At 71.5% G+C, this 55,943-nt stretch carries 55 protein-coding genes and 1 pseudogene; 18 read left to right on the forward strand and 38 right to left on the reverse strand.

Annotated features, from left to right (window positions below):
• Window positions 1–124 precede the first annotated feature (124 nt).
• The 12 genes from ACX6XY_RS20785 to uvrA form a co-directional block, all read right to left on the reverse strand.
• A complete protein-coding gene (locus ACX6XY_RS20785; RefSeq protein ID WP_003957010.1) occupies window positions 125–460 on the reverse strand; it encodes an RNA polymerase-binding protein RbpA in 336 nt (111 codons plus the stop codon).
• 171 nt (window positions 461–631) lie between these two features.
• Window positions 632–862 (reverse strand): preprotein translocase subunit SecG, encoded by a 231-nt coding sequence (secG, locus tag ACX6XY_RS20790; RefSeq protein ID WP_411058797.1) that lies wholly within the window; start codon window positions 860–862, stop codon window positions 632–634.
• A 123-nt stretch (window positions 863–985) separates the two neighbouring features.
• On the reverse strand, window positions 986–1,762 hold the full coding sequence (gene tpiA, locus ACX6XY_RS20795) for a triose-phosphate isomerase (RefSeq protein ID WP_460332732.1): 777 nt from the start codon (window positions 1,760–1,762) through the stop codon (window positions 986–988).
• A gap of 7 nt (window positions 1,763–1,769) precedes the next feature.
• Complete coding sequence (locus ACX6XY_RS20800; protein ID WP_460332733.1) at window positions 1,770–2,981, reverse strand: phosphoglycerate kinase; 1,212 nt, start codon at window positions 2,979–2,981, stop codon at window positions 1,770–1,772.
• Window positions 2,982–3,088: 107 nt separating this feature from the next.
• On the reverse strand, window positions 3,089–4,093 hold the full coding sequence (gene gap, locus ACX6XY_RS20805; RefSeq protein WP_460332735.1) for a type I glyceraldehyde-3-phosphate dehydrogenase: 1,005 nt from the start codon (window positions 4,091–4,093) through the stop codon (window positions 3,089–3,091).
• A 152-nt stretch (window positions 4,094–4,245) separates the two neighbouring features.
• Window positions 4,246–7,224, reverse strand: a complete 2,979-nt coding sequence (locus ACX6XY_RS20810) for a M14 family metallopeptidase (protein ID WP_460332737.1) — start codon at window positions 7,222–7,224, stop codon at window positions 4,246–4,248.
• Window positions 7,225–7,424: 200 nt separating this feature from the next.
• A complete protein-coding gene (gene whiA / locus ACX6XY_RS20815; protein WP_460332739.1) occupies window positions 7,425–8,414 on the reverse strand; it encodes a DNA-binding protein WhiA in 990 nt (329 codons plus the stop codon).
• A complete protein-coding gene (locus ACX6XY_RS20820) occupies window positions 8,405–9,412 on the reverse strand; it encodes a gluconeogenesis factor YvcK family protein (RefSeq protein ID WP_460332741.1) in 1,008 nt (335 codons plus the stop codon). Before ACX6XY_RS20820 ends, whiA begins: the two co-directional genes overlap by 10 nt.
• Window positions 9,409–10,335, reverse strand: a complete 927-nt coding sequence (gene rapZ, locus ACX6XY_RS20825; RefSeq protein WP_460332743.1) for an RNase adapter RapZ — start codon at window positions 10,333–10,335, stop codon at window positions 9,409–9,411. Before rapZ ends, ACX6XY_RS20820 begins: the two co-directional genes overlap by 4 nt.
• Complete coding sequence (uvrC, locus tag ACX6XY_RS20830) at window positions 10,332–12,359, reverse strand: excinuclease ABC subunit UvrC (RefSeq protein WP_460332745.1); 2,028 nt, start codon at window positions 12,357–12,359, stop codon at window positions 10,332–10,334. The genes rapZ and uvrC overlap by 4 nt, the downstream gene beginning before the upstream one ends.
• Before the next feature lie 124 nt (window positions 12,360–12,483).
• Window positions 12,484–12,915, reverse strand: coding sequence for a Rieske (2Fe-2S) protein (locus ACX6XY_RS20835; protein ID WP_460332747.1), 432 nt, complete (start codon window positions 12,913–12,915; stop codon window positions 12,484–12,486).
• A gap of 195 nt (window positions 12,916–13,110) precedes the next feature.
• On the reverse strand, window positions 13,111–16,089 hold the full coding sequence (gene uvrA / locus ACX6XY_RS20840; RefSeq protein WP_460332749.1) for an excinuclease ABC subunit UvrA: 2,979 nt from the start codon (window positions 16,087–16,089) through the stop codon (window positions 13,111–13,113).
• 185 nt (window positions 16,090–16,274) lie between these two features.
• On the opposite strand from uvrA, the gene ACX6XY_RS20845 reads away from it, so the two are divergent.
• The 3 genes from ACX6XY_RS20845 to ACX6XY_RS20855 all read left to right on the forward strand — a co-directional run bounded on the left by ACX6XY_RS20845 (window position 16,275) and on the right by ACX6XY_RS20855 (window position 18,836).
• Window positions 16,275–16,961: a maleylpyruvate isomerase family mycothiol-dependent enzyme gene (locus ACX6XY_RS20845; protein WP_460332751.1), complete on the forward strand. Its 687-nt coding sequence runs from the start codon at window positions 16,275–16,277 to the stop codon at window positions 16,959–16,961.
• 10 nt (window positions 16,962–16,971) lie between these two features.
• A complete protein-coding gene (locus ACX6XY_RS20850; protein WP_460332753.1) occupies window positions 16,972–17,628 on the forward strand; it encodes an MBL fold metallo-hydrolase in 657 nt (218 codons plus the stop codon).
• 161 nt (window positions 17,629–17,789) lie between these two features.
• A complete protein-coding gene (locus ACX6XY_RS20855) occupies window positions 17,790–18,836 on the forward strand; it encodes a S66 family peptidase (protein ID WP_460332755.1) in 1,047 nt (348 codons plus the stop codon).
• Here the strand turns inward: ACX6XY_RS20855 and ACX6XY_RS20860 are convergent.
• From ACX6XY_RS20860 to ACX6XY_RS20880, 5 genes and pseudogenes are all read right to left on the reverse strand, one after another.
• The gene (locus ACX6XY_RS20860; RefSeq protein ID WP_460332757.1) at window positions 18,820–19,797 is read right to left on the reverse strand and encodes a TerC/Alx family metal homeostasis membrane protein; all 978 of its coding nucleotides are present in this window, start codon (window positions 19,795–19,797) and stop codon (window positions 18,820–18,822) included. The genes ACX6XY_RS20855 and ACX6XY_RS20860 overlap by 17 nt on opposite strands.
• 201 nt (window positions 19,798–19,998) lie before the next feature.
• The gene (locus ACX6XY_RS20865) at window positions 19,999–22,032 is read right to left on the reverse strand and encodes a TerD family protein (RefSeq protein ID WP_460332759.1); all 2,034 of its coding nucleotides are present in this window, start codon (window positions 22,030–22,032) and stop codon (window positions 19,999–20,001) included.
• A gap of 139 nt (window positions 22,033–22,171) precedes the next feature.
• Window positions 22,172–22,750, reverse strand: a pseudogene (locus ACX6XY_RS20870) (TerD family protein).
• 135 nt (window positions 22,751–22,885) lie between these two features.
• Window positions 22,886–25,024: an excinuclease ABC subunit UvrB gene (gene uvrB / locus ACX6XY_RS20875; protein WP_460332761.1), complete on the reverse strand. Its 2,139-nt coding sequence runs from the start codon at window positions 25,022–25,024 to the stop codon at window positions 22,886–22,888.
• A gap of 84 nt (window positions 25,025–25,108) precedes the next feature.
• Complete coding sequence (locus tag ACX6XY_RS20880; protein WP_460332763.1) at window positions 25,109–25,927, reverse strand: MHYT domain-containing protein; 819 nt, start codon at window positions 25,925–25,927, stop codon at window positions 25,109–25,111.
• A 225-nt stretch (window positions 25,928–26,152) separates the two neighbouring features.
• Here ACX6XY_RS20880 and ACX6XY_RS20885 point away from each other — a divergent pair, with 225 nt between their 5' ends.
• The gene (locus tag ACX6XY_RS20885) at window positions 26,153–27,028 is read left to right on the forward strand and encodes a glycerophosphodiester phosphodiesterase (protein ID WP_460332765.1); all 876 of its coding nucleotides are present in this window, start codon (window positions 26,153–26,155) and stop codon (window positions 27,026–27,028) included.
• A gap of 66 nt (window positions 27,029–27,094) precedes the next feature.
• A complete protein-coding gene (locus ACX6XY_RS20890; protein WP_460332767.1) occupies window positions 27,095–27,685 on the forward strand; it encodes a methylated-DNA--[protein]-cysteine S-methyltransferase in 591 nt (196 codons plus the stop codon).
• Between the two features lie 22 nt (window positions 27,686–27,707).
• Here ACX6XY_RS20890 and ACX6XY_RS20895 read toward each other — a convergent pair whose 3' ends face one another.
• Window positions 27,708–28,109: a cupin domain-containing protein gene (locus tag ACX6XY_RS20895; protein WP_460332769.1), complete on the reverse strand. Its 402-nt coding sequence runs from the start codon at window positions 28,107–28,109 to the stop codon at window positions 27,708–27,710.
• 133 nt (window positions 28,110–28,242) lie between these two features.
• On the opposite strand from ACX6XY_RS20895, the gene ACX6XY_RS20900 reads away from it, so the two are divergent.
• The gene (locus ACX6XY_RS20900) at window positions 28,243–29,163 is read left to right on the forward strand and encodes a pseudouridine-5'-phosphate glycosidase (RefSeq protein ID WP_460332836.1); all 921 of its coding nucleotides are present in this window, start codon (window positions 28,243–28,245) and stop codon (window positions 29,161–29,163) included.
• Complete coding sequence (locus ACX6XY_RS20905; protein ID WP_460332771.1) at window positions 29,160–30,116, forward strand: carbohydrate kinase family protein; 957 nt, start codon at window positions 29,160–29,162, stop codon at window positions 30,114–30,116. Before ACX6XY_RS20900 ends, ACX6XY_RS20905 begins: the two co-directional genes overlap by 4 nt.
• On the opposite strand, the gene ACX6XY_RS20910 is transcribed toward ACX6XY_RS20905, so the two are convergent.
• The 3 genes from ACX6XY_RS20910 to ACX6XY_RS20920 all read right to left on the reverse strand — a co-directional run bounded on the left by ACX6XY_RS20910 (window position 30,105) and on the right by ACX6XY_RS20920 (window position 32,296).
• On the reverse strand, window positions 30,105–31,052 hold the full coding sequence (locus tag ACX6XY_RS20910; RefSeq protein WP_460332773.1) for a methyltransferase domain-containing protein: 948 nt from the start codon (window positions 31,050–31,052) through the stop codon (window positions 30,105–30,107). The two genes, ACX6XY_RS20905 and ACX6XY_RS20910, sit on opposite strands and share 12 nt — an antisense overlap.
• Before the next feature lie 72 nt (window positions 31,053–31,124).
• Complete coding sequence (locus tag ACX6XY_RS20915; protein WP_460332775.1) at window positions 31,125–31,544, reverse strand: CBS domain-containing protein; 420 nt, start codon at window positions 31,542–31,544, stop codon at window positions 31,125–31,127.
• Between the two features lie 83 nt (window positions 31,545–31,627).
• Window positions 31,628–32,296, reverse strand: a complete 669-nt coding sequence (locus tag ACX6XY_RS20920; RefSeq protein WP_460332777.1) for a nucleoside/nucleotide kinase family protein — start codon at window positions 32,294–32,296, stop codon at window positions 31,628–31,630.
• Window positions 32,297–32,411: 115 nt separating this feature from the next.
• On the opposite strand from ACX6XY_RS20920, the gene ACX6XY_RS20925 reads away from it, so the two are divergent.
• Both ACX6XY_RS20925 and ACX6XY_RS20930 read left to right on the forward strand, forming a co-directional pair.
• Complete coding sequence (locus ACX6XY_RS20925) at window positions 32,412–32,894, forward strand: anthrone oxygenase family protein (protein ID WP_460332778.1); 483 nt, start codon at window positions 32,412–32,414, stop codon at window positions 32,892–32,894.
• A 178-nt stretch (window positions 32,895–33,072) separates the two neighbouring features.
• A complete protein-coding gene (locus tag ACX6XY_RS20930) occupies window positions 33,073–34,143 on the forward strand; it encodes an SGNH/GDSL hydrolase family protein (protein WP_460332780.1) in 1,071 nt (356 codons plus the stop codon).
• 10 nt (window positions 34,144–34,153) lie between these two features.
• On the opposite strand, the gene ACX6XY_RS20935 is transcribed toward ACX6XY_RS20930, so the two are convergent.
• Together ACX6XY_RS20935 and ACX6XY_RS20940 are read right to left on the reverse strand one after the other, a co-directional pair.
• Window positions 34,154–34,402, reverse strand: a complete 249-nt coding sequence (locus tag ACX6XY_RS20935) for a DUF397 domain-containing protein (protein WP_460332782.1) — start codon at window positions 34,400–34,402, stop codon at window positions 34,154–34,156.
• Window positions 34,403–35,263: a helix-turn-helix domain-containing protein gene (locus ACX6XY_RS20940; RefSeq protein ID WP_460332784.1), complete on the reverse strand. Its 861-nt coding sequence runs from the start codon at window positions 35,261–35,263 to the stop codon at window positions 34,403–34,405.
• Between the two features lie 218 nt (window positions 35,264–35,481).
• On the opposite strand from ACX6XY_RS20940, the gene ACX6XY_RS20945 reads away from it, so the two are divergent.
• A complete protein-coding gene (locus ACX6XY_RS20945; protein ID WP_460332786.1) occupies window positions 35,482–35,907 on the forward strand; it encodes an ATP-binding protein in 426 nt (141 codons plus the stop codon).
• Complete coding sequence (locus ACX6XY_RS20950; RefSeq protein WP_460332788.1) at window positions 35,901–36,320, forward strand: hypothetical protein; 420 nt, start codon at window positions 35,901–35,903, stop codon at window positions 36,318–36,320. Before ACX6XY_RS20945 ends, ACX6XY_RS20950 begins: the two co-directional genes overlap by 7 nt.
• On the opposite strand, the gene ACX6XY_RS20955 is transcribed toward ACX6XY_RS20950, so the two are convergent.
• Window positions 36,256–37,557 (reverse strand): methyltransferase, encoded by a 1,302-nt coding sequence (locus ACX6XY_RS20955; protein WP_460332790.1) that lies wholly within the window; start codon window positions 37,555–37,557, stop codon window positions 36,256–36,258. The two genes, ACX6XY_RS20950 and ACX6XY_RS20955, sit on opposite strands and share 65 nt — an antisense overlap.
• Before the next feature lie 148 nt (window positions 37,558–37,705).
• Here ACX6XY_RS20955 and ACX6XY_RS20960 point away from each other — a divergent pair, with 148 nt between their 5' ends.
• Window positions 37,706–39,145, forward strand: coding sequence for a WGR domain-containing protein (locus tag ACX6XY_RS20960; protein ID WP_460332792.1), 1,440 nt, complete (start codon window positions 37,706–37,708; stop codon window positions 39,143–39,145).
• Between the two features lie 8 nt (window positions 39,146–39,153).
• Here ACX6XY_RS20960 and ACX6XY_RS20965 read toward each other — a convergent pair whose 3' ends face one another.
• From ACX6XY_RS20965 to ACX6XY_RS20995, 7 genes are all read right to left on the reverse strand, one after another.
• A complete protein-coding gene (locus ACX6XY_RS20965; RefSeq protein ID WP_460332794.1) occupies window positions 39,154–40,038 on the reverse strand; it encodes a bile acid:sodium symporter family protein in 885 nt (294 codons plus the stop codon).
• Window positions 40,039–40,167: 129 nt separating this feature from the next.
• A complete protein-coding gene (locus ACX6XY_RS20970) occupies window positions 40,168–41,886 on the reverse strand; it encodes a BCCT family transporter (protein ID WP_460332796.1) in 1,719 nt (572 codons plus the stop codon).
• Window positions 41,887–42,022: 136 nt separating this feature from the next.
• On the reverse strand, window positions 42,023–42,811 hold the full coding sequence (locus ACX6XY_RS20975; RefSeq protein ID WP_460332798.1) for an SAM-dependent methyltransferase: 789 nt from the start codon (window positions 42,809–42,811) through the stop codon (window positions 42,023–42,025).
• Window positions 42,812–42,831: 20 nt separating this feature from the next.
• On the reverse strand, window positions 42,832–43,173 hold the full coding sequence (locus ACX6XY_RS20980; protein WP_460332799.1) for a YkvA family protein: 342 nt from the start codon (window positions 43,171–43,173) through the stop codon (window positions 42,832–42,834).
• A 113-nt stretch (window positions 43,174–43,286) separates the two neighbouring features.
• Window positions 43,287–44,510, reverse strand: coding sequence for an MAB_1171c family putative transporter (locus ACX6XY_RS20985; protein ID WP_460332801.1), 1,224 nt, complete (start codon window positions 44,508–44,510; stop codon window positions 43,287–43,289).
• A 3-nt stretch (window positions 44,511–44,513) separates the two neighbouring features.
• Window positions 44,514–45,047 (reverse strand): toxin-antitoxin system, toxin component, encoded by a 534-nt coding sequence (locus ACX6XY_RS20990; protein ID WP_460332803.1) that lies wholly within the window; start codon window positions 45,045–45,047, stop codon window positions 44,514–44,516.
• 130 nt (window positions 45,048–45,177) lie between these two features.
• The gene (locus tag ACX6XY_RS20995; protein ID WP_460332805.1) at window positions 45,178–45,882 is read right to left on the reverse strand and encodes a helix-turn-helix domain-containing protein; all 705 of its coding nucleotides are present in this window, start codon (window positions 45,880–45,882) and stop codon (window positions 45,178–45,180) included.
• Between the two features lie 209 nt (window positions 45,883–46,091).
• Here ACX6XY_RS20995 and ACX6XY_RS21000 point away from each other — a divergent pair, with 209 nt between their 5' ends.
• Window positions 46,092–46,739, forward strand: coding sequence for an MmyB family transcriptional regulator (locus tag ACX6XY_RS21000; RefSeq protein ID WP_460332807.1), 648 nt, complete (start codon window positions 46,092–46,094; stop codon window positions 46,737–46,739).
• Between the two features lie 26 nt (window positions 46,740–46,765).
• Here the strand turns inward: ACX6XY_RS21000 and ACX6XY_RS21005 are convergent, their stop codons facing one another.
• The 3 genes from ACX6XY_RS21005 to ACX6XY_RS21015 all read right to left on the reverse strand — a co-directional run bounded on the left by ACX6XY_RS21005 (window position 46,766) and on the right by ACX6XY_RS21015 (window position 48,586).
• Entirely contained in the window at window positions 46,766–47,305 is a 540-nt protein-coding gene (locus ACX6XY_RS21005; protein WP_460332808.1) for a GNAT family N-acetyltransferase, read from the reverse strand.
• A 92-nt stretch (window positions 47,306–47,397) separates the two neighbouring features.
• Window positions 47,398–47,841, reverse strand: a complete 444-nt coding sequence (locus ACX6XY_RS21010; RefSeq protein WP_460332809.1) for a hypothetical protein — start codon at window positions 47,839–47,841, stop codon at window positions 47,398–47,400.
• Between the two features lie 19 nt (window positions 47,842–47,860).
• A complete protein-coding gene (locus ACX6XY_RS21015; protein WP_460332811.1) occupies window positions 47,861–48,586 on the reverse strand; it encodes a flavin reductase family protein in 726 nt (241 codons plus the stop codon).
• Between the two features lie 65 nt (window positions 48,587–48,651).
• On the opposite strand from ACX6XY_RS21015, the gene ACX6XY_RS21020 reads away from it, so the two are divergent.
• The 4 genes from ACX6XY_RS21020 to ACX6XY_RS21035 all read left to right on the forward strand — a co-directional run bounded on the left by ACX6XY_RS21020 (window position 48,652) and on the right by ACX6XY_RS21035 (window position 52,060).
• Window positions 48,652–49,380 carry an ArsR/SmtB family transcription factor gene (locus tag ACX6XY_RS21020; protein WP_460332813.1) on the forward strand — a complete coding sequence of 243 codons (729 nt, stop codon included), beginning with the start codon at window positions 48,652–48,654 and terminating at the stop codon, window positions 49,378–49,380.
• Between the two features lie 292 nt (window positions 49,381–49,672).
• Window positions 49,673–50,503, forward strand: coding sequence for a Mut7-C RNAse domain-containing protein (locus ACX6XY_RS21025; protein WP_460332839.1), 831 nt, complete (start codon window positions 49,673–49,675; stop codon window positions 50,501–50,503).
• A gap of 195 nt (window positions 50,504–50,698) precedes the next feature.
• Window positions 50,699–51,583, forward strand: a complete 885-nt coding sequence (gene aac(3) / locus ACX6XY_RS21030) for an aminoglycoside 3-N-acetyltransferase (RefSeq protein ID WP_460332816.1) — start codon at window positions 50,699–50,701, stop codon at window positions 51,581–51,583.
• Window positions 51,584–51,646: 63 nt separating this feature from the next.
• Window positions 51,647–52,060, forward strand: coding sequence for an RNA-binding S4 domain-containing protein (locus ACX6XY_RS21035; protein WP_460332842.1), 414 nt, complete (start codon window positions 51,647–51,649; stop codon window positions 52,058–52,060).
• 132 nt (window positions 52,061–52,192) lie between these two features.
• Here ACX6XY_RS21035 and ACX6XY_RS21040 read toward each other — a convergent pair whose 3' ends face one another.
• Window positions 52,193–53,179 carry a trypsin-like serine peptidase gene (locus tag ACX6XY_RS21040; RefSeq protein WP_460332818.1) on the reverse strand — a complete coding sequence of 329 codons (987 nt, stop codon included), beginning with the start codon at window positions 53,177–53,179 and terminating at the stop codon, window positions 52,193–52,195.
• A gap of 254 nt (window positions 53,180–53,433) precedes the next feature.
• On the opposite strand from ACX6XY_RS21040, the gene ACX6XY_RS21045 reads away from it, so the two are divergent.
• On the forward strand, window positions 53,434–53,718 hold the full coding sequence (locus tag ACX6XY_RS21045; RefSeq protein WP_460332820.1) for a DUF6343 family protein: 285 nt from the start codon (window positions 53,434–53,436) through the stop codon (window positions 53,716–53,718).
• A 60-nt stretch (window positions 53,719–53,778) separates the two neighbouring features.
• On the opposite strand, the gene ACX6XY_RS21050 is transcribed toward ACX6XY_RS21045, so the two are convergent.
• From ACX6XY_RS21050 to ACX6XY_RS21060, 3 genes are all read right to left on the reverse strand, one after another.
• Window positions 53,779–54,153 (reverse strand): tetratricopeptide repeat protein, encoded by a 375-nt coding sequence (locus ACX6XY_RS21050; protein ID WP_460332822.1) that lies wholly within the window; start codon window positions 54,151–54,153, stop codon window positions 53,779–53,781.
• 119 nt (window positions 54,154–54,272) lie between these two features.
• On the reverse strand, window positions 54,273–54,887 hold the full coding sequence (coaE, locus tag ACX6XY_RS21055; RefSeq protein WP_460332824.1) for a dephospho-CoA kinase: 615 nt from the start codon (window positions 54,885–54,887) through the stop codon (window positions 54,273–54,275).
• A 92-nt stretch (window positions 54,888–54,979) separates the two neighbouring features.
• Entirely contained in the window at window positions 54,980–55,918 is a 939-nt protein-coding gene (locus tag ACX6XY_RS21060) for a PAC2 family protein (RefSeq protein ID WP_460332827.1), read from the reverse strand.
• Between the last annotated feature and the right edge of the window lie 25 nt (window positions 55,919–55,943).

Here is a 55,943-nt window from a genome sequence, read left to right on the forward strand (position 1 = left end):
CCTCCGGGGGGCCCCCGCCCCGTCGGGTGTGGGGGACCGCCCCCCCTCCGCCCGGCGGGCCGCCCGGGGGGGGGGGCCGGGCCGGACTAAGGGGGTCTCAGGAGGGCTAAGGCCTCAGTGGGGCCTAGATCTCGCCGCGCAGCTTGGCGAGGGCCTCGGCGAGGATGGCCTCGCCGTCCGCGTCGCTGCGCCGTTCGCGTACGTAGGCGAGGTGGGTCTTGTAGGGCTCGGTGCGCGGCGGGTCCGGTGGGTTGTCCCGGTCCTGGCCCGCCGGGAATCCGCAGCGGGGGCAGTCCCAGGTGTCGGGGACCTGCGCGTCGCTGGCGAAGCTCGGCTGTGTCTCATGCCCGTTCGAGCACCAGAAGGAGATGCGCAGGCGCGGCGCGGACTCGCCTCGCTCGGCCTCACCCATCGGCCCCGCTCCGACCCGGCTTCCACGGATCGCGTTGCCACTTGCCACGGTCGTAACTCCCTGCGTAACGGTGCTACACGGCGTCCAACGGCGGCTCGGCCGCGGCTGCCCGAAGTCTACGTAAGGCCCAACGCGCGTCCGGGGATCGGAGTTACACCCTCCGCCTCGGGGCGCACGCCCATGATAAGGCTGGGCGTGCGTCCCGTAGGGCAGGAAGCGTCAGCTGTCCAGCTTCATCAGCAGGCCGAGCACCACAATGCAGGCGAACCACACCAGACCGACCACGATCGTGATCCGGTCCAGGTTCCGCTCGGCGACCGACGAGCCGCCCACGGAGGACTGCATTCCGCCGCCGAACATGTCGGAGAGGCCGCCGCCCTTCCCCTTGTGCATCAGCACCAGCAGCATCAGCAGCAGGCTGAAGACGATCAGGGCGATCGAGAACCCCATAACCACGGCTGGACCAACTTCCTCGGAGCTATTCGGACTGAGTAGAGCGTAAACGCGGGGGCCGTGGCTCAGCAGAGAGCCCCGGCCCCCGCAAGGGTACGACGTATCGCCGCTACCGCATACTCACTGGTCGCGGAACCGAACGATCTTGACGAACTCGTCCGCGTCCAGGGCGGCGCCGCCGATCAGCGCGCCGTCCACGTCGGGCTGCGCCATGATCGCGGCGACGTTGCCGGACTTGACCGAACCGCCGTACTGGATGCGGACCTTGTCGGCGAGCTCCTGCGAGTACAGCTCGGCGAGGCGGCCGCGGATCGCGCCGCAGACCTCCTGGGCGTCCTCAGGGGTGGCGACCTCGCCGGTGCCGATGGCCCACACCGGCTCATAGGCGATCACGATGGTCTCGGCCTGCTCGGCCGGGACATCCCTGAGGGCGCCGTCGAGCTGGTTCAGCGTGTACTGGACCTGCTGGCCGGCCTTGCGGATGTCCAAGCCCTCGCCGACGCACAGGATGGGGGTCAGCCCGTGCTTGTAGGCGGCCTTGACCTTGGCGTTGCAGAGCTCGTCGTTCTCGCCGTGGTACTGACGGCGCTCCGAGTGGCCGATGGCCACATAGGTGCACTTCAGCTTGGACAGCATCGGGCCCGCGATCTCGCCGGTGTAGGCGCCGGAGTCGTGCGCCGAGATGTCCTGGGCGCCGTACTTGATCTTGAGCTTGTCGCCGTCCACCAGGGTCTGCACGGAGCGCAGGTCGGTGAAGGGCGGGAGTACGGCGACCTCGACGGCCTCGTAGTCCTTGTCGGCGAGCGCGAAGGCGAGCTTCTGGACGTGTGCGATGGCCTCGAGGTGGTTGAGGTTCATCTTCCAGTTGCCCGCCATGAGCGGGGTGCGGGTGGTCATGTGGTGCTCAGTCCTCCAGTGCGGCGAGGCCGGGGAGCGTCTTGCCCTCGAGGTATTCGAGGGAGGCGCCGCCACCGGTCGAAATGTGGCTGAAAGCGTTCTCGTCGAAGCCCAGCAGGCGCACGGCCGCGGCGGAGTCGCCGCCGCCGACGACCGTGAAGGCCGGGGAGTCAAGCAGGGCCTGGGCGACCGCCGTGGTGCCGCCGGCGTAGTCCGGGTGCTCGAAGACGCCCATCGGGCCGTTCCAGAAGACGGTCTCCGCGTCGGCGAGCTTGGCCGCGTACAGCTTGCGGGTCTCGGGGCCGATGTCCAGGCCCTCCTGGTCGGCGGGGATGGCGTCCGCGGCGACGGTGGTGGGGTGGGCGGGGGCCTTGGTCTTCAGGTCCGGGAACTCGGTGGAGACCAGCACGTCGACGGGCAGGACGAACTCCACGCCGCGCTCCTTGCCGCGCCGCAGGTACTCCTGTACCGCCGGGACCTGGTCTTCCTGGAGCAGCGAGATGCCGACCTCGTGGCCCTGGGCCTTGAGGAAGGTGTACGCCATGCCGCCGCCGATCAGGATGCGGTCGGCCCTCTCCAGGAGGTGGTCGATCACGCCGAGCTTGTCGGAGACCTTGGCGCCGCCGAGCACGACCGCGTACGGGCGCTTGACGTCCTCGGTGAGCTTCTTGAGCACGCCGACCTCGGTGGCGATCAGGAATCCGGCGGCGTGCGGGAGGCGCGCCGGGAGGTCGAACACCGAGGCGTGCTTGCGGTGTACGGCGCCGAAGCCGTCGCCCACGTAGACGTCGGCGAGTGCGGCGAGCCGGTCCGCGAAGGCGCCGCGCTCGGCGTCGTCCTTGGACGTCTCGCCGGGGTTGAAGCGCAGGTTCTCGATGACGGCGACCTGGCCGTCGGTGAGCGCGGCCACGGTGGCCTGGGCCGACTCGCCGACCGTGTCGGTCGCGAACGCCACGTCGGCGCCGAGCAGTTCACCGAGCCGCGCGGCCGCCGGGGCGAGCGAGAACGCCGGGTCCGGGGCGCCCTTGGGGCGGCCCAGGTGGGAGGCGACGATGACCCGCGCCCCCGCGTCGGCGAGCTTGGCCACCGTCGGCTGGACGGCGCGGATGCGGCCGTCGTCGGTGATGGCGGTGCCGTCCAGCGGCACGTTGAGGTCGGCGCGGACGAAGACCCGCTTGCCTGCGACCCCTTCGGCGAGAAGTTCGTCGATCGTCTTCATGGGTGTGGACTCCTTGGAAGCGTCAAGCACAAGCAACAGGGCTCGGTGTGCGCGGCGTTGCGCTGCCCGAGCCCTGTTGCTCACATCGAGGTGCCTGCCCTAGTGGGTCAGAGCTGGCCGCCGACGAAGGTGGTGAGGTCGACGAGCCGGTTGGAGTATCCCCACTCGTTGTCGTACCAGCCGACGACCTTGACGCTCTTGCCCTGGACCATGGTCAGGGCGGAGTCGAAGGTGCAGGAGGCCGGCCAGTTGACGATGTCCGACGACACGATCGGGTCCTCGGTGTACTCCAGGATGCCCTTGAGCTGTCCCTCGGAGGCCTTCTGGAACGCGGCGTTCACCTCGTCCTTGGTGACCTCCCGCTCCAGCTCGATGACCAGGTCGGTCACGGAGCCGGTCGGGACCGGAACGCGCATCGCGATGCCGTCGAGCTTGCCCGCCAGCTCCGGGATCACCAGGGCGGTGGCCTTGGCGGCACCGGTGGTGGTCGGGATGATGTTCTCCGCCGCGGCGCGGGCGCGACGCAGGTCGGAGTGCGGGAAGTCCAGGATGCGCTGGTCGTTGGTGTAGGCGTGGACCGTCGTCATCATGCCCTTGACGATGCCGAAGTTCTCCAGGAGAACCTTGGCCATCGGCGCCACGCAGTTGGTGGTGCAGGAGGCGTTGGAGATGACGTGGTGGCTGGCCGCGTCGTACTGGTCCTGGTTGACGCCCATCACGATCGTGATGTCCTCGTTCTTGGCCGGAGCCGAGATGAGGACCTTCTTCGCGCCGCCCGCGAGGTGCTTGGCGGCGTCCTCACGCTTGGTGAAGATGCCGGTCGACTCGACGACGACGTCGACGCCCAGCTCACCCCAGGGGATGTCGGCCGGGTTGCGCTCGGACAGCACCTTGATGGTGTGGCCGTCGACGGTGATGGTGTCTGCGGTGTGCGACACCTCGGCCTTGAGGCGGCCGAGGATGGTGTCGTACTTCAGAAGGTGAGCGGTGGTCGCGGTGTCGCCCAGGTCGTTGACGGCAACGACCTCGATGTCCGCACCCTGCTCCTTGAGCGCCCGGAAGTAGTTGCGGCCGATACGACCAAAACCATTGATGCCTACGCGGATCGTCACGAACCGATCTCCTCGTTGGTACGCCGGTCTGTCCGCCGGCGAGCTGTATGGGATGTCCCCGACCGACTCCGACCCTACCTCTCCCGGACCCCGTGAGTGACATCGAGCCGCACCGTATGCGCCGCCGGGACCGTGGTCCTGACTACGGAGAGTCAGAGGCGCAAAGACCTCAGCGCGTTACTGATCAGTACATTGCGCTGAGCGCCCTCGGTGACGTGCTCCAGGCCGAAACCGAGCAGCACGCTGTCACGCGTCGTGACCGCCGCGTGTGACTGGTGCAGCTCGCCGGTGCCGGCCCAGTCGCCGGCGGTCGCCGGGCTGCCGGGGGGCGCGTCCCCGACGGCCCAGGAGCCGAGCGACCCCTCGAAGCCCTCGGTCTCCCGCTCCTCACCGCCGATGACCAGCCGCGCGTCGTCGGCGAAGAGGCCGCGGCCGCCGAAGCCCGGATCGGTGATGTAGCTGAGGGCCAGCTCGACCTTCTCGCCCGCGTACCCGCTCAGATCGAAGGAGACCTGGTACCAGCCGTCGGACGAGCCGGTGAAGCTGTTCCACTCGCCGCTGGTGCCCGTGGCGGTGCACTCATCCGATGTCCGGGTGAGATAGCGGCCCAGGAAGGGGTGCCCGGTCATGAAGAACCCCGCCTCGCACTGGGTGGGCACCTCGGTCGAGGTCCTGCCGCCCTGGTCGGGCAGCGTGGTCCAGTCGTCGGCGCCCACGGTGCGCGCTTCGAGCACGCCGTGGTCGTAGCCGGGCTCGATGTTCCAGCTGAGCGCGAGCCGGAGCTCGGGGGCGTCGGCGGCGCTCACCCCGGTCAGGTCGACGGTACGGGTCAGCCGCTGCCAGTCGCGGTCCCGGTGGGTGGCCGACGCCATGCCCTCGCCCGTGTACGGCGCGTACGGGTTGGCGACGCCCGGATAGGAACCCGCGGCCGCGCTGGTGAACTGCGGGAAGTCCGACGGCGGCAGGCTGTCCGACGTCACCCGGTAGCGGCCCGCGCCGTCCAGCGGGTTGCCGGCGGCGTCCCCGAGGGGGGCGCGCACGCCGTCCAGGGCCCCGTCACCGGCGAAGCTGTCGGCGCCGCGCGCGGTGATCCGCTCGTACGCTCCCAGGTAGTACTGCGCGAAGTCGTCGGTGTTCGCGCGCCCGACGGTCACATTGCCCCCGGCCCGCTCACCGGCCTGGATCAGTTTGCCGCCCTCGTTGAGGTAGGCGCGCAGGGCCAGTGTGGCGCCGCCGCCGGGCGCCGCGTCGCCGGTGTAGTGCACGACGGCGGGGAAGTGGCTGAGCACGCCGAGCGGGTGCGGGGCGCCCTGGGTGGCGACGTCCCAGACGACCGCGCTGCGGCCGGCCGCCCGGAGCGCGTCGACGTACTTCTGCGCGTGCCGCGCCTTGGCGCCTTCCTCGGCGATGACCAGCGTGTTCGCCTTGGCGCGCTCGGCGACGGTGTAGGTGAAGCGCTCGCTGGACACCTTGCCCTTCTTCTTGGCGTTGCCGGTGAACCAGACCTCGACCTCGTCGCCCGGCCTGGCTCTCTTGACCTTGGCCCGGTACTGGTCGAAGTAGTGGTTGTCGTCGCCGCCGAAGGTCTCGCCGCCTCGCCAGGCCTTGAGCTTCACCCGGTGCGTGCGGCCGCCGTCGATCCGGTAGTTGAGCCGCTTGTTACGGACCGACTTGCGCGCGGTGACGGACACCTCCTGGTCGCCGCCCCGGCCGTACCAGCCGCCGCGGGCGTACGACGTGGCGAAGGCGTCGACCGTGAAGTCGGGGGCCTCGACGCCGGCCGGCGACGACGGCTGGTCGGGGTGCGCCGCGGTCTCGGCCACGGCGAGCGCGAACGGGATGTTCTTGGTGACCTCTTGCCGGATCAGCTTCTCGTCGTCCGGGAAGGTGAAGATGGAGGCGCAGTCCTGGGGCTCCCAGGCGTCGTCCGGGTCCACATTGGAGGCGGTCCGGCAGGTCGACATCTCCGGGGTGAACATCATGGTGCCGTTGACGTTGCTCGCGTGCCCGTCGGAGTCGCCGTTGGTGACGTAGAGCTCGGAGGACAGCTGCGGGCGGTAGCCGGGGACCGCGGGGTTCTCCGGGGTCCCGGCGAGCGCCCCGAGCAGGACGTCGTCGGGAGTCGGGGTCGCGACCTGCCAGCCGACCCCGTAGAGGATCAGTTCGGCGGCCGAGTGGTAGTTGATCGCGTACTCGAAGCCGATCCGCTTCTGGAAGCGGTCCATCGCCTTGGTCTCGGGCTCCGACATGGGCGCCGCGCCCCGGTAGGTCTCGGAGGCCGGGGCAGCGGACGAGCCCTCGTTGTCGTACCCCCACTTGTAGGCGAAGTTGCGGTTGAGGTCGACGCCGTCGCCGCTGGTGATCTTGCCGTCGCCGTTGATGTCGCGGAGGTTCTTGCGCCACTGACGGTCGCCGTCGGGCGCGTGGGTGAAGTCGTAGCCGTCGGGGTTGGCGCTCAGGACGAACCACAGTTCGGTGGAGTCGACGAGCCGAGTGATCCGCTGGTCCTTGCCGTAGCCGTCCAGGTAGTGGTGCATCAGGCGGCGGGTCATCTCGGGCGTGATCCACTCGCGCGCGTGCTGGCTGGAGAGATACAGCACCGAGGGCTTTGACCCGTCCCTGGTCTTCTTGGCCCTCTTGGAGACCTTGAGCGCCAGGATGTCCTGGCCCTGGACGCTCTTGCCGATCGAGACGACCTTGGTCAGGTCCGGGTGGGCCTGGCCGGTCTTGACGATCTCCTCCTTCAGACCGCCCTTACCGGAGTACGGACGGAAGACGCCGTCGCCCCGAGCCGCGAGTCTGCGCTCGGCCGCCGCGGACACCCGGCGTTCGGCGAGGTCGACGCCCTTGCTCCGGAGCCGGGCGGCCTGGGCGTCGGTGAGATAGAGCTCCACGCGCGCGGTGCCGCGTGCGGGTGGCTGTTCGGCGAGTTCGTGGATGTCCTGTCCGGCCGCGCTGAGCAGGGGAATCTGCTCTCTGGTGATGTCGGCCTCAAAGACCTTGATCGCGTCGGCGGCGTCCGCGGCCTTGTCGGCGGGCGCCTGCCGGGCCTCGGCCATCGGTGCGGTGACCAGTCCCGCGAGCAGTAAGGCGCTGGTGGCGAGGATCGCTCTAGCTCGGTGTCGTCTCATGAGCCCCCCTTGCAGTTGTCCGGCACTGTTGTGCACAGACGCCAGGCTCATGACACTCCATGATCATGTCAATATGGCCGACCGGGACAGAACCTCTCGGGGCGTCCGCGGGCGCCCGGACGGTTCCGGGCGCCTCACGTCAGGGACTACGGGTGGGATGCGCAGGACGGGAGGACGGGAGGACGGGAGCCGCGGGGTGCTCAGCCGACCATGTTGTCGGCCATCTCATCGGAGAGGTTGGACTCCGTGCCCGGAATCCCGAGGTCCTGAGCCCGCTTGTCGGCCATGGCCAGCAGCCGCCTGATCCGCCCGGCGACCGCGTCCTTGGTCAGCGGCGGGTCGGCGAGCGCGCCCAGCTCCTCAAGCGAGGCCTGCTTGTGCTCCATACGCAGCCGGCCGGCCGCGGCCAGGTGCTCGGGCACCTCGTCGCCGAGGATCTCCAGGGCGCGCTGCACGCGGGCCCCGGCGGCGACCGCGGCCCGCGCCGAGCGGCGCAGGTTGGCGTCGTCGAAGTTGGCCAGGCGGTTGGCGGTGGCCCGCACCTCGCGGCGCATCCGCCGCTCCTCCCAGGCCAGTACGGACTCGTGGGCGCCGAGCCGGGTCAGCAGCGCGCCGATCGCGTCGCCGTCCCGTACGACCACGCGGTCCACGCCGCGTACCTCGCGGGCCTTGGCCGCGATGGAGAGCCGACGTGCGGCGCCGACCAGCGCGAGGGCGGCCTCCGGGCCCGGACAGGTCACCTCCAGTGAGGACGAGCGGCCCGGCTCGGTGAGCGAGCCGTGGGCCAGGAACGCGCCGCGCCAGGCAGCCTCGGCGTCACAGGTGGCGCCCGAGACGACCTGCGGCGGCAGGCCCCTGATCGGGCGTCCCCGGCCGTCGACCAGACCCGTCTGGCGCGCCAGCTGGTCACCGCCCGCCACTACGCGTACGACGTACCGGGAGCCGCGCCGCAGCCCGCCCGCGGCCATCACCATGAGCTCGGAGCTGTGCCCGAAGATCTCCAGGATGTCCTTCTTGAGCCGCCGTGCCGCCATCGCGGTGTCCAGCTCCGCCTCGATCACGATGCGGCCGCTGACCAGGTGCAGCCCGCCCGCGAACCGGAGAATCGCCGAGACCTCTGCCTTTCTGCAGCAGGTCCGGGTGACGGGGAGCCGGGAGACTTCGTCCTTCACCGCTGCCGTCATCGCCATGGGCCGATCCTTCCATGCATCCGGAAAATACGGTCGTACGCGGCTGCCAACAGCTCCGGGTCGTGCCTGGGGGAACCGTCGGGCGCGGCGACCGGAGCCAGCTGGACCGTGGCCCCGAACCCCTTGGCGGCATCGCTGAGGGACTCCGGGTCACGCACGGCTGCCTGATCGGCCAGCACCACGTCCAGGGCGAGTTTAGGGGCGTGTCGGGCCAAAACCTCCAAATGACGCTGCGGGGAGAAGCCTTCTGTTTCGCCGGGTTGCGGCGCGAGGTTGAGCGAGAGGACCCGGCGGGCCTTGGTCTCCAGCAGCGCGTCGAGCAGTTCCGGCACCAGCAGATGCGGGATCACCGAGGAGAACCAGGAGCCGGGGCCGAGCACCACCCAGTCGGCGTCGAGCACCGCCGCGACGGCCTCGGGCACCGCGGGCGGGTCGGCCGGGACCAGGTGCACGGACTGCACCTCGCCCGGAGTGAGCGCCACCGTGGCCTGGCCGCGCACGGTGTCGACGTCCGACGGCCGCCCCGGATCGTGCCCCCGGACCAGTGCCTGCAGCTCCAGCGGCACGGCCGACATGGGCAGCACCCGGCCCTGTGCGCCGAGCAGCTTGCCGACCAGGTCGAGCGCCTGGACGTGGTCGCCCAGCTGTTCCCACAGGGCGACGATCAGCAGATTGCCGACCGCGTGCTCGTGCAGTTCGCCCTGGGACTGGAAGCGGTGCTGGATCACCCGAGCCCAGGTCTGACCCCAGTCGTCGTCGCCGCACAGCGCGGCCAGCGCCTTGCGCAGGTCACCGGGCGGGAGCACGCCGAGCTCGTCGCGGAGCCGGCCGCTGGAGCCGCCGTCGTCGGCGACGGTGACCACGGCCGTGAGGTCGCCGGTGATACGGCGCAGCGCGGCCAGCGAGGCGGACAGGCCCATGCCGCCGCCGAGTGCCACCACCTTGGGCTGCGCGCTCCTCTTGCGGCGCAGACGGTTCAGCCGCGAGGAGGGTTTCACTCGCGCCCCAGGTCCCGGTGGACGACGACGGTCTCCACGCCCTCGCTGGCGAGGCGGGCGGCGAGCTTCTCCGACATGGCGACCGAGCGGTGCTTGCCGCCGGTGCAGCCGACGGCGATGGTCACATAGCGCTTGCCCTCGCGGCGGTAGCCGGTGGCGACGAGCTGGAGCAGTTCGGAGTACTGGTTGAGGAACTCCTTGGCGCCCGGCTGGTCGAAGACATAGCCGGAGACCTCTTCGTTCAGGCCGGTGAAGGGGCGCAGCTCGGGGACCCAGTGCGGGTTGGGCAGGAAGCGGCAGTCGACGACCAGGTCGGCGTCGACCGGCAGGCCGTACTTGTAACCGAAGGACATCACCGTGGCCCGCAGCTCGGGCTCCTCCTCGCCCGCGAACTGGGCGTCGAGCTTGGCGCGCAGCTCGTGGACGTTGAGGCCGGAGGTGTCGATCACCAGGTCGGCGTCGCCGCGCAGCTCGCGCAGCAGCTCACGCTCGGCGGCGATGCCGTCGGTGATCCGGCCGTCGCCCTGGAGGGGGTGCGGGCGGCGCACCGACTCGAAGCGCTGCACCAGGGCGTTGTCGGACGACTCCAGGAACACGATCCGCCGGGTGACGTCCTTGGACTGCAGGTCGGCCAGCGACTCACGCAGGTTGTCGAAGAAGCGGCGGCCGCGTACGTCGACGACGACGGCGATCCGCGCCACATTGCCCTGCGAGCGGGCGCCGAGCTCCACCATGGTGGGGATCAGCGCGGGCGGCAGGTTGTCGACGACGAACCAGCCGAGGTCCTCCAGGCACTTGGCGGCGGTGGACCGCCCGGCCCCGGACATCCCGGAGATGATCACCAGCTCGGGGATGGCCGTGTCCGCTGGCTCGCTGGTCATGCCCGTACTCACCTGTGTTCCGCCTTCGTCGTGCTTGGTCATGGCTGCTGCCCCCGTCCGTCCGAGTGCGCCCCGGCCCCGTCGGCCGCGGTCGCCTCGTCCTCGTACTCTTCAATGATCTCTCCGGTCGCGGTGTTCACCGCGGGAGCGGCGGGCGCCGCCTGCGCCAGGGCCACGGCAATGGTCTCAGCCGTCTTGCGGCCTATACCGGGCACCTCGCACATCTGGTCGACGGTGGCGGACCGCAGCTTCTTCAGCGAGCCGAAGTGCTTGAGCAAGGCCTGTTTGCGGGTGTCGCCGAGGCCGGGCACCTCGTCCAGGGGGCCCGCCTTGAAGCGCTTGGCCCGCTTGGTGCGCTGGTAGCGGATGGCGAACCGGTGGGCTTCGTCACGTACCCGCATCAGCAGATAGAGGCCCTCACCGCTGCGCGGCAGGACCACCGGGTCGCTCTCACCGGGCAGCCACACCTCTTCGAGGCGCTTGGCCAGGCCGCACACGGCGACATCGTCGATGCCCAGCTCGTCCAGGGCCTGCTGGGCGGCGGCGACCTGCGGCTGTCCGCCGTCCACGACGATCAGCTGGGGCGGGTAGGCGAACTTCTTCGGTCGGCCGTCCTCCTCGGTGAGGGCGGCCGTGGTGCCCTCCTCCCCCCACTCCCCCGTCTTCTCCTTCTCGGCGAGGTAGCGCCGGAAGCGGCGGGTGATCACCTCGTGCATGGCGCGGACGTCGTCCTGACCGGCGAAGCTCTTGATCTGGAAGCGGCGGTACTCGCTCTTGCGCGCGAGGCCGTCCTCGAAGACGACCATCGACGCCACGACGTCGTCGCCCTGGAGGTGGGAGATGTCGAAGCACTCGATTCGCAGGGGCGCGCTGTCCAGGTCGAGCGCCGCGGCGATCTCCTCCAGAGCGCGGGAACGGGTGGTCAGGTCGGCCGCGCGCTTGGTCTTGTGCAGCGCGAGCGCCTGCTGCGCGTTGCGCTGCACGGTCTCCATCAGGGCGCGCTTGTCGCCGCGCCGCGGGACGCGCAGGCTGACGTTCGCGCCCCGGTGCTGGGTGAGCCACTCCTGGACGGGGGCCACCGGGTCGGGCAGCGCGGGGACGAGGACCTCCTTGGGCACCGCGTCCCCCGCCTCGTCGCCGTACAGCTGCTGGAGCGCGTGCTCGACCAGGTCGGCCGATGTGAGGGCCTCCACCCGGTCGGTGACCCAGCCGCGCTGGCCGCGCACCCGCCCGCCGCGTACGTGGAAGATCTGCACGGCGGCCTCGAGTTCGTCCTCGGCCAAGGCGATCAGGTCGGCGTCGGTGGCGTCGGCGAGGACGACGGCGCTTTTCTCCATGGCGCGCTTGAGCGCCTCGATGTCGTCGCGCAGCCGGGCCGCCCGCTCGTACTCCAGCTCCTCGGCGGCCGCGGCCATCTCCTTCTCCAGGCGGCGGAGGTACGTGCCGGTGCGCCCGGCCATGAAGTCGCAGAACTCCTCGGCCAGTTCACGGTGGTCGGCGGGTTCGATCCGGCCGACGCAGGGGGCCGAGCACTTGCCGATGTAGCCCAGCAGGCAGGGGCGGCCGGTGCGGGCGGCGTTCTTGAACACCCCGGCCGAGCAGGTGCGGACCGGGAAGACGCGCAGCAGCAGGTCGACGGTGTCGCGGATGGCCCAGGCGTGGCCGTACGGGCCGAAGTAGCGCACGCCCTTCTTCTTGGCGCCGCGCATCACCTGGACCCGTGGGAACTCCTCGTTCATCGTCACCGCGAGGTAGGGATAGCTCTTGTCGTCGCGGTACTTGACGTTGAACCGGGGGTCGTACTCCTTGATCCAGGTGTACTCCAGCTGGAGCGCCTCGACCTCGGTGGTCACCACCGTCCACTCGACGGACGCGGCCGTGGTGACCATCGTGCGGGTGCGCTGGTGCAGGTTGGCCAGGTCCTGGAAGTAGCTGGCGAGCCGCTGGCGCAGGCTTTTCGCCTTCCCGACGTAGATCACCCGGCGGTGCTCGTCGCGGAATTTGTAGACCCCCGGCGAGTCGGGGATCTGTCCCGGCTTGGGGCGGTAGCTGGAGGGGTCGGCCATGTCGGACAGCCTACTTGCGGCCACTGACAGGCGAGGAAGCCCTCGGGGTGCGGACGCGCCCGTGGCCAGGCGGACGGGCGCGCGGTAGGCGGACAGGCCTGCGGTTAGGCGGACGGGCCCGCGGCTAGACGGAGGGGCCCGCGATCAGTTTGCCGTTCTCCGTCGTGAGCGGGACCTCCGGCAGCGGCACGGTCGCCGGGCCCTTGAGCGCCTTGCCGGTCCGTACGTCGAAGCGGCTGCCGTGGCAGGGGCAGTTGGCCTCGTTGTCCTCGACCTTGTCCAGGGCGCAGCCCGCGTGGGTGCACTGGGCGCTGAACGCCTTGTACTCCTGCCCGTCGTCGGAGCGGCAGACGACCAGGCGCTGTTCGCGGTAGAGCCGCGCGCCGCCCGCCGGGACCACGTCGGCCTCGCCCAGGTGCACCGGGGCGGTGGGGACGGGGTTCTTCGCGTGCCCGAGCTTTGACTCGGTCGAGCAGGCCGCCGCGCCGATGCCCGCCGTTCCCGCGAGGGCGGCGCCTTTCAGCACGGTGCGACGGGCGGCGGGCTGGCCGGACATGGAGGCTCCACAAGGCAGGGGGGTCGGTGACGCACCCGACGATACCGGCACAGATCACGAGGGCTCGCGCCGGGCGTTCCGTCACGCAAACGGGCAGGTCACCCTGGGTCTGCCGGACGGATCGGCGGCCTGGCCGCCGCCCGGACAGGGCCCCGTCGCGCTTGGCGGGGTCGCCGGTCCGGGCGGCGGGCCGGATCAGGCTTTCCGGGACCGCGTGGTCTTCTTCGCGGTGGTCTTCTTCGCGGCGGTCTTCTTCGCCGTGGTCTTCGCCGTCTTCGTCACGGCCTTCCGCGGGGTCCGGTCCGGCTGGGGCAGGCCCGCGTCGCTGATCCGGTCGGCCGGGATGATGCCCCGCAGGAATTTGCCGGTGTGGCTGGCCAGGACCCCGGCCACCTGCTCAGGGGTGCCCTCGGCGATGACGAGACCGCCGCCGCTGCCGCCCTCGGGGCCCATGTCGACGACCCAGTCCGCGGTCTTGATGACGTCGAGGTTGTGCTCGATGACGATGACGGTGTTGCCCTTGTCGACCAGGCCGGACAGCACGTTGATCAGCTTGCTGATGTCCTCGAAGTGCAGACCGGTGGTCGGCTCGTCCAGGACGTAGACCGTGCGTCCCGTGGAGCGCTTCTGCAGTTCGCTGGCGAGCTTCACACGCTGCGCCTCACCGCCGGAGAGCGTCGGCGCGGACTGGCCGAGGCGTACATAGCCGAGGCCGACCTCGTGCAGGGTCTTGAGGTGGCGCGAGATGGTCGGCACCGCCTCGAAGAAGCTCAGCGCCTCCTCGATCGGCATGTCCAGGACCTCGGCGATGGACTTGCCCTTGTAGTGGACCTCCAGGGTCTCCCGGTTGTAGCGCGCGCCGTGGCAGACCTCACACGGGACGTACACGTCCGGCAGGAAGTTCATCTCGATCTTGATGGTGCCGTCGCCGGAGCAGTTCTCGCAGCGGCCGCCCTTGACGTTGAAGGAGAACCGGCCGGGCAGGTAGCCGCGGACCTTGGCCTCCGTGGTCTCCGCGAACAGCTTGCGGACGTGGTCGAAGACGCCGGTGTAGGTCGCCGGGTTGGACCGGGGCGTACGGCCGATCGGCGACTGGTCGACGTGCACCACCTTGTCCACGAGGTCGTCGCCGTCCACGCGCGTGTGGCGGCCCGGAACGTTGCGGGCGCCGTTCAGCTCGCGGGCCAGGTGGGTGTAGAGGATGTCGTTGACCAGCGTCGACTTGCCGGACCCCGAGACGCCGGTGACGGCCGTGAGCACACCGAGCGGAAAGTCCACGTCGATGTCCTGAAGGTTGTTCTCCCGCGCGCCGTGCACCGTCAGTCGGCGCTCCGGGGCGACGGGCCTGCGGAGGTCCGGCACCGGAATGGCCTTCTTGCCGGACAGGTACTTGCCGGTCATCGACTCCGGGTTGGCCAGCAGTTCCTTGAGCGGCCCGCTGTGCACGACCTTGCCGCCGTGCTCGCCCGCGCCGGGGCCGATGTCGACGACCCAGTCGGCGACCTTGATGGTGTCCTCGTCATGCTCGACGACGATCAGGGTGTTGCCCATGTCGCGCAGCCGGACCAGGGTCTCGATCAGCCGGTGGTTGTCGCGCTGGTGCAGGCCGATGGAGGGCTCGTCCAGGACGTAGAGCACGCCGACCAGGCCGGAGCCGATCTGGGTGGCCAGCCGGATGCGCTGGGCCTCGCCGCCGGAGAGGGTGCCCGCGGCGCGGTTCAGCGACAGATAGTCCAGGCCGACGTCGACCAGGAAGCGCAGGCGTTCGTTGACCTCCTTCAGAACCCGTTCGGCGATCTTCTTGTCACGGGCGTTGAGCTTCAGCTCGCCCAGGAAGTCCGCGCAGTCGGCGATGGACATCGCGGAGACCTCGGCGATGGACTTCTCCATGACGGTGACCGCGAGGACGATCGGCTTGAGCCGGGTGCCCTGGCAGGTGGGGCAGGGCACCTCGCGCATATAGCCCTCGAAGCGCTCCCTGCTGGCGTCGCTCTCGGCCTCCGAGTGGCGGCGCTTGACGAACGGCACGGCGCCCTCGAAGGGCGTCGTGTACACCCGCTCGCGGCCGTACCTGTTGCGGTACCGGACCTCGATCTGGGTCTTGTGGCCGTACAGCAGGGCCTTCCTGGCGCGCTGCGGGAGCGCGGCGAAGGGGGTGTCGGTGCTGAAGCTGAGCGCGTCGGCCAGGGCTGAGGTGAGACGGCCGAAGTACTCCTTGGTGTGGCCGTGCGACCAGGGGTGGATCGCGCCCCCTTCGAGTGACTTGTCCTCGTCCGGGACGATCAGCTCGGGGTCGACCTCCATCCGGGTCCCGATGCCGGTGCAGTCGGGGCAGGCGCCGAACGGGGAGTTGAAGGAGAAGGACCGGGGCTCGAGCTCCTCGAAGGACAGGTCGTCGTACGGGCAGTAGAGGTGCTCGGAGAACATCCGCTCCCGCTCGGGGTCGTCCTCCGCGAGGTCGACGAAGTCGAGCACCACCATGCCGCCGGAGAGCCCGAGCGCGGTCTCGACGGAGTCGGTGAGGCGGCGCTTGGCGCTGTCCTTGACGGTGAGGCGGTCGACGACCACCTCGATGGTGTGCTTCTCCTGCTTCTTCAGCGTGGGCGGCTCGGCGAGCTGGACGGTCCGGCCGTCGACCCGAGCGCGGCTGTACCCCTTGGTCTGCAGGTCGTTGAAGAGGTCGACGAACTCGCCCTTGCGCTCGCGGACCAGCGGCGAGAGCACCTGGAAACGGCTGCCGTCCGGGAGCGCGAGGACCTTGTCCACGATGGCCTGCGGCGACTGACGGGAGATCGGGCGACGGCACTCGGGGCAATGCGGCTTGCCGATGCGGGCGAAGAGCAGCCGCAGATAGTCGTAGACCTCGGTGATCGTGCCGACCGTCGAGCGCGGGTTGCGCGAGGTCGACTTCTGGTCGATGGAGACCGCTGGGGACAGGCCCTCGATGAAGTCCACATCGGGCTTGTCCATCTGGCCGAGGAACTGCCGGGCGTACGAGGAGAGCGACTCCACGTACCGCCGCTGGCCCTCGGCGAAGATCGTGTCGAACGCGAGCGAGGACTTGCCGGAGCCGGACAGGCCGGTGAAGACGATGAGCGAGTCGCGCGGGAGATCCAGCGAGACATTGCGCAGGTTGTGCTCGCGTGCACCACGGACGATGAGACGGTCGGCCACGCCGGTCCGCACCTTTCTTGAGAGAAGCGGGGGCGGGGCCCCGTTCCCCAGGTTAAGAGGGCCACCACATCGATGGACTGGTAACGACAAATGATGCCTCCCCCGAGCGTATAGCACGCACATTCGATTTACGGAGCTGGCCCGCCACCTTCACCCGATCGGGTGGCGGAGCTATCGTCGATGCCATGAGTGATCATGTGCGTGACCTGGTTCTTGTACGCGAAGCGACCGACCGGCTGCTCACCGCGGCGGCCAAGCTCGACGACGCGGCCATCGCCGCCCCGTCCCGGCTGCCCGGCTGGACCCGCGGCCACGTCCTGGCCCATCTGGCACGAAACGCCGACGCGCTCGTCAACGTCTTCGCCGGACGCCCCATGTACGTCAGCGCCGAGGCCCGCGACGCGGACATCGCGCGGGACGCCCCCCGGCCGCTCGCCGCGCAGCTGGCGGACGTACGCGACAGCGCCGCCCGCTTCCAGTCGGCGACCGACGCGGACGCCGACTGGTCGCGCACCGTCGAACTGCGCAACGGGGTCGCCGACTCGGCGTCGCGCATCCCCTTCCGCCGTCTGGTCGAGGTCGAGCTGCACCATGTCGACCTCGGCATCGGGTACGAGCTGGAGGACCTCTCTGATGAGTTCACCGGCCGTGAGATCGACTTCCTCGCGGACCGCTTCGCGGGCAACGCGGCGCTGCCGCTCATCCTGGTCACCGCGACCGACGGCAGGCAGTGGCGCACCGGCACGCTCGACGCCGACCCCGTGTCCGTCATCGGTTCCGCACCCGACCTGCTCGGCTGGCTCGCGGGCCGACGCCAGGGCGCGGGACTCGAGTGCGACGGCACACTGCTGCCGGTGCTCCCCGCTCTGTAGGGTGACTTCCATGACGTACAGCGGAGCGGTGAAGGTCGGCGGCCCTGCGGATGTCCACGAGCTGGCCGACCTGATGATCTCCAAGGTCGCGGTCGGCGCCATGGACAACAACGCCTATCTGCTGCGCTGCCGGGCCACCGGCGAGCAGCTGCTGATCGACGCGGCCGCCGAGCCGCACACCCTGCTGAGCCTGATCGGCGAGAGCGGCATCGCCGGTGTGGTCACCACGCACCGGCACGGCGACCACTGGGGGGCGCTGCGCGAGGTCGTGGACGCGACCGGGGCGCGCACCTACGCGGGGCGGCACGACGCCGACGGCATTCCGGTGCCGACCGACGTCCTCGTCGAGGACGGCGACACCGTACGGGTGGGCCGGGTCGAGCTGACCGCCCGTCACCTGGTGGGGCACACGCCAGGCTCCATCGCCCTGGTCTTCGACGACCCGCACGGCCATCCGCATGTCTTCACGGGCGACTGCCTCTTTCCGGGCGGCGTGGGCAACACGTGGGGCGACCCGAAGGCGTTCGCGCGCCTCGTCGACGACGTCGAGGCGAAGATCTTCGCGGCGCTGCCCGACGAGACCTGGGTCTATCCGGGCCACGGCAACGACACCACGCTCGGCGCCGAGCGTCCGCATCTGGCGGAGTGGCGCGAGCGCGGCTGGTGATCTGTCCGGCCCGCCTGACCTGTCGGGTGACCCTCCGAGGAAGTTCATACGGCAAGCGTGGCACCCGCCACTGACAATCGGCGGTGACGGCCGGGGCGGCCTCGTGGGCGGGCGGGGAAAACCCCAGGCGGCGGGCGGGTTCCTCGTCCTAGGCTGCGGGCATGCCGACTCCCGTGTACCCGCCCAAGCCGTCTCCCGGCGACCGGATCGCCGTCGTCTCCCCGTCCAGCGGGCTCCCCGGTCTCTTCCCACTGCCGTACGAGCTCGGGCTCACCCGGCTCCGCGAGGTCTTCGGGCTGGAGCCGGTCGAGTACCCGGCGACCCGGAAGATGGGGTCGACCCCGCGGCAGCGGGCCGACGACATCCACGCGGCGTTCGCCGACCCGGAGATCACGGCGGTGATCGCGAGCATCGGCGGCGACGACCAGATCACCGTTCTGCAGCTGCTCGACCGGGAGCTGATCCGGGCCCATCCGAAGCCGTTCTTCGGCTACAGCGACAACGTCAACCTGCTGGCCTATCTCTGGAACACCGGTGTCGTCGGCTTCCACGGCGGCAGCGTGATGTGCGAGCTGGGCAGGCCCGGCGCGATGGACCCGCTGACCGAGGAGTCGCTGCGGGCCGCGCTGTTCACCTCTGGGGAGTACGAGCTGCGGGCCGCGGAACGCTTCCGTGACGTCGACCGTGACTGGGCGGACCCGGCCACGTTCGAGAGCGCTCCGCTGACCGAGCCGGGCGGCGGCTGGATCTGGCACGGGCCCGAACGCGTGGTGGAGGGCCGCTCCTGGGGCGGCAATCTGGAGATTCTGTCCTGGATGCTGATGGCGGACCGGGAGATCCAGCGCGACCTCGACGCGTACGACGGTTGCGTGCTGCTTCTGGAGACGTCGGAGGAACTGCCCACGGGTGACGAGGTCTTCAGGATCCTGCGGAACATGGGCGAGCGCGGCCTGCTGCGGCGCTTCCCCGCCCTGCTGATGGGCCGCGCCAAGGCCTGGTCGTTCGACAGGCCCCAGGACGCGGCGGCCAAGGCCGCGTACGCGCGCGTACAGCGCGAGGCCGTACAGCGCGCTCTGGCGGCATACGCCCCAGAGACCTTGGCCGTCTTCGACGTCGACTTCGGGCACACCGACCCGCAGCTGGTGATCCCGTACGGCGGCACGGTGCGGGTGGACGGGCCCGCGCGGCGGATCACCGTGCGGTATTGACGGGCCCTCGGTCGGAATCCGCCTGCTTCCTGGCGGCCAGCAGGCTGGTGACCGTCGTGACGATCAGCACCGCGCAGATGACGCCCAGCGAGACCGGGATCGAGATCACCGGGACATGCACCCCGGACTCGTGCAGGGCGTGCAGCACCAGCTTGACGCCGATGAAGCCGAGGATCACCGACAGGCCGTAACTCAGGTGGACCAGCTTCTTGAGCAGGCCGCCGATGAGGAAGTACAGCTGCCGCAGGCCCATCAGGGCGAAGGCGTTGGCGGTGAAGACGATGTACGGGTCCTGGGTGAGGCCGAAGATCGCGGGGATGGAGTCGAGAGCGAAGAGTACGTCGGTGGTGCCGATCGCCAGCATGACGACCAGCATCGGGGTCATCACGCGGCGGCCGTTCTGCTCGATCCACAGCTTGGTGCCGTGGTAGCGGTCGGCCACGCCGAAGCGCTGCTCCGCCGCCTTGAGCAGGCGGTTCTCCTCGTACTCCTCGTCGTTCTCCTCGGCCCTGGCCTCCTGGATGAGCTTCCAGGCGGTCCAGATCAGGAAGGCGCCGAAGAGGTAGAACACCCACGAGAAGTTGGCGATGATCGCCGCTCCGGCGGCGATGAAGATCGCGCGGAGCACCAGGGCTATCAGGACTCCGACCAGCAGGACCCGCTGCTGGTACTGGGCCGGAACCGAGAACTTCGCCATGATCAGTACGAAGACGAAGAGGTTGTCGACGCTCAGCGACTTCTCGGTGATGAACCCGGCGAAGAACTCTCCGGCGGGCTCGCCGCCCCCGAAGAGGAACAGGCCGAGCCCGAACAGGGCCGCCAGGACGATCCAGACGACGGTCCAGATTCCGGCTTCCTTGAGTGACACCTCGTGCGGCTTGCGGCCGATGAAGAAATCGACGGCGATGAGGGCCATCAGGCCCACGATCGTCAGGACCCACAGGGTCAGGGAAACATTCACTGCGCCTCCGGCAGTACGTAACGGCACATCAGTCAGCGGCGTCGCTGCCGGAGGTCTCTTCCACCCGTGTCACCGGGCCGACGCCCCGGAACCCCACGGGTTCGTACTGACGGGAACGTCGCAGCAGGGAGTACTCCCCTCCGCACGGAAAAGAGTACGCGAAAACCCAAAGAAAGGTAAAGCCCTCACCAAAAGAGCTGGTCAGCGGAGCCACGCGCGGCGCGCGGCCATCACCTGCCCGAGTACCTGCCGCAGGACGCCGCTGCCGGGCGGCACGAGCGCGGGCTCATAGGTCCAGGCATGCCCGACCCAGGGGTCGGCCAGATGCTCGTCAGGGACCGGCGTGAGCCGCAGCAGCGAGCGCCACAGCGGATCGAGCACCGGGCCGAACTGTGCGGCGTCCTCGCGGTCCGCGACCATCATCAGGTGGACGCCGACGGCCGGGCCCTCGTCGGCCAGATAGCGCAGCTGGGTCACGGCGCGGTCGTCGAAGCCGTGCGGGAAGTCGTTGACGATCAGCAGTTGCTCCGCGGTGTCCAGGCCGGGCGGCAGCGAGTCCGCCGCTCCTCCGCGGATCGCCATCTGCACCAAGTCGACGCGCTGGGTGAGCCGTGCCAGCACCTCCATCACCCCGGCCGCACCGGCGGCCGGCGGCCCGGCCAGCACGCCCGCGTCCACCAGCGGGGCGAGCGAGGAGGCGGCGGAGCCGGCCGGATCGACCACGTGCACGGTGAACCCGCCGACCGGGTACGCCGCGATCAGCCGCGCGGCGTGCGCCACTGCGGCGTCCATCGCGAGTCGGCGCAGCTCGCCGGAGTCGGCGAACGAGTCGGCCGACTGGGAGCGGCCGCTGTCGATCCACAGACCGCGCTCAAGCGGTAGCCGGACGAGCAGCGGAATCCGCAGCTCGGGGCTCTCGGGCAGCCGGAGGTCGCCGAGCCGCAGGGCCATCGGGACCTCGAACGGGACGCGGTAGGCGTGCCAGGCCGGGTTGTCCCAGGCGGCGTAGGCCGGGGGCAGGGCTGGCTCGATGACATCGGCCTCGGCCTTGAGCTGCGCCAGGTCGCGGTCGAGGACCTGCCTGGCCTGGTCGAGGAGTTGGGTGTGCTTGGCCCGCGCCGTCTCGCGGGCGGTGTCGCCCGTACCGCCGATCCGGCTGCGCGGGTCGGCGAGTGCCTGGTCGACCTCCCGGTCCAGGCGGGAGTCGGCGAAGTCGACGGCGCTGCGGTAGGCCGCGACGCTGCGGGCCAGGTCTTCAAACATGCCCCAGACCTGGTTGTAGAGCCGCTCCTCCATGTCCCAGCCGGTAGCGTCGCCGGCCACCGGCTGGTGGGGCTGGGACGGGGGCGCGGTGGGTGGGGGCTGAGGAGCCGCGGCGGGCGGGGGCTCCGGGGGCGCGGCGGACCGCCGCTTCGGGTGGGTGTAGTCGATGGGGCCGCCGGACGGGGGCGCGGCGGGATGCTGCGGCTGGCCGGGCTGTGGCTGGCCCGCGGGTGAGGGGCGGCCCGGCTGTGGTTCCCCGCCCTGTCCGGCGAGGCCCTGGCCGCCGGGTGCGGACGGCTCGGGCGGCGTGGGGCGGGGTGCCGCCGCGCCGCCGGAGGGCGGCTGCGGCCCGGTGGCCGGGGCGGTACGCCGGGCCCGGTCGCCGTCCGCCGTGCGCGGCGGCGTCGAAACTGAGCGGGCCATCCCGCGGGCCACGGCGTCCAGGATGTGTGCGGCGATCTCGCGTGCCCCCGGCAGCCCTTGGTCGCTGAGCATGTCGGGCAGCCCGCCCGCATACCCCTGGCCGACGGCGCGCACCTTCCAGGCGCCCTGCCGGCGGTACAGCTCAAGGGCGACGACGGCGGACTCGGTGTCCAGGTCGGTGAGGGTGTAGCTGGCGACTTCGGCGCCGTCCAGGCCGGTGACGGCGACGAAGGGCGCGGCCATCGCTCCGAAGCGGTCCGGTCCGCCGACGCCGACGGGCAACGCGAGCAGCACGTTGACGCGGTCCACCGCGGTCGGCAGCGCCTCCAGATCGACGGCGAGCCGGTGGTCGGCCGCCGCCTGCTGGGAGACCTCGAGTCCGGGGAGCTGGGGCGAGCCGGGATGGGCGACCCACTCGGCGCCCCGCACCCGGCCCTGCTCGTCGCTGAGCGTGGCGCCCGCGACAACCGGTCGGCCCGCCGACACGCGGATCTCCAGACGGGTCTGCGGCAGGGCGTGGTTCTGCCCCCTCGCCAGCTCGGCCGTCATCGCCTTCTCCCCCTCGTGGTGTCTTCCCCGGTGCTACTGCGACGCCGTGTCTGAGGGCGCCGTGGTGCGGCGCAGCTCCCGGTCGCACTGCTTCCGGGAGCTGCGTACCAGCGGGCCGCCGCTGGGCGGCGCCGCCCAGTCAGAGGTGCGGCAGGATGGTCGGCATCAGGTCCTGGAAGGTCCGGCCGTTGGCTGGAGTGCCGAGGGCGGTCATCTTCCACGCCCCGCCGGAGCGGTGCACCTTGGCCATGATCTGCGCGGTGTACTGGCCGCCGCCGTCCAGCGTGTACCGGGCCATCTCCTGGCCGTTGGTCTCGTCGACGAGGCGGCAGAAGGCGTTCTGCACCTCCTCGAACGTCTGGCCGGTGAAGGAGTTCACCGTGAAGACGATCTGGTCGATGTGGACCGGTACCCGCTGCAGGTCGACGAGGATCTACTCGTCGTCGCCGCCCTGGCCCGCGCCGCCGACCAGGTTGTCGCCGGTGTGCCGGACCGAGCCGTCGTCGCTGACGAGGTGGCGGAAGAACACCACGTCCACCGGCTGCTTGTCGGCGAAGAGCACGGCCGAGGCGTCAAGGTCGATCTCGCGGGTCCGCTTGCCGAACAGGCCACGCCGCGGAGCCGCCTGCCAGCCGAGGCCCATGCGCACCGCGGTCAGCGTGGCCCCGTCGTTCTTCTCCAGGCTGATGGCCTGACCCTTGGTCATGTTGACCGTCACGCGCTGTCCCCTCTCGAACAATCCCCAACAACCGTCTTTGTGTACGGTTCCCGTCACCCTACGCAGTGCCACGGACCGTGCCGTACCCCAGCCCGCGATTTTGTGTCGTTCTTGCAACACAGCGAGCGGGCGCGGTCAGGCCAGTCCGGCCTCCTTCATCTGCCGCAACTCCTTCTTCATCTCCGATACCTCGTCCCGCAGTCGGGCGGCGATCTCGAACTGCAGATCGGCCGCGGCGGCCCGCATCCGTTCGGTCAGCTCCTCGATCTGCCCCGCGAGCTCCGCCGCCGGGCGGTCGGTGGGGGTCTCCTTCGCGGCCCCGCCCTTGGCGGACTTGGCGGACTTGCCCTGTGCCGCGCCGAGCGCGGGTACCGGGGCCTTGGCGCCCTTGCCGTCCTTGCTCTTGCGGTAGCCGCTGCCCAGCAGCTCCTCGGTGTCGACGTCCTCGCGTGCGATGGTCGCGACGATGTCGTTGATCTTCTTCCGGAGTGGCTGCGGGTCGATGCCCTGCTCCTTGTTGTACGCGACCTGCTTCACCCGGCGCCGGTTGGTCTCGTCGATGGCCTTCTCCATCGCCGGGGTGATCTTGTCCGCGTACATATGGACCTGGCCCGAGACGTTGCGCGCCGCGCGGCCGATGGTCTGGATCAGTGACGTGCCGGAGCGCAGGAAGCCCTCCTTGTCGGCGTCGAGGATGGCGACCAGCGACACCTCGGGCAGGTCGAGGCCCTCGCGCAGGAGGTTGATGCCGACCAGGACGTCGAACTCACCGGCGCGCAGCTCCCGCAGCAGCTCGACCCGGCGCAGGGTGTCGACGTCGCTGTGCAGGTACCGGACCTGGATGCCCAGCTCCAGGAAGTAGTCGGTGAGGTCTTCGGCCATCTTCTTGGTGAGCGTGGTGACCAGCACCCGCTCGTCCTTCTCGGTGCGCTTGCGGATCTCGTGCACCAGGTCGTCGATCTGGCCGTCGGTGGGCTTGACGACGACCTCGGGGTCGACCAGGCCCGTGGGCCGGATGATCTGCTCGACCTGGCCGTCGCCGCGGGAGAGTTCGTACGCGCCGGGGGTGGCCGACAGATAGACCGTCTGCCCGATCCGCTCCTGGAACTCCTCCCACTTCAGCGGGCGGTTGTCGAGTGCGGACGGCAGCCGGAAGCCGTGGTCGACCAGCGTCCGCTTACGGGAGGCGTCGCCCTCGTACATGGCGCCGATCTGCGGCACGGTGACATGGGACTCGTCGAGGACGAGCAGGAAGTCCTCGGGGAAGTAGTCCAGGAGGGTGTGCGGCGGGGATCCCGGCTCGCGGCCGTCGAAGTGCATCGAGTAGTTCTCGACACCGGAGCAGGAGCCGATCTGGCGGAGCATCTCGAGGTCGTATGTGGTGCGCATGCGCAGCCGCTGGGCCTCCAGCGTCTTGCCCTGTTTCTCCAGTTCGGCGAGGCGCTGTTCGAGCTCCTGCTCGATGCCGGTCGCGGCCTTCTCCAGGCGCTCGGGACCGGCCACATAGTGCGAGGCCGGGAAGACGTACAGATGCTGGTCGTCGCTGATGACCTCGCCGGTGAGCGGGTGCAGCGTGGACAGCGCCTCGATCTCGTCGCCGAACATCTCGATGCGGACCGCGAGCTCCTCGTACACCGGGAAGATCTCGATGGTGTCGCCGCGCACCCGGAAGGTGCCGCGGGTGAAGGCCAGGTCGTTGCGCGTGTACTGGATGTCGACGAAGCGGCGCAGCAGCTGGTCGCGGTCGATCTCGTCGCCGACCTTGAGCCGCACCATGCGGTCCACGTACTCCTGCGGGGTGCCCAGGCCGTAGATGCAGGAGACCGAGGCGACCACGACGACGTCGCGGCGGGTCAGCAGGGAGTTCGTCGCGGAGTGGCGCAGCCGCTCCACCTCCTCGTTGATCGAGGAGTCCTTCTCGATGTACGTGTCCGACTGCGGGACGTACGCCTCGGGCTGGTAGTAGTCGTAGTACGAGACGAAGTACTCGACGGCGTTGTTCGGCAGGAGTTCGCGGAACTCGTTGGCCAGCTGGGCCGCGAGGGTCTTGTTGGGCGCCATCACGAGGGTGGGGCGCTGCAGCTTCTCGATCATCCACGCGGTGGTGGCGGACTTTCCGGTGCCGGTCGCGCCGAGCAGGACGACGTCCTTCTCACCCGCGCGGATGCGCCGCTCCAGCTCGGCGATGGCCGCTGGCTGGTCGCCGCTCGGCTGGTACGGGCTGACGACCTCGAAAGGCGCCACGGTGCGTTCGATCTGGGATACGGGCCGCATGGAACCCACCGTACGACTCCCCACTGACAACCGGTGTCCCGGTCGCCCCGCGCGGCAGGCTCGCGGGGCGGTCCGAGGGGCGGGTCACCAGTCCTGACGCCATCCGGGCACCCGCTGCGGGGTGCGCGTCTGGTCGCGTCCGGCGCGCCCGGCGGCGTGCTCCCAGTCCGTCCTGCCCATCACCATCATCGGGTCGAACATCACGATCACTCCGGCCAGGAGCAGGAAACCGAGCGGGCCGATCATCATGGGCGCGAGCAGCTCGGTCGGTGAGTGTCCGGGCTCGAAGCCGCCCGTCCCGTGCAGGTGGACGCTGAGCGCCGCCATGCCCGTGTAGTGCATGCCGCTCACCGCGAGCCCCATGACGAGGCTGGCGCCCAGGCTCCACACGAAACCCCGGACCTGGACGGTCGCCCACAGGGCCGCGGTGGCGGCCACCATGGCGATCACCACGGACGCGGCGACGGTGAGCGTGTCGTACTCGAGCGAGCCGCGCAGGCGCATCGCGGCCATGCCCAGGTAGTGCATCGAGGCGACCCCGAGCCCGGTGATGGTGCCGCCGGTGAACAGCGCCATCACGGTCGCGCCCCGGTAGCCGACGATGAAGATCCCGATCCCGACCATGACGATCGCGACTCCCAGGCTCGCGAAGGTGATGGGGACGTCGTAGTGGATCGGGGTCTCCTTGACCGTGAAGCCCATCATGGCCACGAAGTGCATGGTCCAGATGCCGGAGCCGATCGCGGCGGAGCCGAGGGCGAGCCATCCGGGCCGCCAGGAGGTCGAGACGATGATCGCCCTGGCGGTGCAGCGCAGACCGAGTGCGCCGCCCAGGCACGCCATGAGGTACGCCACCACTGGCGTCACCAGCCCATAGCTGAATCCGTCGACCGTACCCTGCATGCGCGGCAGCCCTTCCGCCTGTTGTGCCCGGAGTGTCCCGTGCACCCTGGATGAGAGCTCCCCGGAGAACGTACGAGCGATTTGCGGCACAGACTATTACGCCCCTGGACCAGACCTTCGGGCTGGGGCGTCCCGTTCAATCTGCGGCCATGTTTCTCCCGCGTCGTGTTGGCCCGCGACTGTCACTCTCCATCAGTACGCGAGCACACAACGCGAGGAGTCCAGGTGTACGTACGCCCTGCCGCAGCAACTTCCGCAGCGCTTCTGGGAGTCGGCGCGCTCGTCTTCCCCGCCTCCCACGCTCAGGCCGGCACCGCGGCGACCGACAGGCCGCTGATCGTGGCGCACCGCGGGGCGTCCGCGTACGCGCCCGAGAACACCGTCGAATCCCTCGACAGGGCAGCCGAGATGGGCTTCCGCTGGGCCGAGACCGATGTGCAGCGCACCAAGGACGGCGAGCTCGTCATGATGCACGACGCGACGCTGGCCCGGACCACGAACGTGGAGGACGTCTTCCCCGGCCGCGCTCCCTGGAGGGTCGCGGACTTCACCTCCGCCGAGATCGCCAGGCTGGACGCGGGCAGCTGGTTCGACGTGAAGTTCGCGGGCGCGCGCGTGCCGACGCTTGAGCAGTACGTGAACCGCGTCCACCACAACCGCCAGAAACTCGTCCTGGAGATCAAGCGGCCGCGGCTCTACCCCGGTATCGAGAAGGACGTCGTCGACGTACTGCGCGAGACCGGCTGGCTCGCCCCGCACCACGTCAGGAGCAGGCTGGTCGTGCAGAGTTTCAGCGCGGACAGCGTGAAGAAAGTGCGCGCTCAGCGACCCGACGTCAAGACCGGCTTTCTGGGCACCCCGGCGGTGGCCGAACTGCCCGGCTACGCGGAGTTCGCGGACCAGATCAACTCCCGGCACACCACGATCTCCGCCGACTACGTCGCCGCGGTCCAGGCGCTGCGGGGCCCCCGCGGAAAGCCGCTGGAGGTACTCGCCTGGACCGTGGACGACGCCGCGGACGCACGGCGGGCGGCGGGCTTCGGGGTGGACGGCATCATCACCAACAGGCCCGACGTCGTGCGGGCGGCCCTGGACGAATGACCCGGCCGGGGCCGGTCCGTCCACGATCGCTCCGGGATGTCAGTGCCCGGTCGTACGGTGGTCCCTGTGAACACCGACACGCAGGACACCGACACGCAGGACACCGGCGCGCAAGGCATCGGCGCGCGGGGCGCGCAGTGGACCGTCGTCGGCAGCGACATCGGTCCGCTGCTGCTGGCCGCGACCGCCGACGGCCTGGTCCATGTCGTCTTCCACGCCGACGGACCGGTGCGCGACGCGGCCTTGGGCAGGCTCGCGGCGACGCTGGGCCGCGAGCCCGTCGAGGCGCCCGGCTCCGCCCGGCTGGCGGAGCCCATACGTCAGGTCGCGGCGTACTTCGCGGGTGAGCTGCGGGACTTCACACTCGACCTGGACTGGACCCTGATCTCCGGCTTCAACCGCCAGGTCCTGCGCGAGCTGGCCAGCGGTGTGCCCTACGGCGCGGTGGTCGGCTACGGCGACCTGGCCGCGCGGGTGGGCCAGCCGGGCGCGGCACAGGCGGTCGGCGCGGCGATGGGCGCCAACCCGCTGCCGGTCGTGGTGCCGTGCCACCGGGTCGTGGAGAGCGACGGCGGACTCGGCGGCTTCGGCGGCGGTCTGGAGACGAAGCGGCGGCTGCTCGCACTGGAGGGAGTGCTGCCCCAGCCGCTGTTCTGAGAGCGGGACTCCCGTCCGGGCGTCAGAGGCTGATGTGGTACGCCTTGCGCAGCGTCTCGTGCACGGTCCACGTCGTACGGTCGCCTTCGCGCAGCACCGCGGCGACGCCGGGGCCCAGTTCGAGCGTGTCCCCGCCCTCGACCTCCACTGTGGCGCGCCCGCTCACGACGACGAACAGCTCGTTGGCCTCCGTGTCGGTCACCACGCCCGGCGTGATCTGCCAGATGCCGCGCAGCTGCCGGCCGTCCGCCGACTCCCACAGCACCTTCCCGGTGACCTCCGGTTCGCCGGAGACGATCTGGTCCGGCGTGAGCGGCTCCGGCTCGAGGGCGACATCGGGGATGCGCACCGCGAAGGAGGGCATGGCGGCAGAGGTGGTGGAGGCGGGGGCGGAAGCCCCGGCCGAAGCTTGATCGGTTGTCATGGCCGCTCACCCTAATCGACCGGCAGCTCGGTGGTGACACGTGACCCCGTACCGCCAGGGGGGTTTCGCGACGGGCCGAGACCGCCAGGGATGACAGGGACGAGCGAGTGCGGTGACGACGGGAGGCGCGCGCATGATGCTGGTGTCCGATGAGGTGCGGGACGCGGTCGAGCGGCGGCGGCCCGTCGTGGCGCTGGAGTCGACGATCATCGCGCACGGTCTGCCACGCCCCCGCAACCTCCAGGCAGCGCTGGAGCTGGCGGAGCTCGTCCGTGCGCACGGTGCCGTACCGGCGACGATCGCCGTGCTGGACGGCCAGGCCAGGGTCGGGCTCGACAAGCGGCAGCTGGAGCGGGTCGCGGGCGAGGACGGGCTGCGCAAGCTGGGCCACCGCGACCTGGCGCTCGCGCTGGCGACCGGCGCGAGCGGGGCGACGACCGTGTCGGCCACGGCGTTCCTCGCGGCCCGCGCGGGCATCCGGGTGTTCGCGACCGGCGGTCTGGGCGGGGTGCACCGGGAGTGGACCACGACGCAGGACGAGTCGGCGGACCTGGGCCTACTGGCCCGTACCAAAGTGGCGGTGGTGTGCGCGGGCGTCAAGTCGATCCTGGACGTCCCGGCGACGCTGCAGCGTCTGGAGACGCTGGGCGTGGCGGTCGCCGGGTACGGCACGGACCGGTTTCCGGGCTTCTACCTCGCCGACTCGGGGCAACCGGTGGACTGGACGCTGCGCTCGCCCGCCGAGGTCGCGGCGGTGCTGCGGGCCCAGGACGCGCTCGGCGGTCCGCCGTCCGCGCTCGTCGTCGCCAACCCCGTCCCCGTGTCCGAGCAGCTCGATCCCGCGCTCCACTCGCGCGTACTGGACGCCGCGCTGCACGCGTGCGCGGAGCGCGGCGTCACGGGGCAGGGCGTCACACCGTTCCTGCTCGACTATCTGGTGCGGCACACCGAGGGGGCGGCGCTGCACGCGAATCTGGCGGCCGTGCGCGGTAACGTGCGGCTGGCGGCGCGGATCGCGGCAGCGTGGTCGGCGGCCGTACGGTCGGCCGCGTGAACGCGCGGGCGGGCGGCGCGCTGCTGGTCGTCGGCGACGTGGTCACCGATGTGGTGGCGCGCCACCGCACGCCGCTGGCGCCCGGCACCGACACGGCCGCGGACATCCGCGCCCTGCCCGGCGGCGCGGGCGCCAACGCCGCCTGCTGGGCCGCGTACACGGGCTGCTCCGAGGTACGGCTGCTGGCGCGGGTCGGCGCTGACTCCGCGGCGTGGCACGAGCGGGCGCTGGCCGACGCGGGGGTGCGTGCGCGCCTCGTCGTCGATCCACAGGCGTCGACCGGCACCGTGATCTGCCTGGTGGACGCCGACGCGGAGCGTACGTTCCTGACCGACAGCGGCGCCGTGCTGCGGCTGTCGCCCGACGACTGGTCGCCCGCGCTGCTCGACGGTGTGGGGCGGCTGCATCTGTCGGGCTACCTCTTCTTCGCCGAGCCGAGCCGGTCGCTGGCCCGGCTGGCGCTCTCGACGGCACGCGCGCGTGGCGTGCCGGTGAGCGTCGACCCGGCGTCGGCGGGGTTCCTCGCCGATCTGGGCGTGGCGCCGTTCCTGGCGGTGGCCGCCGGCGCGGACGTGCTGCTTCCCAACCGCGACGAGGCGGCCGTGCTCACCGGTCTCACGGATCCCTCGGAGGCCGCCGCCAAGCTGAGCGGGCAGTTCCCCCTCGTGGTGGCCAAGCAGGGCGCGGCGGGCGCCCTGGTCGCACGCGCGGGCGGGGCGCCGCGACACATCCCGCCGAGGCCCGCGCGTGCCTTGGACACCACGGGCGCGGGTGACGCCTTCACCGGCGCTTTCCTGGCCGCGCTGCTCGCGGGCACGACGGATACGGCGGCCGCGGCCGAGGGCTGCCGGGCGGGCGCTCAGGCGGTCGCCCGCGTCGGCGCACGCCCGCCAAGGATGCCCGCGCCTGCCGACGCGCCGCCGTCCGCCGACACGCCACCGTCAACCGTCTGAGCGCGCCTCGGGGCCCCGGCCCCAGGCCGAGACCACCGGTGCCGGGGAGAGGTCCAGCGCACCGCTGGCCACATGCTCCAGATGCAGGTCGATGTCGGCGTCCGTGGCGAGCCCGGAGGCCACCAGACGCCCGCGCACCCGGTTCATCCGGGCGGTCTCCAGCGCGGCGCACGCGTCCGCGCCCAGCGGGAAGTACACGTCGGCCTCGACCCGCGTCAGGCCCGCGCCGCGAAGCAGCCGCGGCAGCTTGCGGCCGTACGACACGTCGGCGCCGTCCTCGTCGAGCAGCGCGCGGCGGCCCTCGCCCAGCCGGTTGGCCAGCCGCTGGGCGGAGCCGTACTCGTCGGGGCAGTTCAGCGGCTGCAGGGTCGCGTCGGTCTCCTCTACGAGGAGCCGCCCGCCCGGCCGCAGTGCCCTGACCATCGACCGCAGGGCGGACTCCCGCTCAGCGGCGTCGGCCAGCACGAACCGGGCGTGCACCAGGTCGAAGCCCTCGCCCGGCGCCGCCTCGGCGCCCACGTCGTGCCTGAGCACCTCGACCGGCGGCCGTGCGGCCGACTCGACCCACGCGGTGTCGACGTCGGTGGCCAGGACGCGTCCGGTCGGGCCCACCCGCTTGGCCAGCCAGGCGAGTACGGAGACACCGCCCGCGCCGACTTCCCAGCAGCGCCAGCCGGGTCCGACCCCGAGCCGTTCGAGATGCCGGAAGGTCGTCGTGTCGAAGAGGTCCGGGAGCGCGTCACCGCGCTGCCCGGCCTCGGACTGCCGAGGGTCCAGGAGATGCCCGTCGATTCGCGTCATGCCGCGATCATCCCAGTTGCCCGGATTATTCCCTGGGATTAGGGATGCGGGTTCCCCAGGGGGATCAAGCGCGCGGGATACGGCTCGCGGCCATTCCTTCTCGCGGTCATGTCTCTTCCGTTGGGCGCGCGGCACACGCGCCCAACGGACACACCCCGCCGCCGCGCCGTGCGCGGGGCCGGGCCAGCTCCTCCTCGCGCGGCCGGGTCAGCTCCTCGCGTAGACCCGCTCGACCCAGCCCGCGAGCTGTTCGTCGGTCAGGTGCTGGGCCAGGTCGGCCTCGCTGATCATCCCGACCAGCCGCTTGTTCTCGATCACCGGAAGGCGGCGGATCTGGTGACCCTTCATCTCCTGGAGCACCTCGCCGACGTCGGCGTCGGCGTCGATCCAGCGCGGGGTGCCCGCGGCCATGTCGCCGCAGGTGACGTGGGCGGGGTCATGCCCCATCGCCACACATCCGACAACGATGTCACGGTCGGTGAGGATGCCGCAGAGCCGCTCGTTCTCGTCGCTGATCGGCAGGGCGCCGACATTCAGGTCGCGCATCAGCTGGGCGGCCCGGTCCAGCGTCTCGTGCGCCGGAATCCACTGGGCGCCACGGTGCATGATTTCTCCGGCAGTGGTCATGGAGTACCTCCTGATGGCCGGACGGCCGGCGCGGCGCGGACGGCGCCGCTGGGACCGGCGTGCCCATTCTCGTCGCACCCTCCTCAGCGCGCACCCGCGCGCCCCGCGGGCCCCGCGCACTCGCCGTTCCACGCGGGGTGGCGCGGGTCGTCGGCGCGCACGACCACGTCCGCCGTCCCGGCCGGGTCGACCTCGTCCTCGTACCGCTCGAAGGCCGGCAGCGTCCAGCGCTCGGCCTCCTCGGTACGCCGCCGCAACGCCCCCGACGTGAGCCGCAGATGCACCGTCAGGTCGAACGGGAACCAGCGCCCCAGGAGCAGCGGGCCGTGCAGCACCAGCACGCCGGACGGCGGCAGTTCGGCGTACGGGGTCCGGGTCGCGCGGTCGGTCGCCGGGTCCCAGAGGTCGGTGAGCACCCGGCCCGTGCCACCGGGCTCCAGCGGGTCGAAGACCTCCCGCCACAGGGCGCCGGTGTCGAACCAGCCGTCGTAGTACGTCTCGGGGTCCCGGTGGCCGTACTCGAACCGCAGCGAGGCGGGGCGCAGGAATCCCTGAGCGGCGACCGCGAGCGCGGGCCGCCCGCGTATCCGCAGCGCGTCGGCCAGCCGCCCGGCGAGTGCTCCGGTACCCGCGGCCGGGGCGCCGTCGACGGCCACCCGGATCCAGGGGCCCGTGTCGTCGGGCCCGAGGCCGAGCAGCCGGTCGGCGAGCGCGTCGGTGAGCCGTTCCCAGGTGATCGGTTCCAGTCGCACGGCCCCCATGATGCCTGGCGAGACGCGCGCGTATGCGCGTGCGCGGCGGAACCATGGTCATCGGACGGCTGGCGGCGTTGACTGGTCGGCACCCGACCGGAAAACGGAGCTTGCCATGATCGACGGACCGTACTTCGCGCTCACTCTGCTGGCGGCGCTCGGCAGCGGGCTGATCGCCGGGGTCTTCTTCGGTTATTCGACGTCCGTGATGAGGGCGCTCGGCGCGTTGCCCGCCCCGCAGGGGATAGCGGCGATGCAGAAGATCAACGTCGTGATCCTCAACCCGGTGTTCCTGTGCGCGCTGATGGGCACGGCGGCGCTGTGCGTCGTCGTGGCCGTGATCACCTTGGTGGTGTGGCCGGACCGGGGCGCGGTCGAGGTGCTGCTCGGCAGCGCGCTGTACGTGTTCGGCTCCCTGGGCGTGACGATCGCGGCGAACATCCCTCGTAACACCGCGCTGGCGGAACTCGACCCTCAGGCGCCCGAAAGCGCCGAGCCCTGGCGGCGGTTCGTCGCCGAGTGGACGGCGTGGAACCACGTACGCGGCGGTGCGGCGCTGGCCGCGTGCGCCGCGTTCGTCCTCGCGCTGGCGGCGTGAGCCCTCACGCGCGCGTGCGTTCACCTCAGCGCCTGCCTCAGTACCTGCCTCAGTACCTTGCCTCAGTGCCTTGCCTCACCAACTCCTCACCAGCCGTACTGGACTCCTGACGTTTCGCACGTCAGTGTGGTCCTTTCGTGAACGCAGGGGACGCTGACGCGGGAGGGGCGCGAGCGGCATGGGGAGAAAGTGGCTGGCGGGGATCGCCTGGGTGCTGGCGCCACTCACGCTGGCGGCCGTGGGGATGTTCGGCGCGCGGCTGGTCTTCGCGTCCGACTCGTCGGACGCGAACGCCGCGGCGCCCGCCGCTGTGCCGACGGCGGGCGCACCGTCCACGAAGGCGGCCGCGGCGCCGGTTCACCCGCGTGACCAGGAGTCGGCGCGGCCAGCGGGCTCTTCGGACCCCGAGAACGCGCCCGACCCCGCCGAGTCCCCCACCGGGAAGCCGACGGGAAAGCCGGCCGGCGAGCCGACCTCGACGGCTCCCCCGGCTCGCGCGCTCTACCTCGGCGACTCGATCGCCACGGAGAACCAGGACGTACTCGCGGACCTGCTCGACGAGTCCGGCAGCGCGAAGCTCCTCAAGGCGCCGCACTCCGGGACGACCCTGTGCGACTATCTGGAGGGCGACTACGACAGTCTGTTCATACCGGACGACCGCAAGGCCGCGGCCCTGGTGCGCGCCAAGCGACCCCAGGTCGTGGTGCTCCAGTTCTGGGGCAACTCCTGGGGTTTCACGCCCTGTATGCGGGGCATCGTGCACGACGCGGACCCGGCTACATACTTCGCCCGGTACACGGCCGACGCCCGCGAACTGACCGAGCAGATCACCGAGGCGGCCCGTACCGCGGGCATTCCGCGCCCGAAGCTCGTCTGGGTGCTCCAGGGCCCCGACGCCGTGGCCCCCGACCGGGTCCGTCGCGTCAACGAGATCTACCGGGCACAGGCCAGGGCCGCCGGTGACCTGGTCGCGGACGCGGGCGCTCGGGTCAGCCGCCCCGGTGACCGCTACACGTACGTGCAGAACCTGCCGTGCAACGCCTACGAGCGCGCCAACCCCGCGTACTGCACCGGAGGGACGACGGCCCAGCTGCACCGCACCGACGATCCGCTGCACTTCTGCCTGGCCCCGACCAAGGAGGGCGCCCCACCGTGCACGGTGCGCTCGCCCGGCGTCCTGCGCTTCACCCAGGCGATCACGGCGACCGTCGACGACTACGTACGCGACTCACGGCAGCGGCGCCCCTGACGCGCACCGGTCAGGACAACAGGAAGTCCGCCTGCCCGGCCTTCGCGCCCTGGATGAACGCGTACAGCTCGCCAGAGGTGTAGATCAGCGCCGGTCCGTCGGGGTCCGCCGACTGCCGTACCGCGACCCGGCCGTCGGCCAGTTTCATGGCCTCCACGCAGTTGCCGCCGTTGCCGCCGCTCCACGGCTTGTGCCAGCCCTCGCTGCCGAGCTCACGGGCGGGCATGCCGTTGTAGATCCGGTCGGATATGTGATCCATTCACAGCTCCTTGCGGAGACTCCGGAGAATCTCCTTTGTGCGGTGTGCCGTTGCGGCCCGCGTCGCCATCCGGTCCATGACCTCCAGATAGGTCACGACCTCGGCGCGGCGGTCGAGATAGACGGCGCCGGTCAGGTACTCGGTGTAGACCATGTCCGGCAGTTCGGGGACCGAGAAGCGGAACAGGACGAACGGGCCGTAGGTGCCCGGATGGTGCCCCTCGGTGAACTCCGCGACCTGCAACGTGACATGGGGCAGCTCGGCGGCCTCGAGCAGCCGGTCGACCTGGGCCCGCATCACGCCGGGCCCGCCGACGGTCCTGCGCAGCACGGTCTCGTCCATGACGACCCACAGCCGGGGGGCGTTGTCGCGGCTGAGCAGCTCCTGGCGCCGCATGCGCAGGGCCACATGCCGCTCGATGTCCTCGGGAGAGGTCTGCCCGAGCGCGCCCGCGTGCATCACGGCGCGCGCGTAGTCCTCGGTTTGCAGCAGTCCGGGCACGAAATGGGGTTCGTACGACCTGAGGAGAGTGGCGGCGCCCTCCAGGCTGACGTACATGCTGAACCAGCTGGGGAGGATGTCGTGGTACCGCTGCCACCAGCCGGGCTGGTTGGCCTCCTCGGCCAGGTCCACGAAGGACGCGGCCTCGCCGTCGGCGACGCCGTACGCCTGGAGCAGCAGCTGGAGATACGGGATCTTGAGGCTGACTTCGGCGGTCTCCATACGGCGGACGGTGGCGGGCGCGACGCGCAGCACGCGCGCGGCCTCCTCGCGTTTGAGCCCCGCGTTCTCGCGGAGCTCCTGCAAGCGCTTTCCAAGGACGACCTGACCGACGGTGGGAGCGGACCGCGGTTCGCTCACTACTGCCTCCTGTACCGCGCTGTGGCCGGTGGCCTCTGTTCGCCAGGCAGTCTGCCATGGGTCGGCAAAATGAGAACACTGCACTCTGCACTTTTCAAAGTGACGCTTGCCAAGTGTCCGCGGCGGGGCGATAGTGGCATACGTGAACCAGTCCGCCGCGTTAGGAATCGGTCGTGGTGCTCGGTAACGCCCCCCTCACACGGCACCCGACGGGTGCCGTGACCCGCGATCGCCGTTGCCGTTTCGAGCTGGCCGCGCGCCCCGACTCCGTACCCCTGGCCAGACGCCTGACCCGGAATCAGCTGGCGGGCTGGTCGATCGCCGACGAGACGTGCGACGCGGCGGCCCTGGTCATGTCGGAGCTGGTCACCAACGCCGTGGTGCACACCGCGAGTCGGCTGGTCGTGTGCGAGCTGTGGGACGACGCCGCGCACACCGTGCGCGTGGTCGTGCGCGACGAGGGACCCGGAGCCGGCGTCCCGGCGCCGCACCCGGTCCGGGACGGTCACGAGGACCACGGTCGCGGACTGCTCCTGGTCGACGCGGTCAGCAGCGCCTGGGGCACGGCCGACGCCGGTCCGGGCCTCGGACTCGTGGTGTGGGCCGAACTGCCGCGCGAGGCCGGACCGTCGTGCGCGTGCTGACCGTGGAGACGCTGACCGGACTCAACCGCCGCCTGGGCGATGTGTCGCTGCTGCTGCCGGCCGGCATGACGACCCCGCTCGGCTGTGACGCGGTGGGGGTGCCCGACGCGCTCGGCCCGCGGCTGCGTCAGCTGCTGCCGCGGATGGGGTGCGTGTACACGGACGGCGCGCGGTGGTGGTGGGTCGTGCCGTCCGGCTCCGAGCTCGCGCTCGACTGGCCGCCGCCCGCGCGGTACAAGGCCGGCGGCCTGGTTCCGGCGGCCGCCGGCGCGCTGCGGCCGGTCCACCAGGCCACGGGCGCGGTGCCGTACACGCCGCCGATCCCGCTCTATCTCGCGCTCTGCCGGATCACCGAGACCGTGCCCGCGTGGATGCGGTCCGCCGTGACCCGCCCCCGGCCGGTGCACGGGTAGACCTGCCCGCGCCCCTGTTCTTGCCCTCCGGCCCTGCCTTGGTTTCTGTTTTGACCGCTCGGAGGATCACGAACTTCGGGTTGCCCGCGACGACTTCGCAGGCCCCGAAGAGGCGGCGCAGCTTCAGGTGGTAGCCGAGGTGGCGGTTGCCGACGACCCACAGTTCGCCGTCGGGGCGCAGCGCCGCGCGGGCCCCGGTGAACATGCGCCACGCGGTGGCGTCGGTGGTGGCCTGATGGCTGTGGAACGGCGGGTTGTTCAGGACGAGGTCCACCGTGCCGGGCGGCATGTCGGCCAGCCCGTCCCCGACGACGAACCGCGCCTTGGCGTCCGGCACGGCGTTGGCCCGGAAGGTGGCCTCCGCCGAAGCCACCGCCTGGTAGGACTCGTCGACGAAGGTGACGTCGGCCTGCGGGTTGGCCAGCGCGGCCGCCGTGCCGACGACGCCGTTGCCGCAGCCCAGGTCCACGACGTGTTCCGGGCCGCGGTGCGCGGGCAGGTGCTGGAGCAGGAAGCGGGTGCCGATGTCGAGCCGGTCGGCGCAGAAGGTACCGGCGTGGTTGGTGACGGCGCGTCCCGAGACCGGGCCGATGCCGTCGGGCAGGGTGTAGGTGTGCGGCCACGGGTTGGCCGTCCGCGCGTCGCGGGCGGCGGACGGCGACGGCTCGGGCGTGCAGAAGATCAGCCGGGCCTTCTTCACCGCGAGTGACGTCCTGGTCGGGCCGATGATCCGCTCGAACAGCCGTAGCGTCGAGGTGTGGATCTCCTTGACCATCCCGGTGCCGATGACGACGGTGCCCTCGTGCACGGCGGGGGCCAGGCGGTACAGCTGGTCCTCCAGGAGGGCCAGGCTCTTGGGCACCCGGACCAGCAGGACGTCGACGCGCTCGGGGGGTGTGTCCCTGGTCGTGAGCAGGCGTACGGCGTCCGGGGCGACGCCGTTGCGGGCGAGGTTGGCCTCGGTGGCCCGCCGGGTGAGGAACGAGTCGGTGATCTGCGTGGGCCGGTGGTCGGCGAGCGCGGTGACCAGGGCACCCCAGCGGTCGCCCACGACGACCACGGCACCGGAGAGCTCCGGCGCCGGGCGGTCGGTCCCGCCGCCGGTCCCGTCGTCCGGCCGCTCGAGGTGCCGGAGCAGGTACTCGTCGGCGGCGTCCCAGGCGCGCAGCGGGTCGCGGGGGTCTTCGGGGAAGCGGGTGAGTTCGTACTCGCCCCGCGACGTCGGGAAACGGTTCATCGTGCCCCAGGCTAACGGAGCCGCCGGGCCCGGAACGCCCGGCTCCGCCGCAGGGACCGGCGTGAATGTCAGTGGCGCACCGTAGTGTTCTGGTCAGTGGGACACGGAACGCACCGGGCGTCGTGTCCGTCCTGGGGAGGGGTGTGCCATGTCTCGGACGAAGACGTATCTGGAGCTGTCGCAAGAGGACGGCGGAGCGCACAAGTTCTATGAGGTGACGGTGGAGGGAACGGCCGTCTCGATCCGGTACGGCCGGATCGGCGCGCAGGGCCAGCTGACGACCTCGACCTTCCCGACGGCGCAGAAGGCACAGGCAGCGGCGGCGAAGAAGGTCGCCGAGAAGGTCCGCAAAGGGTACGCCCCGGCCGTCCAGGGCCAGCGCGCGGCACGCCCGGTGACCCGCCGTCAGGTCAGCTCGGCGCCCTCGACCGCCCGTGCGATGGCCCCGGTGCTGTGGCGGTTCCGCACCGGCTCGTCGGCGTTCGGCATTCACATCGACGAGGACCGCTGCTGGGTGGGCAACCAGTGGGGCGATGTGTACACGCTCAGTCACGGCGGTGAGGTGCTGGCCCGTTACTCGCTGCCGGACGGCGTCAAGTGCCTGGTGGCGGACGACTTCTGGATCTACGCGGGGTGCGACGACGGGAAGGTGTACGACCTCTCCTCCAAACTGCCGTTCGCGGCGTACGACATCGCGACGGACGTCGACATCTTCTGGCTGGACATCCGCGAGGGCGTGCTGAACGTCGCCGACCGCGACGGCGGCCTGACGGTCATCGACCACGAGGACGAGTACCAGTGGTCGCGGAAGTCCTCGGGGCAGCACGCGTGGATGGTGCGGGCCGACGAGGACGCCGTCTACCACGGCCACCGCGGCGGTGTGACGGCCTACTCCCCGGACGGCGGCGGCGAGTTGTGGCACACGCCGACGCAGGGCGCGGTGCTGTTCGGCTGGCAGGAGGACACGTCGGTGTACGCGGGCACGGCCCACCGCGCGGTACAGCGGCTGTCGAAGGCGACGGGCGCGGTCGAGGCGACGTACGCCTGTGACTCGGTGGTGTACTCCTGTGCGACCGCGCCCGGCGGCCGCTATGTCTTCGCGGGCGACAACACCTCGTCGGTCTACTGCTTCGACGCGCACGGCACCCGGCTGTGGAAGCTGGGCATCGAGGGCGGCTCGGCGCTGTCGATGCAGTACCGGGACGAGAAGCTGTACATGGTCACCACGGACGGCTCCCTGGTCTGTGTGGACGCCAGCGACGCGGGGATCCGTTCGGCCCAGCAGGGTTCCGTGCCGGTGCCCGTGGACGTCAAGCTGGCCGCCGCCCTGCCCACGTACACGCCGGTGACGGCGGTGACGGCGGTGGAGACCGTCTCGGTGGCTCAGGCCGGGCAGGTGGTCGTCGAGTGCGTCCAGGAAGACGGCCGGCTGCGGGTGCACGTCGTGTCGGGCGGCTACGACCCGTCCTGGAACGTGCAGTTCCCCCGCGGGATACGTGAGCCGGGCGCGCGGTACGTGGTGGAGTCGCTGCACCCGGCGGCGGGCGGGTTCTACCGGGTGCGCGGGGAGATCCGGCGTCTGGTCTGACCGGCGGCTCAGGCGGCGGTCTTCCGGCGGGGTGCGGCGAGCCGGTTGAGGAGGAGGCCCGCCGCTCCGGCCGTGAAGTACATCAGGATGGCGTAGACCGCGCTGGGCACGGCGATCTCGGTGCTGTCGAGCAGAGAGGGGCTGAGGGCGACGGTGAGGGCGAGCGAGGTGTTGTGCATGCCGATCTCCATACAGACGGCGACGGCCTGGGGGTGTCCCGCCTTCGACAGCCGGGCGGCGGTGTATCCGGTGGCCAGCGAGATCACGCTGAACAGCACCGCCACCGGGCCGACGCTGGCGAGATAGTCACCGATGTTGTCGCGCTCGGCCAGCAGGGCGGCCAGGATGATCCCGGCCAGGATCACCAGGCACAGCAGCTTCACGGGGCGTTCGGCCCGTGCCGCGAAGTCCGGCCGTCTGGCCCGGATGGTCATCCCGGCGGCCACCGGGATCAGCACGATCGCGAAGACCTGCGCGGTCTTGGTGAACTGCAGCCCGAGCTGACCGCCGTCGCCCGCGTCGAAGTACGCCACCGACACGTTGACCACGATCGGCAGGGTGACGACGGCGAGCACCGAGTTGATAGCGGTGAGTGTGATGTTGAGCGCGACGTCGCCGCCGAAGAGATGGCTGTAGACATTGGCCATGGTGCCGCCGGGCGAGGCGGCGAGCAGCATCATCCCGACGGCGGGCGCGCCCGCCAGGCCGAAGGCCAGCACCAGCCCGAAGCAGACGGCGGGCAGCAGGACCAGCTGACAGCCGAGTGCGACGGCCACGGTGCGCGGGTGGTCGGTCATCCGGCGGAAGTCGCCGACCGTCAGGCTCAGTCCGAGCCCGAGCATGATGACGGCGAGCACGGCGGGCGCCAGCGCGGTGACGAGGGGGGAGTCCACGGGCACAGGGTCGTGGCCCGGAGCCGAGGAGTCCACAGGCGTGCGGAGACGAGAAGGCGCCCGGTGCGCGGGTCGTGCTGACCCGCGGACCGGGCGCCCTCGTCGAGCGAACGCCGGGGAGACGGTCGGCTAGAGGGTCTTGCCCCCGCGGCCGTCGGCGTCTTCGGCACCGCCGTTGCCGCCGTTGCCGGCGTCGATCGCGGCGGCCACCTTCTCGGTGAGTTCCTGTGTCTGCACCCTGCGTTGATGGGCCAGGTAGATCGCGCGTTCTCGGCGGAACTCCTTGATCGTCGCGTAGCACATGGCCAGCATGACGAAGCTGAAGGGGAACGCGATGAGAATCGCCATGGTCTGGAGGGCGGTGAGCGAGTCGGAACCGCCCGCGATGATCAGCGCCGCCGCCACGGCGCCTTCGGCGACGGCCCAGAAGACCCGGCTCCACTTCGGCGGGTTGGGGTCACCGCCGCTGGCCAGCATGTCGACCACATAGGAACCGGAGTCGGACGAGGTGACGAAGAAGAGCACGATCAGCAGGATCGCCACACCCGCGACGAACGCGCCGCCGGGCAGGGTGTCGAGCAGCTGGAACAGCGCGCTGTTGGTGTCGACGCTGAAGGCCTCCGCCTCGTCGCCCCAGCTCAGGATGCCGCCGCTGGAGAACATCTCGCGGTACAGACCGGCGCCGCCGAAGACGGCGAACCAGAAGAACGTGAGCAGGGTCGGGACGAGCAGTACGCCGAGCACGAACTCACGGACGGTGCGGCCACGGGAGATACGCGCGATGAAGATGCCGACGAAGGGCGCCCAGGAAATCCACCAGCCCCAGTAGAAGGTGGTCCAGCCGCTCTGCCAGGCCTCGCCGGCCTCGCCCTGCATGGCGCCGGTGTCGAAGGACAGCTGGACGACGTTCTGCAGATACGCGCCGATGGACGTGACGAACTCATTGAGCAGGAACAGCGTCGGCCCGGCGATGAGCACGAAGATCATCAGCGAGCCCGCGAGCCCCATGTTCAGGTTCGACAGCCACTTGATGCCCTTCTTCACGCCGGTGACCACGGAAATGGTGGCCACCAGGGTGATCAGGGCGATCAGCACCACCTGCGTGGTGGTGCCCGGATCGTCGATCCAGTCGAGGAAGTCGAGCCCGGCGGAGATCTGCATCACGCCGAGGCCGAGCGAGGTGGCGACGCCGAAGAGCGTGCCGACGATCGCGATCACGTCGATCGCGTCGCCGAGACCGCCCTTGACCCGGTCGCCGAGGATCGGCTCGAGTGCCCAGCGGATGGAGACCGGGCGGCCCTTGCGGTGCACGGCGTAGGCGACGGCCAGACCGACCACGACGTAGATGGCCCAGGGGTGGAAGCCCCAGTGCATAAACGTCTGGACCAGAGACTGCTGGGCCTGTTCGGCGGCCTGGCTGACGCTCTCCTGGTCCGGTGCGTCGCCGACTCCCGGACGCGGTGAGGCGAAGTGGGTCAGCGGCTCCGCCACGCCCCAGAAGACCAGGCCGATGCCCATGCCCGCGGCGAACAGCATCGCCAGCCAGGAGCCCAGGCTGAACTCGGCCTTGTCCTCGTTCTTTCCGAGCTTGATATCGCCGAAGTGCCCGATGCCGACCCAGAGCGAGAACACCACGAAGAGGGCGACGATCGCTGTGTAGTACCAGCCGACGCTGCCGACGATCTCGGTGTTGATGTCACCGATCACGTCCTTCGCGTTGCCGGGAAAGATCGTGGCGTACAGCACGAAGGCCAGAATGATCGCCGCGGCGGGCAGGAACACCCGCGGGGCGATGGACGGCGCGTCCGGCTTCCTGCCCGTTTGCTCATCACTCGGTGGACTTGCCACCTGATCCCCAGTCACTCAGATACCAAGCCTTATCTTCGGTGATCTTTGACAATTCTCTTAACTACCCGACGCGCCTGCCCTGACTTGCCCTCGACACACATCACAGCTTCATCACCGAACGAACACGAAGCGGACGTCAGTCCTTGCGGCCGACCCCGCCGAACATGGCCACCTCGTCGGGCTTCTCGTCCGCGCCGCCGTCCGCGCGCCACCGCGAGCAGGACACCACGCCGGGCGGCAGCAGCGTCAGACCGTCGAAGTAGCGGGTGATCTGCCGCGGGGTGCGCTGGGTCAGCTTCGGGGTGCCGTGTGCGTTCCAGAACTCCACGGCGCGGTCCACGTCCGGCATCGCCGGACTGGTGATCGTGTGCGAGAGCACCAGGTGGCTGCCACTGGGCAGGGCGTCCAGGAGGCGGCGTACGACCCCGTACGACTCCTCGTCGTCCTCGATGAAGATCACCACACCGAGCAGGACGAGCGCGACGGGCCGCGTCAGGTCGAGAGTGCGCGCGGCGCGTTCCAGGATGGTGTCGGTGTCGCGCAGGTCGGCGTCGAGGTAGTCGGTGCTGCCTTCGGGGGTGCTGGTGAGCAGCGCGCGGGCGTGCGTGAGGACGAGCGGGTCGTTGTCCACGTACACGATCCGGGACTCGGGGGCGGCCCGCTGCGCCACCTCGTGGGTGTTGTCGGCGCTGGGCAGTCCGGTGCCGACGTCCAGGAACTGCCGGATGCCGACCTCGCCCGCCAGGTGCCGCACAGAGCGGCCCAGGAAGAGGCGGTCGGCGCGGGCGTAGTCGCCGATGCCGGGGTGGAGTCGCCGGATCTGGTCTCCGGCCTCGCGGTCGACCAGGTAGTTGTCCTTGCCGTCCAGCCAGTAGTTCCATATGCGGGCGGTGTGCGGCCTGCTGGTGTCGATGCGGTCAGCCATCGATGCCTCCCTCAACTCCGTTATGTGACAGGCATCTTGGCATGTGCGCACGAGTGGCGGGCGTCCGCGTCGGCGCTCTTGCCGGCGCCCTTGGCCTTGGCGCTGGCGTGGTGCAGGGAGCGCAGCGCCAGGAGCAGCGCGCCGATGTCGTCGAGCAGCACCGGGTCGGGGAGCAGGTCCACTGGGGAGATCGCGTAGAGCACCGCGCCCCAGAAGGCGAGGGTGTTCGTCAGCGGGACGCCCGCGTCGCGCAGCGCTCTGCGGGCCCGCACCAGACGGACCAGGAGGACGACCACCAGCGCGGCGGTGGCGAGGAAGAGGAGGACCGCCACCGCCGCGACGGCCTTCAGTTCGGTACTCATCGAGTGTCTTCCTGCCCGCTGACGGACCGGCCGCCCCGGCCTGAGCGTGCCGTGAACCCGATCGGGCTAGGGCAGACCACCCCCGGTGGATCCGGCCCTACCCCGCCGCTCTCCTACCCCGCCGCTCTCCCACCCCGCCGCCCTCCTACCGCGCCGCTCTCCTGGGCCGCCGTCTGACGGGCCGCGGTGACGATCGGGGACCGCAGGGCGCGGGACACCCGCGCCAGGGACCGTGCGCCAGCGCCCCCGCCGGCGGTGACGGCCGTCGTGGGCCCGGCCGGTCGGCTCCCGGCGTCAGCCGCCGCCCCGGCCTTCACCCGTACGGCCACGGCCACCATCGCCGCGTCGCCCACCGCTCCGGCGTCCGCCGCGTCCGAGCCGCTGGCGAGCGCCGCCTCGTACGCCCGGACCCGTACCGCGTCATCGAGGAACGGCTGGAGGTCGAGCAGGCCGTCGTGGATCTGTGTCTCGCGCCGGGTGGCCCGCAGGCCGGGCGCCGCCCACCAGGCGATGCGTACTGACGCGCTCTCCCTCTGGCCGGACGGGCGCAGTTCCCGCCACAGGGGGGCCAGCCGCCAGTGGGTCAGACAGGTGCGGACCGCCCCGCAGAGCCGCGGCCCGGCCAGCGGCAGCAGGAACCCCAGCGCGGCGATCAGCGCGCCGACGGACGCGAACAGCGGGGCGGCGTCGGTGCTCAGCGTGTCCAGGTCCGCTCCGCGCCAGCGGGCGGCCACCGCCGTGAGCTTGGCCCAGACGTAGGCGACGTCGCACAGGTAGCCGGTCGCGATGGTCAGCAGGCTGGCGCGCAGCCAGCGGCTCCGCACCTGCCGCACCCAGCGCCAGCACAGCACGCACACGCCGCACGCCGGGGCGGCTGTCGCCACGAGGTGCAGCACGATCATCTCGCGGATGTACGGCGTGGTCGCGTAGTACGTGTCCAGGTCCCGCGGCCGTTCGACCGGGGCGCTGCCCAACGCGAAGAGCACGGCGAGCGCCACGGTGACCAGCCCGTAGACGGCGATCAGGGCGCGGGTGACCCGACGCGTCCGGTCCGGCGGCCCGCCGCGCCAGTTGACGATCAGCACCAGGGTGGCGGCGGAGAAGGCCGACAACAGGCCGTAGACCAGCGGGGCGGACGCGTTCGCGATGCCGGTGGCCCGGTTGACCTCGGCGACCGTCGGTGGCGCGGCGAAGAAGAACACCGCGGCGGCCAGTCCGAGCAGTACGCAGACGGAGCGCACCAGGGGGTCGCGCCAGGCCCGTACCGCGCCGGGCAGTCTGCAGACGAACGCGACCCCCATCGCGGCCGCGGGAACGTAGGAGGCCGCGCTCCGCACGTGTCAGCCTCGCGGTCGGCGGCGGCCGAGCGAGGCCTCGATCCGTCCGGCGAGCACATCACGGCCCGCCGTCGTGTGCCGCTCGCCCGCGGAGGCGAGCCAGGGGCGGCACTTGCTGGCCAGCAGCAGTCCGAAGCTCTCCGCCTCGTCCTCGTCCGCCTGGTCGAAGCGGGTGCGGGCGGCCACCGTGCGTACCGTCTCGTGCAGGTCGGCGGTCTGGGACCGCAGCCGCGCGGCGACCTCGGCGCCGTCCACCTCGTGGCCGCAGTGCCCGGCCTTCATATGCCACAACTCGTGCCCGAGGATCACCAGTTGGTGGTCGGGGGCGGTGCGCTCCTCGACCACGATCAGGTCCTGGTCGGCCATGTCGAGCCAGAGGCCGCTGGCCGTGCCCGGCGGGAACGGCGCCATCCTCAACTTGACCGGGCGGCCGCGGCGTCGACTCATGCCCCCGCACAGCGCGGCGTACAGGTCCGCGGGCTCGGTCGGGGTCGGCAGGTCGATGCCGCCGACGAGTTCGCCGCACAGACGGCGCATGTCCCTGCCTATCCCCATGCCCATGCCCGCCGCTCGCCCCGCATCCGTGCCTGTCGCCCGCCTGGTCGCTCTTGCCGCCCTTGTCGCCCCTGTCGCCCGCCCTGTCGCTGCGCCCGCTCGCGCGGCCGCATCAGGTCTCCGACCGCCTGACGTTCTCCAGCAGCATGTCCAGCCACTCCGTGACCGTGTCCCGGTGCTTGTCCGTGGGCAACTGCGCGGCCCGCCAGGCGATTCCCCGTACCCCGTGGTCCGCCAGCAGCCTCTGCAGGGCGTCTTCGGCCGGGGCGGCGGCGGCCGGATCGCCGGGCGTGTGCGGGGGGTGGGCCGCCCGTTCGCGCTCCGCCCGTTCGCGTTCCGCCAGTTTCTGCAGCAGGTCCTGCTCGGTGCGTTGCAGCGCGCCGTCGAGCGCGTCGGCGTCCGCGGCCGTGAGGAACCCCGCGTGCACCTGGAAGAAGCGCTGGATGGCGTCGCAGTGCTCCATGGTGGGACGCCGGTCGCCGTTGATCAGGGCGCCCGCCTGCTGGCGTGACATGCCCGCGCCGTCGGCGATCTCCCGCTGGGTGTAGCGGCGGCCGTCCGGCTTCAGCCGGGTTCTGCGCAGCAGGTCGAAACGCTGCAGAAACCGGGCCTGCAGGTCTGGTTCGCCCGCCTCCCGGCCCTCGAGCAGCGCTTTCACCACCCCGACCGGGACGCCCGACTGGGCGGACAGGTGTTGCCGGTTGAAGACCTCGTCACGGCACAGTCCGAGCTTGTCGGCGAGTTCGCCGACGCGGGCGACCGTTACCGCGAGCGGGCCGGTGCCCGCCGGGCCCGCGACCGAGAGGCCATCTGACACCGGTGGGTCTCCTCGATGTGACGGTGGACTGTGCAGCGTATCTGTTCAGCCAGATCTAGACCAAGGGTTGCCACAATTGTGGCGCGATCTGATCGAACAACACGACTGAATGCCACGATTGTTGACACGTTCTCGTCTCAACCAGCAGGATCGCTCTGCGGCCTCACGCCGTACCCACGGGAGGGACGACATCTCGATGGTGAATCTCGATGAATGACGCGGTGGCGGGGCGCGGCAGCGCCTGTGACGGGCCAGGCAGCACGGCGGACCCCGCCACGCGGTCCTACCTGCGCGACTACGCCGCGATGCTGTACGCCACCCCCTTCCCCTCCCTGCTCGTCAACCACCGCTGGGACGTCGTCGTCGCCAACTCCGCGTACGACGCCCTCTTCCACTCCGTACGGCCGCACCCCACGGCCATGCCGCGCCACAACTTCCTGCGCTTCGTCCTCTTCCACCCGGACGCCGCGGATGTGCTCGCCGAGCACGAGACGAGCTGGTGTCTGCCGATGCTGGCGCAGTTCGCGTCCGCCGTCGAAACCCATCCGCAGGACCAAGGGATTCAGGACATTCGCCTGGACATCGCCGCGGACCCGCTCATGAACGCCGCCTACCAGCAGGGGCTGCCGCACTGGATCAGGGCCGTCGGCTCCGCCGCCGTCGACCATGACGGGGCCGTCCGGCCCTTACGCCACCCGGACCCCGCCCAGGGGCGTTCCACCTGCCGGATCATCAGCGAGACCCCCGCCACCCTACGGGCCATCGGCTTCTCCCGGCTGACCCTGGTACTCCAGGACCCCGGCCTCACGGCGACCCCACGCCCCCGGCGCGGCGCACCACACCTCCGCGTCGTCTGAGCCGCGGCCGCGAGGGCCGGAGGAACCTAGGCTCTGTCCGGCGGCGCGGCGTAGCAGCGGACCAGGACCGTCTGGTCCGGCCCCCACCGCTGCTCGACCGTGGCCAGCGGCTCCCAGCCGAGGCGTTCGTACAGCGCCACCGCCGCGGTGTCGGAGGCGACGACGTCCAGGACCGGCCGCAGCGCACGCTGACGCGCGTCCCGTACGGCCGCCTGGATCAGCAGGGCGCCGATCCCCCGGCCGCGCGCGGCCGGGGCGACGAACAGGCGGCTGACCACCGCGGTCGCCTCGGCGCCCACCCCGTGACGGGTGCCCCACACAGCGGGCGCGGCGTCGGCGCCGTCGGCGCGGGACAGACCGACATGGCCGACGACCCGCCCGTCCAGCTCCGCCGCCCAGGCCGCGAGCAGGGACGGCGGATTCAGCCAGGCCGCGGGGTGGGCGGGCCAGTTGACCGGATAGCCGTCCGCCTGGTGCACCTCCGCGAGCGCCCGCGCGCACGCTTCGAGGTCCTGTGCGCGACGGGGCCGTACGAAGGTAGAGGCCTGGGTGGGTGCGTGCTCCACCCAGGCACCCTATCTCTGGCGTACCAAGGATCTCCGGCGTATCAAGGACCTCCGGCGCACCAGGGGCTCTGGCGCGCCAAGGCGGTCGCGGGTCAGGCCCGGCGTCGGCCGTCCGGATCCCCGTGGTACAGCGACTCCACTCGGCCCGTCTGGATGACCGTGCCGTGATACACGCCGTCGTTGATGGTGTTGTGCACAGCGCCCTCCCGCGGCGCCGCCCCCGCCGGGGCCAACTCCTCCAGCAGCTCCCGCAGTTCCTCGGCCGCAGCCGGATCGGCGCGCAGGGTGCGGCGCAGCCGGTTGCGCCACTCGGCGGCCACGTCCGCGGCCGCCTCCGCGTCGTCCGCCTCCCTTGCCGCGGCGAGGTCGGCGCGGGCCTCCTCCAGTTCGCCCGTCACCGTCTCCTCGTCCTCGGACCGCCCGCGTGAGAAGTACGCGGCCAGTCGCCGTCGTGCCTGTGCCCAGCCGTCGGTCGCCATCTGCTGCACGAGTGCCGTCGCCCCCGCCGCGGCCAGTGCCGTCAACTCCGCGTCCACGTCAGCCCCTTCCTCTCGGTCACCTCACCGTAGAGCAGCGCCCCGCCGCCCCGCGCGCCGTCTGCGAGCGGAAGCCGTGGCCGAGTTCCGGCTGGGCCAGTCCGAAGTAGTGCCGGAAGCTGTAGATGAGCGGGCTCCACTCGGCCGGGTCGATGTGCTCGGTGCCGGGCACCACGACCGACGCGGCGGCGTGCACCCGTACGACATCGCACTCGGCGATCCGGAATCCGCCGTCGGGACCGGCCGGTGTCAGCTTCCGCACCGTGGCCTCCAGTTGGATCGGGCACTCGGCGACCCGCGGCGGCCGCACCCGCTCCGACTCCAGGGGGCGCAGGCCCGCCGCGGCGAACTTGTCCGGCTCATGGCGGTACACGGCGCGCTTGGCGGCCGGCACCGGGTCGGCGCCCGTGAGCGGGGCGAGGCGTTCCACCGCGGACCAGAGGTCGGCCGACGGGAGGTTGACGACCAGCTCGGGGCGCTCCGCGAGATTCGCCGCCGTACGCGCCTGCTCGCCCACGCCGATGACGACGGTGTGCCCCAGGGCCCAGGCGGAGGACACCGGGGCGAGGTTGGGGGTGCCGTCGGGGTTCTCGGTGCTGAGCAGGGCCACGGGGGTGCCGAAGTACAGGATGCTCGGGGATATCGCGAGATGACCGTCAGCGGGGCGGACAGGGTCGGCTGAGTCAGCGGACCGGGCGGAGTCGGCGGGGCGTGCGCGGTCGGCGGTCGGGGTGCTGTGGTTCATGCCGCGGAACGCTACGGACGTGACGCTTCGGCGGACGCCGAAGCGTCGCACGGCAGAATGGACCCATGAGCCAGCCCCCCGACAGCGTCCCCGGCCCCGATCTGGCCGCCCTGGCGACCCTGCTCGCCGACCGCACCCGCGCGGCGATGTGCCTGGCGCTGCTCGACGGCCGGGCCTGGACGGCGAAGGAACTGGCCCAGCACGCCGGAGTGGCCGCGTCGACCGCCACCGGCCAGCTGCACCGGCTCGTCGCGGGCGGGCTGCTGGCGGAGGAACGGCAGGGCCGCCACCGCTATGTGCGCCTGGCCGGGCCCGCCACCGCCGAGATGATCGAGAGCCTCGCCTCGCACGCCCCGCTGCGCTCCACGCCCGTACGCTCCCTGCGCGACGCGCACCGCCGCCGCGCCCTGGCGTACGCCCGGTCCTGCTACGACCACCTGGCGGGCACGGTCGCGGTCGCGATCACCGACGCGATGACCGAGCGATCCCTGCTGACCTGGGAGTACGGCCCGGCGCTGACCGACGCGGGCAAGGCCTGGCTGCGCGGCCTCGGCATCGACGACCACCGCCCGCGCTCGGGCCGCGCCCATGTCCGCAGCTGTCTGGACTGGACGGAGCGGCGCCAGCACCTGGCGGGCGCGGTGGGCGCCGCGTTCCTCCAGCACGCTCTCGACGCCGAGTGGGTCCTGCGCAGGGGCGACACCCGTGTGATCGTCCTAACGGACACCGGCCGTACGGTGCTGCGCGACCACCTCGGACTCACCGACGCGGTGCTGTACGCCCCCGCCGACTGAGGCGAAAAGCATGTGCGAGCGCCGCGCGTCACTCGGCATGATCGGCTCGGCGGCACCCCGTCGGCCAGCGACCGCAGACCGTCAGCCGCCGACCTGCGCGCACGCCTCCGTCGTCGAAGCCGGTACCCGGCTGGCCTTCCTGGCCGGGTCCGTGCCGCTCGACGCCGCGGGCGGCCTCGTGGGCGAGGCGCGCCCCCGTACAGCAAGCCAGGCAGGTCATCGCCAACCTTCACGCCCACCACGGGCCGCCCCCGCGCCCCGGTGGCATCCTGAAAGCGTGTACGAGTCGGCGCTGCGCCTTCGTTTCTCCGCCGAGCTTCGGCTGTTTCTGCCCTCCCGTCACCGGGAGAACGGCGAGACGCGGGTGACGCCCGACGGCGTCTCCTCGCTCGGCCACGTCGTCGAGTCCCTGGGCGTTCCGCTCCCGGAGGTCGGCGCGCTGCTCGTCGACGGGCGCCCGGTGGCTCCCTCGTACCGTCCGCGGGCGGGCGAGCACGTGGACGTACGGCCCGTGTCCCGGCCGCAGCGGCCGCTGCCCGAGCCGCCGCGGTTCGTCCTCGACGTCCATCTGGGCGCGCTGGCCCGGCGGCTGCGCCTGCTCGGCGTCGACACCGCGTACCACAACGACCTGGACGACGACGCGCTGATCGCGCAGGCGAACGCCGAGCGCCGGGTGCTGCTGACCCAGGACCGGGGCCTGCTGCGCCGCCGGGCGCTGTGGCTGGGCGGGTATGTGCGCGGCGCCCGCCCGGACGGTCAACTCGCCGACGTACTGGAGCGGTTCGCACCACAGCTGGCCCCGTGGACCCGGTGCACGGCGTGCAACGCCCCGCTCGCGCCGGTGGCCAAGAGCGAGGTCGCGCATCTGCTGCGCCCCGGCACCCGCCGTACGTATCACGCGTTCACGCGCTGCCCGGACTGCGGCCGGGTCTACTGGCGGGGCGCGCACGGCCGCAGGCTGGAACAGATCGTGGCGGCGGCGGGACGCGCGACCACCGCCGTCCTGACCGCCGCGGCGCTGGCCTTCGGACTCGCCGCGTGCACGGCGGACTCGGGCGGAAGTGAAGCCGCGAGCACGAGCAGGCCGGCACCTCGTTCACGACGCCGGACGGCGTGCCGCTGAACTTCGCCGCCGGGCGAGTCTGGGTCCTGCCCACCGGCCGCTGACGCGCCCGCCGTACGGGCCCGCACGGCGGGCACGGGCCGCACGGCGGGCACGGGCCGCACGGCGGGCACGGGCCGCACGGGCGTACAGCGGGCACGCGCCACACGGCGGGCCCCGTCCGCTGCCCGCGGCTCCCCTGTACCCTCCCCGTGCATGGACGAACTGGCTCTGCTCAAGCGCGCGGGCGGCCCCGTCACCCGGTCTCGGCTCATCCAGGACCTGACCGCGCTCGGTCTCGCCGACGGCGACACGGTCATGTTCCACACCCGGATGTCCGCCATCGGCTATGTGGCGGGCGGGCCCCGGACGCTCATCGGCGCACTCGGCGACGTCGTGGGAGAACGCGGCACCCTGCTGGTGACCTGCGGCTGGAACGACGCCCCGCCATACGACTTCACCGGCTGGCCGGGGCCCTGGCAGGACGCCCTACGCGCGGAGCACCCCGCGTACGACCCCGGACTCAGCGAGGCCGACCACGAGAACGGCCGCCTGCCGGAGGCGCTGCGCCGCTGGCCCGGCGCGGTCCGCAGCCGCCACCCGGACGCGAGTCTCGCCGCGCTCGGGGCCTCGGCCGCCGCGCTGATGGCCGACCACCCCTGGGACGACCCGCACGGCCCCGGCAGCCCGCTGGAGCGGCTGGTCACGCTGGGTGGCCGAGTGCTGTTCCTGGGCGCCCCGCTGGAGACGTTCACGCTGCTGCACTACGCCGAGGCGCTCGCCGAAGCCCCCGGCAAGCGGTTCGTGACGTACGAGCAACCCATCGAGGTCGACGGGGAGCGGGTCTGGCGGCGGTTCCATGACATCGACTCGTCGACCGGCGCCTTCGACTACTCCCCGGTGGTACCCGAGGGGCAGGATCCGTTCGAGGCCATCACGCGGGACATGCTCGCCGCCGGGATCGGCCGCCGGGGCAGGGTGGGCGCGGCCGAGAGCCACCTGTTCGAGGCCGCCGACGCGGTGGAGTTCGCGATCGGCTGGATCGAGGGGAAGCTGGGACGCGGGACACCGCGCGGGCACACGGCCGACTCGCCGGAATAGAGTCGGACCATGACTTCGGAGGCTACGGGCGCAGGCACGGGCACGGGCACGGGCGGTACGGGCATGCGTAGGGACGCCGGGACCGGGACTGTGCGGGTCGACAGCTGGATCTGGTCGGTGCGGCTGGTCAAGACCCGCTCGGCGGCGGCTTCGGCCTGCCGCGCGGGCCATGTGCGGGTCAACGGCGACCGCGCCAAGCCCGCGCAGGCGGTCAAGGCGGGCGACGAGGTGCGGCTGCGGCACGCGGGCCGGGAGCGAGTCGTCATCGTGCGCCGTGTCATCCGCAAGCGGGTCGGCGCACCGGTCGCCGTCGAGTGCTACGTCGACCACTCGCCCCCGCCGCCGCCCCGCGAGGCGGTCGCCCCCGCGGGCGTCCGCGATCGCGGCGCGGGCCGCCCGACCAAGCGGGACCGGCGCGAGCTGGAGCGCCTGCGCGGCCTGAGGCAGCCATCGGACGGCCGGACACCCGACGCCTAAGCCTGCCGTCAACTCCCGCCGTCCGCCCGGAAGGCGGGCCGGGCGAGCGGCTGGTGTCACCGAGGCGCACGGGCCGGGCGTCCGTTCCCGGACGCCCGGCCGGGGGTCAGCGGGCTGCGCCCGCGGGGCCGGTCAGCTGCCCTGCGCCTCCTTGTAGAGGTCCCTGGCGTCGTCGCCGAAGTAGGGCCCGAACATATAGCCCGGCAGGAAGACATAGCCGAAGCTGTTCACCGAGGTCTGCAGCCCGGTGCCGGTGGACTCGTCGAAGTCCTGGAACCAGGGCCCTCCGCTGGAGCCCCCGGTCATGTCGCAGGACAGCCCGTGGTCGGAGGAGAACAGGAAGTCCCGGAAGGAGTTCCCGCTGCAGTAGATCAGCCGGGAGCCGTCGTACGGGTCGGCGGCCGGGAACCCGAAGGCGTACATCGCCTTGTTGTAGCCAGTGTTGAAGGCCACGCCCTGGGCGCCCACGACGTCGGTGAGCCGCTGGCCGTTCAGCGGGTTCACCACCGCGGCGCCGACGTCGTAGTTGATGTCCTCGCTGGCCGCCCATTGCGGCGTGGCGAGGGTCTTGTTCGCCGTCCACTTGCCGTACGGGGCGTTTCCGTCCCGGTAGTTCGGGACGAACACCCAGTCGGTGTGCCAGGCGCCTTCGAGCTTCACGCAGTGCCCGGCGGTGAGGACGGTGGACTTGTTGGCGCTGGTGACCGCGTTCCCGGAGCAGGAGGCGGTACGGCCCTGGTAGGTGAAGAAGACCCGGCCGGACGTGGTGGTGACCGCGCCGCCGCCGTCCCAGGCGCCGCCGCGCTGCGGGAAGGCCTGGGCGCCGGGGTTGACGCTGGTCGGCGGCACGCGCAGTTCCGCGCCGGAGCGCACCTTGGCCAGCAGGTTCCCGGCCTTCACGGGCAGCACGTCGAGCGGCTTCGCGGAGCGCATGCGCTCCGCGGTCCAGAAGGCGTTCAGGTCCTTGGACTGCCGCTGCTCGTAGGCGGGTGCGGCGTCCGCGGGAGTGGCCGCGGCGGCCGATGCGGCCGGTAACAGGGTCGCGGCGAGCAGGGCTCCCGCGGCGGTCAGTGCTCCGATGGCGCGGCGGGGGGTGATGAGGCTTCGTCTCACGCGCATGGACTCCTTCTGCGACGGCCGCGCGCCCTGGGTGGCCGCGCGGGCTTGACCGGTGTGCGGAGCGGTGCGGAGATGAGCTGCGCCAGGCGGTGCGGGGCCTGCACGGGGAAGGGTGCCACGGAATCGACGTCTTGTCAGGGGCGCGTCAGAAAAGACGCGCCCCGGACGCCCCTGACGCCCCTGACGCGCCTGACGCGCCCCTGAGGAGGGTCGCCCAGTGCGATCCTGGAACTGGAACCGGGAGATGAGTGCCGATGCGTACCGGCAGCGAACCCCTCACCGCGCGCAGTGCCCTGCGCATGCGCTTCTGGCTGAGCGTGTGGGGGCTGATCTGGGCCGCAGCGGGCACGGTCGCCTTCGCCTACGCGGGCCGTCCGGGCTGGGCGATCGCGTGCGGGGTGCTCACGGCGATCGTCACGGTGGACATGTCGATGATCCTCCGCCACATCCACCAGGGCCCCCACTACCAGCCGGGCCGCGACGTTCCCCCGTACGAGCCCGACCGGGGCGGCATGGGCCGCTGGCCCCGGCGGCGCTGACCCCGGCGGCCGGAGGCCTCGCCGTCGGGGACTACGTCGCCAGGCCCGCGCGGCCTCGCTTCAGTCCGACTCGAACCGCGCCGCCGCCAGGTACTCCGGCTGTGGATCGAGCGCCGCGGCCAGCCGGAAGTGGCGCCTGGCCTGCTCCGGGCGGTCCGCGCGTTCAAAGGTGCGGGCCAGCGCGAAGTGCGCGAACGCGTTGTCCGGCTCGCGCTCGAGAACCAGCTCGAACTCCAGCTCTGCGGGCCGCAGTTGCGCGGCCGCGAAGAACGCCCGAGCACGTAGCAGCCGGGCCGAGGTGTTCTCCGGGTGGGCGGCGATGACCCGGTCGAGCAGCTTCACCGCGCCGCGCGGATCGCGGGCGTCGAGCAGCTGCTCCGCCGCACGGAAGTCGATGACATGGGTTTCCGGGGTGCGTCCCGCGTTCTCGGGCACGGTCGTTTCCTTTCTTGACTGAACCCCTTCAACGACGGACGCCGGGCGGCTATTCCACCCGGCGTCCAGGACTCGCGTAGAGCCCGCCCCTGGGCCCGCCCCTGGGCCCGTCCCGGACCCTACGCGGGGCCCGAACCGGCTCCGGCGCGCCGGACGAGGTCCTGCCAGACCGCACGGACCCGTGGTTCCAGGTCTTCCAGCGGGCCGTTGTTGTCGATCACGATCCCGGCGATCTCCAGGCGCTTCTCCCGTGTCGCCTGCGCCGCCATCCGGGCGCGCGCGTCGTCCTCGGTCATACCCCGCAGCCGTACCAGCCGGTCCAGTTGGGTGTCCGGGGACGCGTCGACGACGACCACCACGTCATACAGCGGGGCCAGGCCGTTCTCGGTCAGCAGCGGCACATCGTGCACCACGACGGCGTCGTCGGGCGCGGCGGCCTCCAGCCGCGCGGAGCGCTCCCGGACCAGCGGATGCACGATGCCGTTCAGCACGGCCAGCTTCTCGGGGTCGGCGAACACCAGCGCGCCCAGGCGCGGCCGGTCCAGCGTGCCGTCCGGCGCCAGGATGTCCTCGCCGAAGGCCCGTGTGACCGCGGCGAGGCCGGGCGTTCCGGGCGCGACGACCTCCCTGGCGATCTGGTCCGCGTCGATCAGTACCGCCCCGTACGAGTCGAGAAGCCGGGACACCTCGCTCTTACCGGCGCCGATGCCTCCGGTCAGGCCCACTTTCAGCATGCCGGAAGCTTAGGGCCTGTCTTTGAGGCCCTGTCCACCCCGCCCACCGGGGCCGGGGCAGGCAGGGCCGGGCAGGGTTTGCCGGGCAGGTTCTAGACGTCGCCCTCGCGTTCCGCGAGGAAGCGCTCGAAGTCCCGGCCGATCTCGTCCGCCGAGGGGATCTCGACCGGCTCGGCGAGCATGTTCCCCCGCGTCTCGGCCCCTGCGGCGGCGTCGTACTGGTGCTCAAGGCCCTGGACCATGGCGACCAGTTCCTCGTCGCCCTCCTGGATCTGACGCTCGATCTCGGTCTGGGTGCGGTGCGCCTCGGTGCGCAGCGCGTGGGCGACGCCGGGCAGCACCAGGCCGGTCGCCGCGGTGATCGCCTCAAGCGCGGTGAGCGCCGCGTCCGGGTATCCGGAGCGCGCGATGTAGTGCGGGACGTGCGCGGCGACGCCGAGCACGTCGTGCCCCGCTTCCATCAGGCGGTACTCGACCAGGGCTTCCGCGCTGCCGGGTACCTGCGCCTCGTCGAACGGGCTGCGGTGGCCGGGCACCAGGTCGACCCGGTTGCCGTGCGGCGTCAGGCCGACGGGACGGGTGTGCGGCACTCCCATCGGGATGCCGTGGAAGTTCACCGCGAGCCGTACGCCGAGCCGCTCGACGATCTGCCCGACGGCGGCCGCGAATCGCTCCCACTCCACGTCGGGCTCGGGCCCGGACAGCAGCAGGAAGGGCGCGCCCGTGGTGTCCTGGAGCAGCCGCACCTCCAGCGCGGGCACCTCGTACCGGGCCCAGCGGTCACGCTCGAAGGTCAGCAGGGGCCGGCGGGCTCGGTAGTCGATCAACCGGTCGTGGTCGAAGCGGGCCACCACCTGGCCGGGCAGGGAGTCGGTGAGCCGGGCGACGATCTGGTCGCCGGTCTCGCCCGCGTCGATGTACCCGTCGAAGTGGTAGAGCATGACGAGTCCGGCCGAGTCCTGCGCGAGCGCCATGTCGACGACCGCGAGGCCCTTCGGCTCCCATGTGTACAGACTCTGGGGATCAAGCACTGTGACCGCTCCTCCTCGTGTTCGT

It is taken from the genome of Streptomyces sp. O3 (assembly GCF_054788135.1).

Excerpts from the sequence above, each read along its gene's own strand:
- secG (WP_411058797.1), bottom strand. The coding sequence starts at position 862 with ATGGGGTTCTCGATCGCCCTGATCGTCTTCAGCCTGCTGCTGATGCTG.
- tpiA (WP_460332732.1), bottom strand. The coding sequence starts at position 1,762 with ATGACCACCCGCACCCCGCTCATGGCGGGCAACTGGAAGATGAACCTC.
- ACX6XY_RS20800 (WP_460332733.1), bottom strand. The coding sequence starts at position 2,981 with ATGAAGACGATCGACGAACTTCTCGCCGAAGGGGTCGCAGGCAAGCGG.
- ACX6XY_RS20810 (WP_460332737.1), bottom strand. The coding sequence starts at position 7,224 with ATGAGACGACACCGAGCTAGAGCGATCCTCGCCACCAGCGCCTTACTG.
- whiA (WP_460332739.1), bottom strand. The coding sequence starts at position 8,414 with ATGGCGATGACGGCAGCGGTGAAGGACGAAGTCTCCCGGCTCCCCGTC.
- rapZ (WP_460332743.1), bottom strand. The coding sequence starts at position 10,335 with ATGACCAAGCACGACGAAGGCGGAACACAGGTGAGTACGGGCATGACC.
- uvrC (WP_460332745.1), bottom strand. The coding sequence starts at position 12,359 with ATGGCCGACCCCTCCAGCTACCGCCCCAAGCCGGGACAGATCCCCGAC.
- ACX6XY_RS20835 (WP_460332747.1), bottom strand. The coding sequence starts at position 12,915 with ATGTCCGGCCAGCCCGCCGCCCGTCGCACCGTGCTGAAAGGCGCCGCC.
- ACX6XY_RS20845 (WP_460332751.1), top strand. The coding sequence starts at position 16,275 with ATGAGTGATCATGTGCGTGACCTGGTTCTTGTACGCGAAGCGACCGAC.
- ACX6XY_RS20850 (WP_460332753.1), top strand. The coding sequence starts at position 16,972 with ATGACGTACAGCGGAGCGGTGAAGGTCGGCGGCCCTGCGGATGTCCAC.
- ACX6XY_RS20855 (WP_460332755.1), top strand. The coding sequence starts at position 17,790 with ATGCCGACTCCCGTGTACCCGCCCAAGCCGTCTCCCGGCGACCGGATC.
- ACX6XY_RS20865 (WP_460332759.1), bottom strand. The coding sequence starts at position 22,032 with ATGACGGCCGAGCTGGCGAGGGGGCAGAACCACGCCCTGCCGCAGACC.
- uvrB (WP_460332761.1), bottom strand. The coding sequence starts at position 25,024 with ATGCGGCCCGTATCCCAGATCGAACGCACCGTGGCGCCTTTCGAGGTC.
- ACX6XY_RS20880 (WP_460332763.1), bottom strand. The coding sequence starts at position 25,927 with ATGCAGGGTACGGTCGACGGATTCAGCTATGGGCTGGTGACGCCAGTG.
- ACX6XY_RS20895 (WP_460332769.1), bottom strand. The coding sequence starts at position 28,109 with ATGACAACCGATCAAGCTTCGGCCGGGGCTTCCGCCCCCGCCTCCACC.
- ACX6XY_RS20900 (WP_460332836.1), top strand. The coding sequence starts at position 28,243 with ATGATGCTGGTGTCCGATGAGGTGCGGGACGCGGTCGAGCGGCGGCGG.
- ACX6XY_RS20915 (WP_460332775.1), bottom strand. The coding sequence starts at position 31,544 with ATGACCACTGCCGGAGAAATCATGCACCGTGGCGCCCAGTGGATTCCG.
- ACX6XY_RS20925 (WP_460332778.1), top strand. The coding sequence starts at position 32,412 with ATGATCGACGGACCGTACTTCGCGCTCACTCTGCTGGCGGCGCTCGGC.
- ACX6XY_RS20930 (WP_460332780.1), top strand. The coding sequence starts at position 33,073 with ATGGGGAGAAAGTGGCTGGCGGGGATCGCCTGGGTGCTGGCGCCACTC.
- ACX6XY_RS20935 (WP_460332782.1), bottom strand. The coding sequence starts at position 34,402 with ATGGATCACATATCCGACCGGATCTACAACGGCATGCCCGCCCGTGAG.
- ACX6XY_RS20955 (WP_460332790.1), bottom strand. The coding sequence starts at position 37,557 with ATGAACCGTTTCCCGACGTCGCGGGGCGAGTACGAACTCACCCGCTTC.
- ACX6XY_RS20960 (WP_460332792.1), top strand. The coding sequence starts at position 37,706 with ATGTCTCGGACGAAGACGTATCTGGAGCTGTCGCAAGAGGACGGCGGA.
- ACX6XY_RS20975 (WP_460332798.1), bottom strand. The coding sequence starts at position 42,811 with ATGGCTGACCGCATCGACACCAGCAGGCCGCACACCGCCCGCATATGG.
- ACX6XY_RS20980 (WP_460332799.1), bottom strand. The coding sequence starts at position 43,173 with ATGAGTACCGAACTGAAGGCCGTCGCGGCGGTGGCGGTCCTCCTCTTC.
- ACX6XY_RS20990 (WP_460332803.1), bottom strand. The coding sequence starts at position 45,047 with ATGCGCCGTCTGTGCGGCGAACTCGTCGGCGGCATCGACCTGCCGACC.
- ACX6XY_RS21000 (WP_460332807.1), top strand. The coding sequence starts at position 46,092 with ATGAATGACGCGGTGGCGGGGCGCGGCAGCGCCTGTGACGGGCCAGGC.
- ACX6XY_RS21015 (WP_460332811.1), bottom strand. The coding sequence starts at position 48,586 with ATGAACCACAGCACCCCGACCGCCGACCGCGCACGCCCCGCCGACTCC.
- ACX6XY_RS21020 (WP_460332813.1), top strand. The coding sequence starts at position 48,652 with ATGAGCCAGCCCCCCGACAGCGTCCCCGGCCCCGATCTGGCCGCCCTG.
- ACX6XY_RS21035 (WP_460332842.1), top strand. The coding sequence starts at position 51,647 with ATGCGTAGGGACGCCGGGACCGGGACTGTGCGGGTCGACAGCTGGATC.
- ACX6XY_RS21040 (WP_460332818.1), bottom strand. The coding sequence starts at position 53,179 with ATGCGCGTGAGACGAAGCCTCATCACCCCCCGCCGCGCCATCGGAGCA.
- ACX6XY_RS21045 (WP_460332820.1), top strand. The coding sequence starts at position 53,434 with ATGCGTACCGGCAGCGAACCCCTCACCGCGCGCAGTGCCCTGCGCATG.
- coaE (WP_460332824.1), bottom strand. The coding sequence starts at position 54,887 with ATGCTGAAAGTGGGCCTGACCGGAGGCATCGGCGCCGGTAAGAGCGAG.